Below are 52,760 nucleotides of genomic sequence, written 5' to 3'. Positions count from 1 at the left end.
GGGGTTTCATAAGTTTCCCCGGGGCCGGCACCTTTTTTTTAAAACCACCGCGGCCCCCCCCCCCCGGGGCCCCGGCTGCAATCGCAGCCGGGCCTCTTTGCTTGTGCCGCACCAACCTGATGCTACTCAGGGACTGTTGGGCACTTTGTAGTCGTCGCGCTTAAAATACTGCATCGCGATAAAGGAGATCATAAACCCGGAAATAACCCCCTCCAGCATCAGCACCGAAAAAATGACGATACCCGGGGTCGCGGTCACCATCTCTCCCAGATATTGGTTTGACGACAGCATTTGGATGAGCGCTTCGCCAGAGATTTTAGCATACGCCACCATAAAGACCGCAAACAGCACAGTGGCCGTAACAGAGGTAATCATACCGGTTCCAATCCCTTTGAAATAGCCGATCTGGCCTCCAGAAGCCCGCTTGTAGCCTTTTATGGCCAGCACAATCCCAACTGCGAGGATAATGCCGTTCAAAAAGCGTAGCTCAACGATATGCACCAACCCCAGCATATTCATCAGCAGAAAATACGCGACCAGGCCGGCAGCCGTAAGGAGTCCGTATTTAAAGCCGATTTTTTCCATGGTTTGGTTTCGTGGTATTTTTCAAAAAAGTTCAGGTAAACCTTGCTGCTAGCTACATTTGGCCGGGCATGGAATGGTCGCGCCGCTTAAACCACTGCATGGCGATAAACGCGATCAGCAGGCCGGGCACGGCTCCATACAATATTGTCAGTACAAAAAGCGAGAGCTTTGTGAGGCTGTCAGGGAATAAAGCGCTTGCCTGCAGGTTTTCAATATAGCCTGTCCGGAAGGCGGTCAGGAATACCATCAGGAAAAGCGCCAGGATAACGGAAGAGACCACCCCCACCGTGGCCCCGATGCCCAGCCCCTCGAAATAAGGGACAATGCCGTTGCGCATACGCTTGAAACGGGAGATAGCGACACTGATGCCGATAACCAAGAAAAGGCCGCTGATAAAAGACAACTCAATATTTTCGATTAAGCCCAACACCCACATCAGGATAAAATAAACGATGTGAGCCAGACCCACCAGAATACCATACTTGATAGCCACACTTTGGTAAGTAACGGTAGATGATGCCATATTTGATGTTTTTAGTTTAGTTCAATAGTTTTTTTAGGAACAGATTAGGAGTACAATTGGTTAAATAGTGGCGGCTTACACTGGTAAGCTGCCGCTAGTAGCAGGCCAATCGTATATTATCAAAATTATATACTAAAGAATCAGGCATGGCGTTGTGCTTTACAACATGTTTTTTGGCGCAAGCGACCCAAGTTACTGAATCTGAAACATATGCAGGGCCTATTTCGCAAAGCAAACTATACCCCTGGATGTGCCCGATAAGCGCTAAACCACGATTTATTTTGTAACTTTGCACCCGTATCAGTTTTCATACCCACAAAAAAGCTTCTATGATCAGTACGAACAATGTCAGCTTGGCTTACGGCAAGCGCACATTATTTGAAGATGTTACCATAAAATTCGTTCCCGGCAACTGCTATGGCCTTATTGGGGCCAACGGGGCCGGAAAATCCACGTTCCTCAAAATCCTCTCCGGTGAGATAGACCCCAACACGGGCACTGTCGATATTCCGGCTAATGCGCGCCTGGCTATCCTGAAGCAGAACCACTTCGAGTACGACGAGTATCAGGCGCTGCAGACGGTGATCATGGGCCACAAGCGCCTGCATGCCATCATGCAGGAAAAAGACGCCGTGTATGCCAAGCCGGATTTCTCGGAGGCCGACGGACTGCGTGCCGCCGAGCTGGAGGGCGAGTTTGCCGACCTGGAGGGATGGAACGCCGAATATGAGGCAGCCGAGCTTCTCAGTGGCCTCGGCATCAGCGAGGAGCTGCATTATGCCCAGATGAAAGACTTGAGCGGTAGCGAGAAAGTACGCGTGCTGCTGGCCCAGGCCTTGTTCGGCAACCCGGATATCCTGCTGCTTGATGAGCCAACCAACCACCTGGACGCAGAGTCGATCATGTGGCTCGAAAACTTCCTCGACAACTTCAAGAACACAGTGATCGTGGTGTCACACGACCGCCACTTTCTGGATGCCGTGTGTACGCACGTGGCAGACATCGACTTCGGTAAGATTCAGATGTTTGCCGGTAACTACAGCTTCTGGTATGAGTCGAGCCAGCTCGCGCTGAAGCAACGCTCAGACGCCAATAAAAAGACCGATGAAAAGCGCAAGGAACTGGAGGAGTTCATCCGCCGTTTCAGTGCCAACGCGTCCAAATCGAAGCAGGCAACCTCCCGTTCCAAACTGCTCGAGAAACTTACCTTCGAAGACATCAAGCCTTCCTCCCGCAAGTACCCATACATCGCGTTCAAGCCGGAGCGCGAAGCGGGCAACCAGCTGCTGAATGTGGAGGGCCTGAGCAAGTCGATCGACGGCACCACTATTTTTCAGGGCGTGAACCTGATGGTGAACAAAGGGGACAAAATTGCCGTGCTCGGTCGAAACGACCTGGCCGCCTCTACTTTTTTCCAGGTGATCATGGATGAGGTGAAGCAGGACGCGGGCGAGTATCAGTGGGGCACTACTATCACAGCCTCTTTCTTCCCGAAAGACAACGCTGAGTTTTTTGAGACGAAGCTGAACCTGGTAGACTGGCTGCGTCAGTTCTCGGTTGAAAAGGACGAGAGCTTCATCCGTGGCTTTCTGGGACGCATGCTCTTTTCAGGCGAAGAGTCGCTGAAGCAGGCCAATGTGCTGTCGGGTGGTGAGAAAGTGCGTTGCATGTTCTCGCGCATGATGCTACAGTCTGGCAACGTGTTGGTTTTTGACGAGCCTACCAATCACCTCGACCTGGAATCGATCACGGCGCTTAACAACGCCCTGCGCGACTTCGACGGCACGATCCTGTTCTCTTCCCATGACTTGCAGTTTGTGGATACGATTGCCAACCGTATTCTGGAGCTCACACCGAGCGGCATCATCGACAAGCGCATGTCTTACGAAGAGTACCTGTCTGACGACACCATCCGGGAGCTGCGCAAGAAGATGTATGCCACCGAAATGGTCTGACCCTAACCCAATACCTAAACGATGCACTTGAACTGGCGATTTTCATCCGTATTCTCTGTGGCGCTTCTGCTATTTTTGGCCGGAAACTTTACGGCGCAGGCGCAGGTGGTGCCTGACTCTACGCAGCAACAGAAACAGGAACTGCCCACGGGCCCTCCCATGCCTGTAGAGCAGCCAAGGCCACCGCAACGTCAGCCTGAACCGCGCCCGGTGCCACAACCTGAAACCCCTGAAACCTCTGGCCGCTTAGAAGAACAGGAAAAAGTCGATATGCCGTTGCGGCATATCGACCGCATGTATGTTGGCGGAAGTTTTGGCCTGCAGTTTGGCACGTATACCAACATCTCGTTGCTCCCGATTATAGGGTATAAGGTCACGGACAAATTCAGCATCGGCACGGGCTTCGTGTACCACTATATAAAATACCTCGGTAGCGCCTACAGCAGTTACGGGGGACGTGTCTTCACACAGCTGGAGCTTTTCTCTATAGGTGATGGCGCCGTGCTCGGCCATGCGGAAGTGGAGTTCCTGAATACAAAATTCGAGAATCAGAGAGGCACTATTGGCAATGACCGCACCACCCTCACGCTCCCGTTGGTGGGCCTTGGCTACCGGCAGTTCATCAGCGACAAGGCCTCAGTGGATATGCTGTTGTTGTATAATGCAAACAGCGAGGTTATCGGAAACCCCTACAGTAATCCTGTGATTCGGGTGGGCTTCAATATACCGTTGACCAGCAGATAGTTTAAAATAGCACAATAAAAAAGCGGCTGTCAGATAACTGACAGCCGCTTTTTTATTGTGCTATTTTTTTGGGCTCTAGCCCCGTATGAGTCGTAGCAATACTACAATGATGGCAATCACCAGTAGAATATGAATCAGGCCTCCAACGGCATCAGGAAATCCTAAGAAACCGATCAGCCAGATGATTACAAGCACTACAGCGATGATATACAATAAATTTCCCATAGTTTTATTTGTTTAGTGTGTTCTAGTTTTATTTGAAATGTATTACGCAGGTTAGCGGTTTAAGTTAAGCACTTCGTATAAGGCGAAGCAACACTGCAATTACCGCAATCACGAGCAGCACGTGAATGATTCCACCAACGGCATCGGGGAAACCCAAAAATCCGATCAGCCAAAATATCACAAGTACTACTGCGATGATGTAAAGTAAATTTCCCATAGTTTTAGCGTTTAGCCTTTTAAAGCGAGACAACTCCGTGTAAGGGTGAAATTGCCTCTGTTGTTGTATTTTTCATTAATTACTGCTTTTTACGGCACGTCTTTATAAAAGATTTATATTAATCTATTAGTTTATATAACAAAGTGAATGATTAACGAAAAATCAGGTTAATAAACCTCATTTGTCGCTCATACTTAACATGTTAGAGCCCTTAAAAAAAGCCTTTATTTGCTTTTACCCTACCGCAATTATCTAACACACAGGCCTTATCACCCGATTTGCATGCGTTAATGAGCCGGCCGTAGATTTAAGAATTCTAAGATACCAGGGTGTCCACCGGATAAAACTTCCGAAATTGTTAGCTTTGTGCTCTAAACAATACCCAAAAGCAGACCTATGAAAAAAATCGCAGTTATTGGATCCGGCACCATGGGCAACGGCATTGCGCATGTGTTCGCCCAGAACGGCTTTTCCGTTTCGTTGATTGATATTTCTGAGGAGGCGTTGCAGAAAGCTGTCGGCACCATAACCAAAAACCTGGACAGAATTGTTGCCAAGGGAAACCTGACGGATGAGCAGAAAGCCCAGACCCTACAGCACATCACAACTTATACCAGTATGCAGGATGGTGTGCAGGACGTGGATCTGGTAGTGGAGGCCGCCACCGAGAACGAGGAACTCAAACTGAAGATATTCCGCAATCTGAGCGAATTTGCAAAGCCCGAGGCCATACTTGCCTCCAACACCTCCTCTATCTCCATCACCAAGATCGCCGCGGTTACTGACCGCCCCGACAAAGTGATTGGCATGCACTTCATGAACCCGGTACCCGTGATGAAACTCGTGGAAGTCATCCGCGGCTACGCGACCTCGGATGAGGTGACGGAGAAGATCGTGGCACTCTCCAGAGAGTTGGGCAAGGTGCCCGCCGAGGCAAATGACTACCCGGGCTTTGTGGCCAACCGCATCCTGATGCCAATGATCAACGAGGCCATCTATACTCTGTTTGAAGGTGTGGCCGGGGTTGAGGAAATAGACACGATCATGAAGCTGGGTATGGCGCATCCGATGGGCCCTTTGCAGCTTGCCGATTTCATCGGGCTGGACGTGTGCCTTTCTATCCTGCATGTGCTCCACGACGGTTTTGGCAACCCCAAGTATGCGCCGTGCCCCCTGCTGGTGAACATGGTACAGGCAGGCCACAAAGGAGCCAAGTCTGGCCAGGGCTTTTACAACTGGGCAAAAGGCTCTAAAGAGCTCGTGGTGGCCGACAGATTCAGGAAGCACTGATCAGGGTATAAACTTTACCGACACCTATATATAAAGAGGCCTCTGCCGGAAATCCGGCAGAGGCCTCTTTATGATGCTAAAGAATGAGTTTACACGGCCATGGCGTGGTCGCGCAGCACATCGTTCAGCGATGTCTTCAGGTCCGTGCTTTCTTTGCGCTGCCCGATAATGAGGGCACAAGGCACCTGGAACTCGCCAGCCGGAAATTTCTTGGTGTATGACCCCGGGATCACCACGGAGCGCGGCGGCACATACCCTTTGTAAATCTTCTCTTCCGTGCCCGTCACGTCAAAGATTTTAGAGCTGCCCGTAATGGTCACCCCTGCCCCGATCACAGCCTCTTTGCCAATGCGGCAACCCTCTACCAGGATACTGCGCGAACCTATAAAGGCGCCGTCCTCGATAATAACCGGAGCCGCCTGCACAGGCTCCAGCACGCCGCCGAGCCCTACACCGCCGCTCAGGTGCACATTTTTACCGACCTGTGCACAGCTGCCCACGGTGGCCCAGGTATCCACCATCGTACCCGAGTCTACGTATGCGCCAATGTTCACGTAGGAAGGCATCATCACAACACCTCTGTTCAGGAACGACCCGTAGCGCGCCACTGCGTGCGGCACCACGCGCACACCGAGTTGCTCATAGTTGCGCTTAAGGGCAATCTTGTCATGAAACTCAAACGGCCCCACTTCTATCGTCTTCATCGCCTGAATCGGGAAGTACAGCAGCACCGCCTTCTTCACCCATTCGTTCACCACCCAATCATCTCCCTTGGGCTCTGCCACACGCAGAAGGCCCTTGTCCAGGTCCTCAATCACGGCGCGGATGGCCTCTACGGTTGTGCTCTCCTTTAGCAACTCTCGGTTGTCCCAGGCTTGCTCAATTATGTTTCTAAGCTCCATGTCTGTCTGTTAAGTTGATTTACTAATAATACCCAAAAGTATTAAATTTATGCGATGTCTGAAAAGAGAATCCTGATTGCTTCGTTGCTCAAGCCCATTAACGATACCCGCATGTATGAAAAGCTGGGCGTATCGCTGAGCCTGCTGCCGCAGGTGCAGGTGCACCTCGTCGGGTTTCAGGCCCCCTCCCCTCCCGGCGCTCCGGCAAACATGCGCTTCCACCCCCTTTTCAGGTTCAGGCGACTGAGCCTCGGGCGGGTTGCCGCCCAGTTCGCCTACTACCGGCTGCTGCGCCAGCTAAAGCCCGACCTCATCATTGTCTGCACACACGAGCTGCTGCTGGCCAACCACCTGTATTGCCAACGGCATTCGTGCCAGTTAGTGTATGATGTGCAGGAAAACTACGCGCTAAACCTCGCCTCGCAGGACAACTATGCGCCGCTGCTCAAAAAAGCACTTGGCTGGGGAGTGGGTATGCTGGAGCGGCGCCTTGCCCGGCATGTGGCGCACTTTCTGGTGGCCGAGCAGAGTTACGTGCAGGAGCTACCCTTTTTGGGCCGTCGCCATACCCTCCTTGAAAATAAGTACAAGCCAGCGCCAACCTACCGTATACCTCCCACTCCGACCCAGGTTGGGCCAGATCCGCTGCGCCTGCTGTACACGGGCACAATGGCCCGGCTGTATGGCGTGTTCGAGGCAATTGCGCTGGCCGATGCGCTATACCAGCTGGAGCCCGGAACCAGCCTGACGCTGATCGGCTACTGCGCTGATAGCGACACGTTGCGGCAAATTGAACAATTGGCAGAGGACAGGCCATACCTAACCCTCATTGGCGGGGGCACACTCGTGCCGCATCAGCAAATCGTGGAGGCTTTTAAAACTCATGATGTAGCGCTGATGCCGTATCAGCCGCACGAGAGCACGTTCCGCTGTATGCCCACCAAGCTGTATGAGTATGCTGCCCACGCCCTCCCTATGGTCGTGCAGCAGAACCCACTCTGGGACGCCTTTCTCAAGGCACATCAGGCAGGTATAGCTATTGATTATACCGCGCCGGACTCCTCCGCGCTTCTCCGTGAACTCAGGAAGCAACAGTTTTATGAACCCGGCGTGCCGTCCGGCGTATTCTGGGATAGTGAAGAAAAAAAACTGCTTACGGTGATGCGGCAGTTGCTTCATCAATAACCATACATCTTAAATTTTATTTTTAGATGTATCTAAATTTCGATTTAAAACTCTTACATTTATAAAATTAACTAGAAAACATATGCGTAACGCTAAAATTGCAGGCGTCGGACATTATGTGCCTGACCAGGTAGTGACAAACAAGGATCTGGAGAAGATAATGGACACCTCGGATGAATGGATTCGGGAAAGAACCGGTATCGTGGAGCGCCGCTACTTTCAGGAGGGTATAGACACGACCGCCAACATGGGGGCTGAGGCCTCCCGCAGGGCTCTGAAAAAAGCTGGGCTGGAGCCGAAGGACGTGGACATGATCATCTTCGCCACCCTGAGCCCGGACTATACATTCCCTGGGTCGGGCGTGCTGATGCAGCGTGAACTCGGCCTGAAGGACATCCCTGCCCTGGACGTGCGCAACCAGTGCTCCGGCTTTATATATGCCTTGTCTGTTGGCGATCAATTCATCAAGACCGGTATGTATGACACCGTGCTGGTGGTGGGTGCCGAGATCCATTCCAGCGGACTGGACTTCTCTACCCGGGGCCGTGGCGTTTCGGTTATCTTCGGCGACGGAGCTGGTGCCGTTGTGCTCAGGCCGTCCGACAGCAAGGACCACGGTATCCTCTCCACACACTTGCACGCAGACGGTGAGTTTGCCGAGGAATTGGCCGTGCTGGCCCCGGACACGAACAAGAAAGAGCGCCTGACCCATGAGATGATCGACAATGGCTCGATTTACCCCTACATGAACGGAAACACGGTGTTCAAGCATGCCGTCACCCGCTTCCCGGAGGTGATACAGGAGGCCTTGCAGAAAAACGGGTATAAACCAGAGGACATCGACATGCTGATTCCGCACCAGGCGAATCTGCGCATCACCTCATACATCCAGCAGAAAATGGGCTTGCCCGCCGAGCGCGTGTTCAGCAACATCCACAAGTACGGCAATACCACGGCTGCCTCGGTGCCCATCGCCCTGAGCGAGGCCCTGGAGGAAGGCCGCATCAAGGAAGGCGACCTGGTATGCCTGGCTGCCTTCGGAAGCGGCTTTACCTGGGCCTCGGCCCTGATCCGCTGGTAGGCATCAATTTTTAAATGACTGGATTTTGAACACGGTTATAGCTACAACATCGGGTACACCATTTCAAAATTCAGTCATTCATTTATTCAACCATTCAGAATCAAGCGTGTGCATAGCTTCACAGAGGAGAATTACATCAAGAACATTTTCAAACTTTCTGAGAACGGGACGCAGGAAGTGAACACCAATGCCATAGCGGAGGCGCTGGACACCAAGGCAGCTTCTGTTACCGACATGCTGCGGAAGTTGAGCGCCAAAGAGCTGGTAAATTATGTAAAGTACCGGGGCGTATCGCTCACCGACGAGGGCAAGCGCGTGGCGCTGCAGGTTATCCGGAAGCACCGGCTTTGGGAGGTTTTCCTGGTAGAGAAACTGAAGTTTAGCTGGGACGAGGTGCATGACGTGGCAGAGGAGTTGGAGCATGTCGGCTCGTCGCTGCTGACCAAGCGGCTGGATGAATTCCTGGGCCATCCGCAGTTCGACCCACACGGAGACCCGATCCCGACGGAGAACGGCGAACTGCACCTGAAAAAGCAGCGCCTGCTTGCCGAGCTGGAGGTAAACGACGGTGGCGTGGTGGTGGGCGTGAACGACTCGCAGCCGCTTTTCCTGCAGTACCTCGACAAAATGGGGATTTCCCTGGGCTCCAGAATCATGGTGCTCGACCGGTTTGGGTATGACAATTCCCTGGAGATCAGTTTGGAGGACGATAAAAGGCTGGTAGTGTCCAGCGAGGTTTCCAAGAACATTTTCCTGTCTGCTTAACAGTACTTTTCAACTAACCATGAGATTCACCCAACTTCTATTTTCATTTTTTGCCTTACTAGCGCTGTTTACTTCGGCCTGCACCCAAACCGAAGACAAAGGCGCGGTACAAACAGGTGAACGAATGAAAATTGTAACCACTACCAGTATTCTGAAAGATGCCGTTGTTAATATTATTGGAGATGCAGCTGATGTAGAAGCCATTATGGGCAGCGGTGTAGATCCGCACTTATACAAAGCCACACAAGGTGATCTTCAAAAGCTCACCAATGCGGATGTTGTGGTATATAATGGCCTACATCTGGAGGGTAAAATGGGAGAAGTTCTGGAGAAGCTTAGCAGACAGAAAACAGTGTTGGCCGGAGCAGAAAGTATAGCGGAAGATAAATTAAGACGTTCGCCACAGTTTCAGGATAGCCATGACCCGCACATCTGGTTTGATGTTATGCTTTGGAAAGAAGTTGTACAGCACTTAAGCGAAGAATTTCAAAAAAAGGACCCTGCTAACGCAGCTGTTTACAAACAAAACTCAGCCGCCTACCTGAAACAGTTAGACGAATTAAACCAGTGGGTAAGCCAGGAAATTGCCTCTATCCCTGAAAACCAACGCATACTAATTACAGCACACGATGCTTTTGGGTATTTCGGAGATGCTTATAAAATAGATGTGCGGGGCCTGCAAGGCATTTCAACTGTGTCTGAATTTGGTTTGCAGGATGTGGCCTCTTTGGTAAACTATATTGCACAGAATAAGATTAAGGCTGTGTTTGTAGAGTCATCGGTTTCGCCGAAGGCTATTGAGGCTGTAGTTATAGGTAGTGAGCAAAAAGGCCACAACGTTAAAATTGGCGGCACTTTATATTCCGATGCCTTAGGCGAAGACGGCACTCCAGAGGGCACCTATATCGGAATGGTTCGCCACAACGTGAACACCATTGTATCTTCTTTAAAATAAGCCATGATACTCCAAGTAGATAATCCTGTTGTAGAAGTACACGACCTGACAGTAAGTTATGATCGCAAGCCCGTTTTATGGGGAATAGACCTGACGATACCTGCCGGCTCGTTGGTAGGCGTCATTGGCCCTAACGGTGCTGGTAAATCCACACTCATCAAAGCGATGATGGACCTGCTGCCTACGGGTAGCGGTTATGTGCGCATTTTCGATAAGCCCATTAATGAAGTCCGAAAAAGAATAAGCTATGTGCCGCAACGTGAATCTGTAGACTGGGATTTTCCGGCCTCGGTTTTTGATGTGGTACTTATGGGCCGCTACGGAAACCTTGGGCTTTTTAGCAGGCCGCGAAAGGCTGATAAAGATGCGGCCATGGAAGCACTGGAGAAAGTGGGGATGCAATCTTACGCGCAACGCCAGATATCCCAATTATCAGGCGGACAGCAACAGCGTGTTTTCCTGGCAAGGGCTTTAGCACAAAATGCTGATCTATACTTTATGGATGAGCCCTTTGCCGGTGTAGATATCGCTACCGAAACAGCTATTATAGAATTGCTTCGCACTATGCGAGACCAGGGCAAAACGGTTATTGTGGTTCACCATGACCTGCAATCCGCAGCCGATTACTTCGACTGGGTAGTATTACTGAACATGCGACTGGTAGGCTCCGGACCAACAGAGAAAGTGCTTACGCAAGAATTACTGGAACAAACGTATGGCGGTAAATTAACTGTTTTAAGCAAAGTAGGCGACCTACTTCAGAAACAGGAATTTCCGTCGAGAGAGAAACAGAGGTAATAATGCATATAGTATCACCTGCATCTTAAAGCTTCACTTTTAAATAACCCCATGAAGGAATTTTTTGAATTCTTCTCCTTTGCCGATGCTAATGTTCGTTTCGTAACACTAGGCTCAGTGCTGCTGGCTGGAAGCTCTGCTGTGGTAGGTTGTTTTACGTTACTCCGCAAACGGGCATTGGTCGGCGATGCCGTGGCCCATGCCGTATTACCCGGTGTATGCCTTGCGTTTATACTTTCGGGCACTAAAAACCCACTTATACTTTTAATTGGCGCGTTTATAACGGGATGGTTATCCCTTATCATCATTGATTTTATCACAGCAAAGTCGCGCATTAAAGAAGACACAGCTATCGGTTTGGTCTTATCTGTTTTCTTCGGGATAGGTATACTTTTGCTTACCTCCATTCAGCACTCGGGTAATGCAGCGCAAAGTGGTTTAGATAAGTTCTTGTTTGGTAATGCCGCATCGCTTGTTGGCGAAGACCTGATCATCTTCAGTATAGTTGCTGTATTGCTGCTAACTGCCACTGTGGTTTTTTACAAAGAGCTAAAGCTGCTATGCTTTGATGAGGTATATGCCAAAACTATTGGCTTTCCGGTAAGAGGGTTAGAGCTACTGTTAACGACACTTACTGTTCTGGCTGTGGTAGTTGGCATTCAGGCTGTGGGGGTTGTGCTTATGGCGGCGATGCTTATTACACCTGCGGCGGCAGCCCGTTTCTGGACAGACAAACTTGGGGTGATGTTGGTGTTGGCAGCGGTTATAGGTGCCATCTCAGGTGTTTCAGGCGCTTTTGTATCATACACTGCCCCTGCTATGCCTACCGGGCCATGGATTGTTTTAATTGTGTCTCTTATCGCGACCTTCTCCTTTGCCTTTGCTCCTAACAAAGGTTGGATAGCCCGCATCGTGCGCCAACGCCTGAACAAGAAACGGATACTAGAGGAAAACCTCTTAAAACTACTATACCAGCTTAGCGAAAACAAGCAGGATTTTCATACACCGCGCCCCATGCACGAGTTGCTGGATAAACGCTCTTTTCCGGTAAAAGAAGCTGCTTCAGGATTGGCGAAATTAAAGTCGCAGGGATATCTGGAAAAAATAAAGGACGGTTGGGTTTTAACTGCTGAGGGTATAACCCGAGGTAGAAGAGTCGTTAGACTTCACAGGTTATGGGAATTATACCTTACGCAATATTTACACTTGGCCTCTGACCACGTGCATGAAGACGCAGAAACCATCGAACATATTATTACACCCGAACTGGAGAAGCGGCTATTGGTAGAACTAAACTTCCCGATACTGGACCCACACAGCTCTAAAATACCTTGATAGTTCTAAGTTAGTAAAGCATCTCCGGTAGGTTAAAATTGATGTGCAGCTTAAAATCAACAAGGCAAAATTAAAGTAACATGAACGCATTCTGGATTATATTAACTGGTTCGTTGGTAGCTACGTGCTGTAGTTTGCTTGGCTGCTACCTGATTTTGCGCCGGATGGCAATGATTGGTGACGCCATCTCGCATGCCGTGCTGCCAGGCATTGTGATTGCCTTTTTACTTACAGGCTCCCGCGATTCAGTGCCAATGATTATCGGTGCAGGTCTATTAGGAGTGCTAACCACTTTCCTGATCGAGTTCTTCCACAAATATGCCCGGGTGCAATCTGACGCAGCCATTGGTGTAACATTTACCTGGTTATTTGCCATTGGCATTATACTAATCTCGGTATTTGCCGGGCAGGTTGATCTGGACCAGGACTGCGTTTTATACGGTGAGATAGCATACGTACCGCTGGATTTATGGATAACGGAAGGTGGCCTCAGCCTTGGCCCACGCACAGTCTGGACCATAGGATTTGTTACGATTCTCATCATTGCCTTTATCCTATTTGGCTACAAAGAGCTTTTCCTGACAGCATTCGACTCTGGTTATGCAGCCGCTATTGGCGTATCCACATCGCTTTGGTACTACCTGCTCATGACGGCGGTTTCGTTAACCACGGTCGCCTCATTCGAATCGGTTGGCGCTATACTTGTGGTAGCGTTACTGGTTGCCCCTCCAGCTACGGCATATCTCTTAACTGATAACTTCAAAACCATGCTGGTTCTGTCTGTTGCTCTAGGTATAATAGCCTCCTTTGCAGGATACTATCTGGCTGTTTGGATGGATGGTTCTATAGCTGGTGCAATTGCTACCATAACAGGTGTTGAATTTTTACTAGCTTTCCTTTTCTCTCCATCACGGGGAATCCTGATCAACAGAAAGCTTGTGCAACCTGTACAACATTAAGACACAAGAAACTTAAATTGGCTATTGGTGTTGCAAATAATGTATTCAAATTTCAGAAAAGACATGTTTCCTAAACTATCCATACTTCCTTTTCTAGCACTGCTCTCGCTTGGTTCTTGTAATAAGTACACATCAGCCACAACGTCAAATGCAGCTGCTCATGAGATGCAGCAGTCTAGCAGTGTTACAGTTGTGAACGCAAGAGCTGATTCACCAAATCCATCAGAGAAAATCAAATGGCTCACGATAGAGCAGGCGGAAGCCCGCATGAAACGCGAGCCCCGCAAAGTGCTGGTGGATGTATACACCGACTGGTGCGGCTGGTGCAAAAAGATGGACAAGGAGACCTTTACCGACCCGGGGGTGGCCGCGCTCATCAACCAGCATTTCTATGCTGTGAAACTGGATGCGGAGGGAACAGAGCCCATTTCCATCAAAGGCCAGACGTTCAACTACAAACCCGAGTACAAATCGCATGAACTGGCAGTGGCCCTGCTAAACGGCCAGCTGAGTTTCCCGACCACCGTTTTCCTGGACGAAGAACTGGGCATGCTCTCCCCTGTTCCTGGCTATCTCGATGCGAAAAACATGACCCAGATCCTGAAATATTTCGGCGAGAATTACCACCAGAACATGTCGTGGAAAGAGTTTGAGAAGCAGGCGAAGTAGGCTTTACATTTCCCTAATCCAACCACCCCTGCCCCTCAGAGCTACGCTCGCAAGCTTCGAACTCGCGTTCTCGCTTGTCTAAGGAGGGGCGTTTGCTTAAACTATGGCAAGCTTCACGCTTTATAGTGTACCTAGTAACAAGACAGACTTTTCATTTTGCTGATCTAGGTATAAACTCAAGTTAAGTGCTACTACGGTTTAAGAAGTAATAAAACGCCCCTCCTTAGCCAAGGAGGGGCCGGGGGTGGTTGGACTCGGGAAAGCTGCTTCAAACATCAACCGGAAACTCCCCTATTATATCCCCTATTAAAATTGTAAATTTGCGCATTGCATACAGCAAAAATTTACTGTTTTGATAAACCACCATTTCTCCAACGATACCATTGTCGCGGTTGCTACAGCCCCCGGTGTGGGAGCCATTGCCGTCATCCGATTGTCAGGCCCGGAGGCCATCACCATCACCAATACCGTTTTTAAGGGAAAGGACCTTACGACTCAGGCAAGCCATACCATCCACTTCGGCACCATCCGCGACGCGGACAAGGTTTTGGACGAAGTGCTGGTGTCGCTTTTTATGGGGCCTCACTCCTATACCAAAGAGCATGTGGTGGAGATTTCCTGCCATGGCTCCGACTTTATCGTGCAGCAAATCATGCAGCTCCTGCTGAAGCACGGTGCCCGTCTGGCCAACGCCGGAGAATTTACAAAACGCGCCTTCCTGAACGGTCAGTTTGACCTGGCACAAGCCGAGGCCGTGGCTGACCTCATTGCCTCCGACTCAGCCCTCTCGCACGAAGTGGCGATGAAGCAGATGCGCGGCGGGTTTTCGCAGGAAATAAAACGGCTGCGCGGAGAACTGGTGCATTTTGCCTCGATGATAGAATTGGAGCTGGACTTTGGCGAGGAGGATGTCGAATTCGCTGACCGTGAGCAGCTGCGCACCCTCATCCTGCACATACAGGGAATTATCCGGGAGTTGCTGAAGTCGTTTGAGCTGGGCAACGTGATCAAGAACGGCGTCCCGACCGTGATTGTGGGCAAGCCTAACGCCGGCAAATCCACGCTGCTAAACAAGCTGCTGAACGAAGAGAAAGCCATCGTGTCCGATGTGCCGGGCACCACCCGCGACTTCATCGAAGATGAGATCAACATTTCGGGCATCACCTTCCGCTTCATCGACACGGCTGGCCTGCGCGAGACAACGGATAAAGTGGAGGCATTAGGCGTGGAGCGCACCATGCAGAAACTCAGCCAGTCGTCGCTCATCATTTACCTTTTCGACATAACCGAAGTAACGGCCGAAGAAGTGCAGGCTGAGTTGGACAGGCTGAACCCAAAGAAAATGCCTATTGTAGCCGTAGCCAACAAAATAGACCAGGCCACGCCGGGAAAACTGAAAGCGTTTGACAGTATAGAAGGTTTGCTCACAATTTCTGCCGCCAAAGGGGCTCACCTGGAGGAACTGAAGCAGGGATTAGTGGAGAAGGTGAACCTGGGTAAGCTGAACGTGCAGCAACACACCATCGTCACCAACCTCCGCCACGTAGACAGCCTCAACAAAACATACGCTGCACTGGATGATGTGCTGAACGGCCTTGCCCTGGGTATGAGCGGCGATCTGGTAGCCGCCGATATACGCCGGGCACTGTATAGCTTAGGGGAAATTACCGGGGAGATTACCACAGATGATTTGCTCGATAATATTTTTACGAAGTTTTGCATCGGCAAATAAATTGTCAGAATCAGGGTTTTCAGGATGTAAGGACCAACAGGATATCATGCCCCCGCAGCATTCGCACTTGCCCTAAAGAACCTCATGGCGAATGCGAACGCCATGGCTACCAGATTCCAAAAATTCACACCACAAATACGTTCCTTCGTAGGGACAGGTCGCGACCTGTCCGCGCAACAAACCTGAGCCTAAAACAAAATGGTTACCGCACCAATACGCATGGCCTGCAATAAAACGGATGCTATGATTTCAAGTCTCCCCATAACCTGACCCCAGGACTGCCTGCCAATGCAATCAGAAGTATAAATTCAGGCAAGCTTGGCTATAGAACACTCTGCTCCTCCATACATCCCGAAAACCCAGATTCAGATAATGTACCTTGTGCACGATTCGGACAGGTCGCGACCTGTCCCTACGAAGGGATAAATAATTTGCATTATATATATATTTCTCTTCCATTTTCTATACCTTGTACTTCTGTTTTAACATGGATTACAAGCTTACATGGCCACTAACAACACCCCCACCGCCAAAGCAAAGGCGGATATAGATTTTGAAAACGAACTCTGGAATGCTGCCAACGAGCTGCGTGGCGCTGTAGCCGAGAACCAGTACAAAGACTACGTGCTCTCGCTGCTGTTTGTAAAGCACCTGAGTGAGCGCTACGAACTGCGCAAGCAGGAACTGCAGCAATCCCTTTTCACTGACCCCGTAGAGACGCACTATTTTGCGTCTCTAACACCCGAAGAACAACAGCAGCAACTGGCATTGGTACTCGAAGACGAGCTGGAGTACCAGGTAAAGAACGTGTACCGTTTGCCCCACCAAGCCACCTGGGAGTACCTGCGCGAGAATGCCGAGCAGGACGACATAAAAGTGAAGGTAGACCAGGCCTTTGTGCTGCTCGATGAGCTGCTGGCCAAGCGCAACCCCGACTACAAAGGTGTGCTGGAGCCGATCTTCGTGAAAAGCCAGCTCTCCCCTACGCAGGTGGCCGGGCTCATCAACCTGTTCTCCAAAGAGAAGTTCTCCGAGATCAACAACCCCGAGTCTGATAATTACGGCCGCGTGTATGAGTACTACATTGGTAAGTTTGCCATGGCCGAAGGCTCCGGTGCGGGGCAGTTCTTTACGCCGGGCTCGGTGGTGCGGCTGCTCGTGGAAATGCTGGAGCCGCTCAAGGGCCGCATCATGGACCTGGCCTGCGGCTCGGGTAGTATGTTTGTGCAGAGCCTGAAGTTTTTGCAGGCGCACGGCGGAGACAAAAACGACATCTCCATTTACGGGCAGGAGCGCTACGAAGGCACGCTGCGCCTCTGCAAAATGAACCTGCTGCTGCGCAACCTCTCCTTCGACGTGAAGCTGGGTGACTCGCTGCTGCAGGACCGCTTCCCCGACCTGAAGGCCGACTACGCCCTCATGAACCCGCCGTTCAACATCAGTAAAGTCACCACAGCTCTACCCGATAACAACCCGCGCCTCTTCGGGGCCAAAGATATCTTTACCACCCCCGGCAACGCCAATTACATGTGGTTCCAGACGCTGTGGCAGCACCTGAGCGAGCGCGGCACGGCGGGCGTGGTGATGGCCAACGGCGCCATGACCACTGGAAGCGCCGGCGAAAAGAACGTGCGCGAGCACATGATTAAAGACGGAATGCTAGACTGCATCGTGCAGATGCCCGACAAGCTGTTCCTGACCACCGGTATACCAGCCTGTATATTTATATTGAGCAAGAACCGCGACGGACGCGACGGCGAGCACCGCGAGCGCAAAAACGAGATCCTCTTCATTGATGCCCGCAAAATGGGCACCATGGCCAGCCGCCTGCGTGTGTTCGAAGATGCCGACGTGGCCCGCATTGCCGACACCTATCATACCTGGCGCAACTTGGGCGGCAGCTATACCGATGTTGAAGGCTTCTGCAAGGCCGCTACCTTAGCCGAGGTGGCTGCCAACAACTACGTGCTCTCGCCGGGCCGCTACGTAGGCTCCGAAGCCGAGGAAGACGACGGTGTTCCGTTTGAAGAGAAGATGAAGTTGCTGACCTCCGAACTGGCCGCTCAGTTTGAAGAAAGCGCCCTGCTGGAGAAGCGGATTCGCGAGAATCTGGAGGGGATTGGGTTTGTAGTATAAAGCTATAGGTGTATAAAAAATTACTAACTCATCTTTGATATTAATATTAAGTGGAAGAAAAAATTAAAGACCAAAGCAATGCAACGGCAATTATTACATTAACAATTGGCTGTTTTTTAGCTTTCGCAATGCCTTTCATATTAACAAGAGAAACATTATGTAATGCTTTCGATTTTTCTGCTACTGGCCAAATTGGGGATACTATTGGAGGTATTGTTGGACCAATACTTAATTTCACCGGCTTAATACTAGTCTATCTATCCTTTAAACAACAGTACGTCGCAAACGAAATACAACGAAATGGAATGAATGAACAGGCTAATACAGCAAATAATATAAAAGTATTCAACATAATTATTGACCTTATCAATGAGTTAAAGGAAGAAATTAAGTTACTGACAATTTCATTAGAAGAGAGAAAAACAGGCCATATTATTATGGGCCTAGAATACGAAAACAAGAAATTTGAGGGCCTTTTTTCACTCATTGAAATTATTTCACTTTTAAAAGATGATAGCGGTAACCACAGATATGTTATAACAAATACAGCAAAGAATTACGGGCATCAAGTTATATACATTGTAAACCTTGTTCTGCTGATAGTAAATAAAATTTCAGAATTTGATTTCTCAGATTCTGACAAATCTATTCTTAAGGATAAGCTTAGAATACTTTATACATCTAAGTTAGAATACTATCTAACAGAGCTACTTACTGCATTAAAAGAAGCAGAAGATCAGAATCCTGAAAATATTGGAATACTCGGTGAGGGATTTACTGATAATCTAACAATTAAGCTGGAAGAAATAAATACAAATCTATTGAAGTAACAAGTTTTAATATATCTGACATATTTTATAAGAAAAACATGCCAACAAGAGAAGAGCTCAATTTAAATGGTATTTATGAATGGGAGACAGTAAAAGATAAATATAAAAACCCATCATTATTATTAGGTAATGGTTTTAGTATGATGTTCTCACAAAACTTCTCATACAATTCATTATTTGATATTTTTCTACAAAACACTAATGATCAATTTAGAGAGTTATTCTCTCATTTCGATACAACTAATTTCGAATTGATTCAAAAGTATCTCACATATTCATTGAAAGTTAACTCCATTTTAGGACTACCAACTGAAGTGATTGTGCAGGCAATAGATGAGTTGAAAAATGGATTAATTCGAACAATAGAACAAGTTCATCCAAGATGCTCTGAGATCAATTTTACACAGCTTCATTACATTGCGCAGCAACTTAAAGATTTCGGTGATATATACACTACTAACTATGATATGTACTTATATCATATCATAATGCTATCTAACGATATTGCAAGAGTAAAAAAAGATTATATCGCTTACCAAGATTGGTTTTGGGGAAGGAACAATGCACCTCAAGGCTTTCTTGAGTTTATGACTACTCAAGATTACGAATACAAGCACATTTTTTACTTACACGGTTCCCTATTTATATTTAACAGGGGAGTGTTGAATATAATGTTAAAGAGAGAAAGTGCCAACGCAGAATTAATAAATCTTATAGCTAATCAGATTCGAAATGATAGCTTCCCTGTCTTCATTACTGAAGGAAGTGGAGCACAAAAATTAGAAGGAATAAATAATAACAACTATCTATATTTCTGTTTAAAAAAGTTGAAATCTTCATCCTCTCCAATTATGATTTTTGGTAATGCAATGGGCGAGTTTGACAATCACATACTTGATGCCATTAAAGAGAGGCCTAGAGATATTATTTATTGAATTTATCCTGGTGAAAGGACTATGGAAAGCATAAATGCCGAGAAGTATAATTTCACTTCTAAGTTTAATGATTACAATAAGCAAATTTCAATTGTTGATTCTACTACAGTTTTTGACTTAAACTACTTTTAGAATATCACCTTCCTAATTGCTTTAAAGTCAACAAAATTTTTCGCCGTTGTTGGTGTTGTCACCAACAACTAAATCACGATAGTCTTGAATGTTTGAGCAGCAGCATATAGCCTTCTTCACCGCCACTATTCTGGAGTGGAAGCACCTGCTGAGGCCGGACAAGTACAAAGATATCATACTCAGCAGCCTCAGGTTTATGGTGGAGAACAAGCGAGTTAAAGTATATGGTTTTGTGATCATGCCAAACCACCTTCACCTGCTGTGGAAAATGGAGGAGCCACACAAGCGAGAAGACGTGCAGCGGGATTTCCTGAAGTACACGGCGCAGCAGATTAAGTTCGATCTAAAGCAGCATCACCCTGCTGTGCTGGAGAAGTTTAGAGTAGGGGCAAAAGACAGGCAGTACCAGCTATGGGAGCGAAATCCGCTTTCGGTGTACTGCTACTCTACAGCGGTTACGGAACAGAAACTAGATTACATTCACAACAACCCAATTCCGGAGAAGTGGCAGTTGGCTGCGCTGCCGGAGGATTACTACTACTCATCTGCCCGATTTTACTTTGAGAATATAGATGAATTTGGATTCCTGACGCATTATAGGGATTGAAGTGCTGGCTTACAGATTAAGTTGTTGGTGATAACACCAACAACGGCGGGAATAGCAGTAATTTAGACCAGCGCAACCACGCCTTCCACCTCAAGCTCAGCAAAGGCATCAGCAAAACCTGGAAAGACGACAGCGACAAGCAGCACTTCGGCCACTTCTACCCCATTGCCTACGACGCAGTTTCTGAGAACGACTTCCGGGCAGTCAACCAGTTTACCATCGTCGGTAAAAACAAGCGCATCCCCGATCTCATCATCTTCGTGAACGGCCTGCCGCTGGTGCTCTTCGAGTTCAAAAATCTTTTCAGCCAGGACGCCACCGTAGAGGCCGCCTACAACCAGGTACAGCACTATACCCTGGACATTCCGCAGGTGTTCGAATACAACGCCCTGACGGTGGTAAGCGATGGCCAGACCACCCTGCACGGCATGCACAGCAGCGGCCTGAAGTGGTTTGCCGCCTGGAAAAGCACAGACGTTCGCGAGGTGGTAAACAACGGCTTCGCGCTGGAAACCCTAATCAAAGGCCTGCTAGTGCCAGAGCGCCTCTTGCAATACGTGCGCTACTTCATCTTCCATGAACCGGACAAAGGCCAGCTGATAAAGAAAGGCGCCAAGTACCACCAGTTCTTCGGGATACAATACGCCCTGCAGCAAACCCTGAAGAGCGTACGCCCTTACGGCGATGGGCGCATTGGCGTGGTATGGCACACCACCCGCTCGGGCAAAAGCATAACCATGGCCATTTACACCGGTATTTTGCGCCAGCTTCCCGAGCTCAAAAATCCAACCATAGTGGTGCAGGTAGACCGCTTCGACCTCAACCGCCAGCTCTTCTACGATTTCGTGGCTGCCAAAGACCTGGTAGGCGACGTGAGCATTGCCAACACCACCGACGAACTGCGCAGCCTGCTGAGCGGAGAAGGCGGAGGTGTGGTGTTTAGCACCGTGCAGAAGTTTAACATGAAAGACAACGCCAATGGCCGCGAGCTGGAGCACCCCGTCCTGAGTACCCGCGACAACATTATTGTAATTGCCGACGAGTGCCACCGTACCCAGTACGGCCTGATACAGGGCTTTGCCAACAACCTGCGCCGTGCCCTGCCGCAGGCCAGCTTCATTGGCTTTACCGGTACCCCCGTCGACAGCAAAGACGCGGACACCGAGGCCGTGTTCGGGGAGATCATCCATACCTACGACATCAGGCAGGCCACCGAAGACAAAGCGGTAGTGCCGATCTACTACGAACCACGTTTGGCCAAACTGCACTTGGGCAACGAGCAGTTAGAAGAAGAAGCCGAGGAAATAACCGGCGGTCTGGAAGACAGCGACAAGAACAAGATACTCTGGGCAGCCATGGAAGACGCTGCCGGTTCTGCCGCGCGTGTGGAAGCCATCGCCAAAGACATGCTGCTGCACTATACCAACCGCAACGCGAGCCTGAGCGGCAAGGCCATGATCGTGTGCATGAGCCGTCGTAACTGCGTAAAGCTCTACGATGCCCTAATCGCGCTGGAAGGTTGCCCCGAGGTAGCTGTGATCATGACAACAAACATCGCCAAAGACCCCATCGCCTGGAACCCGCACGTGCGCACCAAAGAGCAGATGGAGGCCATCAAAAGCCGCTTCAAAGACCCCGACGACCCGCTAAAACTCGTGATCGTGCGCGACATGTGGCTGACAGGGTTCGATAACCCCGCCATGCACACGCTGTATGTAGACAAAGTGATGAGCGGCCATAACCTGATACAAGCCGTAAACCGCGTAGCCACCGTTTTCCGCGACAAGCCCAGCGGCCTGATAGTGGACTACATCGGCATAGGCGACAGGCTCCGCGACGCCACCAACAAATACACCACCTCTGGAGGCCAGGGCAAAGTTGCCTTTGATATTGAGGAGGCGTTTGAGTTGGCGAAGGAAACGATTGGAGTATTGCGGGAGATGCTGCCTTTTACACCCCTGTGGTCCCCTCAAGGGGACAATTCCGGTGTTCAAGAAAATTCCCCCTTCGAAGGGGGCAGGGGGATGTCAAATGCGGCAGAAGATGCAGGAACTTTTGCCACGAAGTATAAAGCCGAAGAGCCAAATAGAAATAATCAGTCCAGCACGAGTAATCCTCCCCCTACCCCCTCCTTAGTCGAGGGCCCCTACCCCCAAGGGGGACTTTTGGCTTTCGCTTCGTTGCATGCGGCTGTTCCTTACTTTGGAACTATACCTAAGACTGAAAAATACAAGCTTGTATCTTTTGCCGTTAACCATCTGGTTGCAGACGATGAACTGTGCAAGTCTTTTATGCTGAACGAGAAGATTCTCAGCAGCCTCGCCCCGATCATCAAAAGCCACGAAAATATAAACGAATTGGCAGCAGATATTATCTACCTGCAGCACGTTGGTGCGGCCTTGCGCAAACTGAAAAACCCAAACAGGAGCGTAAAGGAATCAGCACAAAAAGTAAAAGACCTCATCCACCGCAGCATCGAGAGCGAAGATGTGGTGGACGTATTCCAGATGGCCGGTATCGAGCGCTTCGACATCTCCATCATCAACGACGATTTCCTGGCCACCGCTAAAGCCCAGAAAACCGGTAACGAACTGAAACTGGAGCTCATCCGCCAGATCCTGAACGATGAGATAAAAGTGCGCTCCGCTAAAAACCTGGCAAAGTCACGCAAGCTGAAAGAGGCGGTAGAGAAGATTCTGGCCGATTACCACAACCACTTTTTCGATAGCCTGGTGGCTATGGAGAAGCTGCGCGAGGTAGCCAAAGATATGCAGGAAGAAGACCAGCGCCGTAACCAGCTCGGCCTCACCGAAGAAGAAGAAGCCTTTTACGAGATTCTGGCCAACCACCCCAATGCCGTGCAGGATTTTGACTTGATAAAGGAACTGGTGCAAAAGATTTTGGCTGAGGTTAAGAAAAGCGCCTCGCAACCCGACTGGTATAAAAAAGACGACACCAAAGCCCAGTTGCAACTAGCCGTAAAGAAAGTGCTACGGTTTAAAGTAAAAGCCGAGCTGCAAGAGATACTGGATGAAATTATGGAACAGGCAGAAGCGCGGTACAAAGAGTATAAAATGGGTGTGGCTTAAGTAAATGCGAGCAACCAATTTCTAAAATAAAGGATTCCTTAAGATGTATGTAAAATAGGGATAGCTAAAAAGATCCTTATTTGTACCTCAAATACCACACGTATATCATAATTACCTCACAAACAACTACATAAACTCACCAACGACTTTCTGCATCCGGGGGGAAGTAGATTCCCTTTTTCCATGCCACTTAGTCTTACTTCCAAACTCCCCATACGTCTTCGACTTCCCTATCAGCAGTAAAAAAAATGAATAACCATCAATAATTAAAATATACTATATTGCAGCGTAAACCATACCCAATCTCCTATGAAACACGCTTACTTATGCGCTTCCCTATTTTTGGGTTTATCGTATGGAGCAGCTGCTCAATCAACTCCAGGTCCAGTGGAGATGAAAATGACCGAAAACATTTGTTCGTGCATCTCTGAGCTCGACTTTGACCAAATTACAACAAAGCAACTCGCTGAGAAAGCCTTTATGGACTGTTTCTCAGAGCAGGGGGCCATGTTGCTGCAACTTGCAGAGGAACGGCATATTGACATAACTGATCATCCGGCCATGCGGACCCTTGGCACAGAACTCGGGAAAAACCTGCTTGCACAGAATTGCCCCGGATTTATGAAACTGTCGATGGCGATGGTGAAGGATGTTCAAAATGGTGTATCCACCGGAACCACGGAAGGCAAGCTAAAGCGCATGGACACGAAGGACTTCAATTACTTTGTGCTGACCGATAATGAGAATATGGAGAAATCCTTTATCTGGTTGCGGCAGTTTCCCGGCTCAGAGAATTACATGAGCAACCCGCAGAAGTTTATCGGCAAAAAATTTAGGATAAAGTGGCAGGATGTGGAAGTATATGTTCCGAATGCCAAAAGCTATTATACCATCAAGGAAGTCGTTGGCCTGGAGGTGCTCTAAGAATAAGTTTATTCCTGGGGCAGACCCCACTAGCCTGCACAAACGTGTTTATACCCAAGCTTTTACATAAGAGAAGCATACCTGATTCTGCCTCTTGAAAACACTGAAGTTTACGCCAACCTTCCCTAATGCCATACCGTAAAACAAGTAGGCTACAATAGAATTAACCCGCCTTTTATTTTGATTTTATACAGGTAAGTTACCCCTAGCTTTATCTGTTTACTCTCCCTTCGGCACCCCCTGCTACTGATCGTTTCCTGCTTTTAAGATAAAGCAGGCCTCAACTGATTTTGTGTAAGCTAAGGCTTCGCTTCTGTTCTCTCCTTCTTTAAGTTTATACCCATGGAGAATCCTGAAAACCACATTGAGCTCTGGTTTAGCAACTTTTGCCACGATCTCGCAGCGCTGACAGACGTGATCTGTGCGCTGGAAGAAGCCGGGATAAACATGCAGGCACTTCACGCAGACGAGCAACCCAAAGGTCCCGGCATCGTCTTTTTTGACCCCTCCACTGATCTAAACACTGTTGCAGCGGAAATTACCGCGCTGGCCCCAGCCTGCGAGCAGCAGATTATCGCGGTGGCGCTTAGCGCATTGCCGCAGGGGGCATCGTGGCGTTTGCTGAAAGCGGGAGCGACGGATGTGATGGTATGGCAGGCACCAGAAAACGCCGTAGCCCCTATTACGGCCCGACTGAAGTACTGGGAATCGGCCCGGCAACAGCTAGGTTTCCTGGAAAAGCAACTGATCGGCAAAAGCAAAGTATGGCGCAGCACCCTCCGGCAGATCGTAGAGATGGCCGCAACAGACTGTCCCATTCTACTGCTGGGAGAAAGCGGTACCGGCAAAGAGTTGGTCACGAAGGGGATTCATGCGCTGGACAGCCGCACAGAAAAGCACGAACTCGTGGTGGTAGACTGCACCACGATTGTGCCAGGGCTGTCTGGCAGCGAGCTTTTCGGGCACGAGAAGGGCGCTTTCACCAATGCCATCAGTACCCGCGACGGTGCGTTTGCCCTGGCCAACGGGGGCTCTCTGTTTCTGGACGAGTTGGGCGAGCTGCCCCCGACCTTGCAGGCCGAATTGCTGCGGGTACTGCAGGAAGGCACTTATAAGCGTGTCGGCAGCAACGTCTGGCGCAAAACAAAATTTCGGCTGATTAGCGCCACCAACCGCGACCTTGCCAAAGACGTGCAAAGCGGGCATTTCCGGCAAGACCTGTTCTACAGGGTGTCTGGGTATACCTGCCAGTTGCCTTCGCTGCGCGAAAGAAGAGAGGACATTCCGCTGCTGATCGATCATTTCCTGCGACAGCACCACCAAAAATCGCAGCCGGTAGACCCGGAGGTATACCAATATTTGTCTGTTCGGGATTACCCGGGCAATGTGCGGGAACTACAGCAGTTGGTGAGCAGAATCGCGCATAAGCACGTGGGCGACGGGCCATTCACGCTGGGCGATATACCGGAGGCGGACCGTCCCAGCTTCGAGGAAGCCGCCACGCTGCCCGGCAAAACCGAACTGGAGCAAGCTATCCGGCGGATGCTGTATACCGGTATCGGCCTGAAAGACTTAAAGGACCTGGTCACCAACATCGCCAAAGAGATTGCCATGGACGATAAACACGGAAACGTGAAAATGGCGGCCCAAAAGCTAGGCTGCAGCGAAAGAACCCTGCAAATGCACAAAAAGGCAGATGGCACAAACCCATACCACAAGCCCGTCTGATGATTGTGGTTGCATACCATACATGAAAATCATACTCCTCAAAAAAATCCAACACCCTACCCCAACATACCCTTTCAAACTCCCCTCCTTTTTTCAAGGAGGGGTGCCGCAGGCGGGGTGGTTTTTTCCAGCACAGGCCATATACCAATCCAATGAGCATCCTTAGTCAATGAGGGCTTGCGGTTTGTGCTTTTAAAATAATACTATTATCGAATGGATTCTGCGTACTGGAGCTTTATTCATTTGGTGAATTAGGAAACGGTAAACACTGGCGCAAGCGTCCGCTTGTGCTTCCATATGATGTGCGGCAGATGGAATGCTTATGAGTCACAAGCGGACGCTTGCGCCATAGAGCAGATCTATGTGTACCAATCAATTAATAATGGTATAATTGTGGATATTGGTAAAAAGAGGCACGCGCTACAAGCGCGCGCCAGCGGGGCAACGAAACCAATATACAGGTATACCTTCTCCCCAAAACCCTGGAATTGAAAGTTGATAGCATGCTATTTTACTACCCACGGATCACGGTAAAGTTCCTTTGAAACTTCAGCGGAGCGGGCGCGCGGCTGCCGCGTTACAGCTGGCTCTTTCTGCACCCTGGCGATTAACCGGAGAAAGTTACCGGCGAGCACCTGCGCCTCATCCTTTTTGGGCAAGTGCAGCGCCCTGATTTTGGCGAGTTCTACACCCGGGTGCAGCCAGGGGCCGTCGGACCCGAAAAGGACTTTATGCGCACCGACCCGCTGGAAGGTATTTTTGAGAATATCAAAGCGGCGCACCCCCGAGGTGTCGGTATAAATATTCGGGTGCCGCGCGAGGTGGTCGATCATGGCCGTCTGCGCTTTCCAGTCATCGGCAAAACTCCCTAAATGCGGGATGATGAACCGTACATCAGGGTATTGCGTGGCCAGCAACTCCACCACAGCCACCTCTCCCATCACATCATACAGCACAGGCAACTGAAAACGGCGGGCGGTTTCACATATCTCGCGCGTGATACGGGCATCGTAGCGATGCACTTTAATGCCACAGAAGTTATACTGCTGCACAGCGGTTTTCACCATGTCATACACCCGCCCGCGGTCCCGCTCAGGGTGCAGGAAGGCAAACCCGTAGAAGCGCTCGGGGTGGCGGTTCACGATTTGGGCGACCGCGCGGTTGGCGATCCGGTAATCGGAGTGAAAGGCTGCGAACAAAACCGTTTTCTGGATCTCTGCCTCCCGCGCCCACTCCAGGTAATCGCCAAGGGGCGCATCCGTGTCCCAGGGCCCCGTGAGGCCGTCTCCTTTTCCGGCGTGGCAATGGCAGTCAATAATCATGGGATGCGCGTAAGTTGAGTTCTGATTGACGTAAGTGCGGCACTTCGGCTATGGCACCGGGTAATAATGCCAGCTTCCTTTCTCGTCGATGATGGCTTTGAGGCGATGCACGCGTTTGCCATACGACCACCCGGTGGTATGCTTAAACGGAAGCACCACCTCATACCCCCCTCCTTTCCTCTTCTGGAAATTCCCCTGCCCGATTGCCCTCTCAAAAAGCCGCTTGACCCGCATCCGGTTGTGCGGACTTGCAAAAACCCGGGAGAGCAAGCTGGCGAGTTTGCTTTCGGAGCCCGTGAGCAGCCGTTCAATTCTTCTGTTTGTCGCCTGCGGCTTGCCCGTGTGCACTCGTTTATCCAGCACGTAGGTATGGGCCTGCTGCTTTTCCACTTTCAGGTTCCGGAGCTGCGGCACTACCTCATAGCTAATTTCCGGTTGGCTGTTTCCGATCACCCGGATGCCGCATTGTTGCAGCTTTGCGCTGTTTGCGGCACTGTCCGTACCCTTGGTATAGGCCCGGGTCCAGGTGATGCTTACCTTGTTTTTCAACCCAAACGTGCTCACAAAACGGCATAGGTCGTAGGTACACCAGCCACAGGGACTGTTGTTCAGGAAAAGCCTGATTTGTTTAACCCGGCGGGCAAACTGCGGATACTGGCGCACATGGCCCTCAAACCAGTTCAGAAACTGCCGCTCTGCATGGCTCTGGTTCGAGGAGCTTCTGCTCAGGGTCAGGGGTTCCACGTTCCAGGTATAAAGCTGGATGGTGCTGGAGCCAGCGCGGGGCAGAAAAAGCACGCCGCCGTTACCCCGCACGCCCCTGCTGGGCAGCGAAACATACCTGCGCCCGTTCCGAGACTGTATGGGCACAAGTCCTCCGCCCAGCCCCCCGATGCCGCTCTTGAGGTGCGGTGTTTTAACAGGCACCGTCGTTTGCAGGGTGAAGGCGGGCAGACGGTCGCGCAGGGTGATGATGGCCCGAAGCCGTGTAACCGGTATACCCCCTTTGTTGGAGGCCACAAAAGGAACGACGTCTTTTCTGCTGAGGACTTCCCTTTCAGGCCATACCTGCCTGAACAGGCTTTCGGACGGCGTTTGTGTATGTATAAAATCCATAGGTCGATTCCTTTTGATGGCTTGGATGCAAAATCTGCGACAGACAGGCCGCTACCCGTTTCAGTTGGCTCAGGGTATGGGCGGCCGACAGGCAAAAGGCCAGGACAGGTGTGCCGGTTGCCGCGTGCGGCTCGAGCAGCAAGGCGCGGATGCCCCGCTCGCGTAGTTTCTGATGCAGCAACTGCGGTGCCATACCCCCGGTACTAGCCAGGGTTTGCACCGGGAAAAAGCCTCCCAAAGTTTGCAGCCCCTGGGCCGCCAGCAATTGTTTGAATAGCTGCACCCGTTGCAGCAACTTCCGCCGCAGCTTGTCTCCCTTGTTCCGATTCACCGACAGGGCATGCAGCGCCGCCTGCACGTGCGCCGCAGACGCGGGACTGCAATGTACACGCGTGTCGCTTCGCTTCAGAAAGTCGTTTACACGGTTAGTGCTTCCGGCCAGCACCGCGATCGGTACGCCAAACCCTTTGGCCAACGAACAAACGGTGATGATATCCTGCCCCCGCAAGCCATACCATTTCAGAAGACCCCCTCCACCTGCCCCGTATGGGCATTGCCGGGTGGGCCTGTCGCCCAAAACTCCGAGTGCCTGCGTGTCATCCAGCAGCAGCAACCCGTGGTGCTTCCGCGCAAGGGCCAGGTAGGCTGGCAGCGGCGCGGCGCGGCCGCAGTGCGGGCACCAGCCATCAGTTATCACCACCAGATGCCGGAAAGGCCCATGCTGCTGCAACTGCTGCACTAAACCGGCGGGGCTGTGGTGAGCAAAATACGCAACCGTGACTCCACGGCAGGCAGCGCGCTCCAGTCCCCAGCGGGTTATCTGGTATACTTTCTCATCGGCCAACACCAGCGTGTTTTTCGTCAGCTTGCCCAAAACGTCCCAGAACAGGTGCAGGGAAGATGGGGCCAACACCCCTTTCTCCAGGCCCTGCATCCGGGCCAGCTCACTGGCGAGGTGCCGGTGGCTGGCGGGTTCGTACAAGGCTGCCGGAACGCCTGTCGTCAGGTGCTGCCAGGGCTGTATCGCTGTGGTGGCATGCCGCAGTCCCAGGTATAGCGCGGAGGTGAAATCATCCATTTAACTTTTTCTGAGTACCCGAAGGGGTTGCTGGGAGTGCGGGCATCGCCCCCGCCGGGCTGTTCTGCAGGATACCGGGCCGGCCCATCGACGCCTGCAGGGCGTACTGCTGCCTGCTTTTCTGAATGCCGGCCTGTTTCTGAATCAGGATGGCAGGGGGCAGATAGCGGTCTTCCATGGTTGGGGTTTGTCCCCTGGCTTCGCTGGGTTCTGCCGCCAGGTCCACCCCGGTCACGGCGCTGTAGGCGTGCACATACCGCTGCACCTCGTTGCGCCAGTAATGCGCCCAGTTGGCAGCGTTCGTCGCGCCCACCCCCGCCGAGGCGTTCCAGTTGCCGAAGCGGACGGACAGCAGCAGTTGCTCGCCGAACACGCCCAGGTCGTGGAAATGGGTGATGTTGGTACTGCTCCAGCCCTGCAGCGTCTTCATGGTGTCTACCTTGTCCATCCAAGGCTCCGCGTAGGGCACCATGATCCGGCCACCGATAAACTCCCGCATTTCGGGCCGCGACAGGAGCCACTGCTGGATCAGCATCTCGATACGGGAGGTCCAGGGAAGGTCGCCATACTGGTTGTGGGCGCCCTCTGCTAACAGCAGGTGCACTTCCCGGAGATGGTTGAGCAGCGGGAAGCCGTCCGGTATAACCGTGGTGAAGTTGGCCTGGTTGTAAAACTCAATGCAGGATTTCAGCAGGTTATGGAAGGCCCGGATAAAATCGGTGCGGTGCTCTGCCACGCTCACCTGCGGCACGGCTTTCCCGATCAGCGAGATGCCATACTCATACTGGTACTCCAGGTTGCGGCGCGAGATGCTCAGGCGGTTTCGCTCATCCTCGATGTAGCCCCAGAGCAGGTTGTTCATCGGGCGCAGCGGGTCGAGGTTGAAATTCGCCAGGGGGTCGCGTGCAGCGCCGTTCCGGACATTCTGAAAGCGCCTGCTGATGGCGTTCATGGTCTGCACCAGCCCCCCTTCTTCGTGCCAGTACGACCAGATCAGCTCCAGCAGGCAAGGGCCCAGGAGCTTCGACTTCAGGATGCCGTAGCAGGCATTGTTCACCGTGATCGGCCCATACCCGTCCAGCGAGATCTCATGCACCTTTTTCAAGGGCACCTCCTTCAGCTTTTGCCGGATGATATCCAGGTATGGCAGGCTATACCCGGCCTCGCCCGAACCTGTCAGCTGTTTCAGGTAGTCGTCGCGCAGCTCCGCGATGTTGATTTCGGTGCGGGAGGTCCTCCCCAGATCATCAGCGTTGTTGAAAATATGCTTGTATTTCTCCCAGTTCCCATGGTTCAATAAACCGGCAGGCACCAGCCCGCATTCCTGCATCAGATAATACTCTGTGGCATACTTCAGCAAGCTGTAGGAGGCGACATTATGGAAAGGCAGGCGGTTTGCCTGGCTATACACGGCATTCTTTATGCGCCCAGGCACATCGCGGTCATTGCACAGCACGCTGTCGATAAACGTTTCGTAGTCGTCGAACTTAACGGTGCGGTTCCGGATCAGGATCCAGAGAAGCTGATCCGCGGAGTCGATCCTGTTGGTTTCCTTCAGCACCACATTGACGGGCTTTTTGAACAGCGGGTCCCGGATGCCTATCTCGGTGTCTTTGGCCAGCTTCACGCGTTCGCGCGGTGGCAGCACGTCGAACTGGAAGGCAGACACGCGGGCCGTCAGGTCCTCGTGGGTATGGCCGTCTTTTGTCTTGATGATGGCCCTGGCCTCGTAGAAACCTTCCTTAAGATGTCTGTTTATCCGCCAGGTATACCGGATCTCCTGCTCGTTGTGCAGCTCCGGGTTTACCTTGTTGCGGGTGATCCTGAAATGGCTGTTCTCCTTCATGCTCCGCAGCTCGAAGTTGATACGCCCGATGTTCTCAAAGGCAGGGTCATTGTCTTTTTCTATATGCAGCGAAAAGCGCTTATCGTCGTCCACATGGATATGTCCATCTTCCGGGTAGATAAGCTTCACGTCTAAACCGTTCATGTTAACCTCCTGTTTTAAATTAGTTGAGTTGCTGTGTTGTCAAGTTGATCTGGCGGAAAAGCGCCGTCCTGTGGCAGCGGCGGGTGTCTTTGCCACTGGCCTGCTGCGCGCGCCGCATCGCCCATCTCGTGAGCATGCTTTGGAGCAAGTGCGTCTCTTCCACCGTCGATAAGTTGCCGTCGGACTTGGCCTGCCCCAGCACTGCGAAAACCAGTGTGGGCGAGGCCGCCGCCATCAGCCTGGGCACGTATTTCCACTGGCGGTATAGCTTCTGCAGTCGGGCGGGTTGCCGCTCTTCTACCGGAAAGACGTCTTTCAGAGCCTTGCCCCGAAGGCTTTTCGGGCGATGGTTGATCACCAGTTTCGCGAAGTGCGGCAGGATGCGCTCCAGGGCCTGGATTGTCAGGCGGGTAGCCGGCCGTTGCTTTCCGGCAGGGTAAAAGGACTCCCAACGCGCTTCCAGAAACCGCCATTGCAGGTGCGGGTACAGCGCTTTTCCGAGCGCGATGCTGATCTTCACCCGAATCCACGGGAAAGGGTGCGGTGCGTCTGTGCCGATGCGGAACACGAAGTAGCTGGGCAGGCTCACGACATTGATCAGCCCGAGCGTAGCCCCTATCCCCAGCTGCGCCATCGCCCAGAAATCAGAGAGAATCTCCGAGATCCACCGGTCCAGCAACTCCCAGGCGGCTACGTCCTCGCCCTGCGCTACCCTCTGGCTGATGGCCCCCCTCACGGAATCAACCAGGTTGAGTAACGCGGCCCCCTGATGGCCCACTTCATGTATGATGGACGAGGCGATGCCACTCCCGATCAGCCTTTCGCGCGGCACCTGGATCACCCCCACCGGGTTGTCGTCGCCGCCGGGCAGCCGGGTGCGCGCCCGCCGGATGGCCGCTCCGTGGCCCCGCTCGATAAAGCAGACCAGTGGCGGGGCACTGTAAAAGCTCCCTTTCAACGAGAGGGCATCCAGTGCCAGCACATCCAGTCCGGCCAGCCAGACGCCGGTGTTGTGCTCTCCCCTTTGAGACAACACGTCGGCAAAAATATCCAGCTGATCGAGCAGGTTGTTGAACCGCAGCTTGAGGAAGGCGAACCGGGCCTGCGCCTCGGAGGCGGGAGCATCTGCGTTCTTCGGGTTTTTCAACCACGCGATGTAGCGCTCAATTTTCTGCCGCACTTCCCGGCTCACGGTATTCAGCAGTTGGGTAATCCCGTTCTGGGCCTCGACGGAGATGGCGGCGGCCCGCACCATGGGCGTGTTCAGCTCAAAGGGCTTCACCATCTCCAGCCTGCCCAGCAACGATAGCGCCTCGTTTTCCAGAAACTGGGTGTCGGCAACAGCGCGCGCCATTAGATGTCATACAAAATAATGGCCTTCCCCTTCCGGATCCAGGTGCCTTTTCTGGACCTGAATGACGAACCGCGCTGGCCGCCGGATTTGCCGGCCAGCAGTCCGGGTGCATACTGGCTCGCGGCCTGCTTCAGGGCGCTTTTGGCTATCTGCTGCGGGCTGGCCTGCGGGTTGTTTCGGGCAGCCATGGCCCCTTTGCGCAGGGCGTTGTTGGCGAAGCGCACATAGGCTTTGGATACCTCAAACTCCTGGTCTTCGGGGCTCATCCCCTCCAGCTCCAGCTCAAACAGCCGCGAGGCCATGGTGCCCAGCTTCCCGCCGAACGCCCCGCCTTTCGAGCCGCCGAAATAACTGCCAATGGCTTTGCCCGCGATGGGCAGCGCTTTCTTGGCTATTTTTTTCAGCGCCCCTTTGAGCATGCTGCCTGCCTTGGAGCGGGCAAAACCGGAAACGGCCCGGCCTGCCCTTCTGGCAAGGCTCCCCAGAAACTGATCCAGCTCCTGCTCGTTGGTCACCGTCAGGAGCTCGCCGGCCACCTCCATTTCCATGCTATACTCCATATCCCCCTCGTTGTCGGCCACAAACTCCAGCTCAAACTCATCGTTGAACTCCCCGTCAGCGCCGCCGCCTTCCTGATCGTACTCGAACTCGAAATCATTTTCGAATTCCATTTCATCCTCGAAATCCTGTTCGTTGTTATACATAGCCTTTTCCGTTAGTACGTTATCGTTAACACTGCTTCAGTCACTCAAAAACCATATAGCACGATGGTTTTGCCTCTTCGCATCCAGGTACCCTTGCGGGCCAGGCTTACCGATTGGCCACTTGCGCCTCCTCTGGAAATCAGACCCGGGGCATACCGGCTGGCTGATTTTCGGATTGCCGCACGCGCAATCTGGCTGGCCGCTGCTCCCGGGTTTTTCCGGGCGACGGCTGCACCCTGACGCAGGGCGTTGTTAGCGAAGCGCACGTAGGCTTTGGATACCTCAAGCTCCTGGTCTTCGGGGCTCATACCCTCCAGCTCCAGCTCAAATAAGTTCGAGGCCATACTGCCCAGCTTTCCGCCGAGGGCCCCGCCCAACGGGCCTCCCACAAACGTGCCCAGAGCTTTGCCCGCGATAGGCAGCGCCCCCTTGGCCACCTTCTTCAGGATACCCCCAATGGCACGGCCAGCCGAGGAGCGGGCAAACTTGCCCACGGCGCGCCCCGCCCTGCGAACCAGCTTGCCCAGAAACTGATCCAGCTCCTGCTCGTTGCTGACACTGAGCAGCTCATAGGCCAGCTCCATCTCCAGGCTGTCGGGCAGCTCGTCCTCGTTCTGGTATAAAAACTCCAAATCAAATTCCTGGCTGAAGCTTTGGTCCGTTTCGTTTCCGAAGCCGTCGCCCCCCAGTTCGTCCATCTCATAGCCATACCCTTGGTTGGCCTCGTCGTTGAGCTCCTGATCAAATTCCATTTCATCAGCATACTCTTGTTCCCTTAAAGTGCGATCGATGTCGTGCATAGTGGTATGATTAAAGTTATGATTGTACTTAACCTGTTTAGCCAAGGACTATACCAGCTTTTTAAAGGCCGAATGCGGCGAAATTTGAGGGGGTATGCCGAAATCTGTTTCGGAACGACAGAAATTGTTGCCCCTGCCACGAAATGCGTTTCGCTTAAAAGAAGGATGAATGAGGTATGGCTGCCAGGACGCGGCACGTAAGGGAAGGTGTTAGCTGCCGCCTATGGAGAGAAGTTTTGCAGATTTGGAGGGGATATATAACACTAGCTGTAAAAGTGTTATAACATGCTGGTAGCATTACTTTTAATACTGTCAGGATTGTTGCGGAGAACCCTTTAATTCCGGTTTTTTGTTACATTTGCGCGACGAATACTAACATCACCGCACTTGACCCTTACCTTGCCTATACCTGAAAATGAGTTTGATCGGGTACTCGGCCTTTCGGAGCTTGACCTCGATTACTCGAACCTGAACGACAAGTTCAAGGATCTGACTAAGCTTGCCGCACGGGTTGCCGGAACCGATATTTCGTTTCTGAACCTGATCGACTCCTTCACCCAGTGGACGGTTTCCAACCACGGGTTCCCGCTGGAGCAAATGCCCCGCGAAGAGTCGGTGTGCCAGTATACCATCATGGGGCCGGGGCAGTTTGAGGTGAAAGATTTGCACGCGGACGTGCGTTTTAAAGACAAGTTCTACGTGAAGCAGGACCCTAACTTCCGCTATTACTTTGGCTTGCCGCTTATTACCCCGCAGGGGCTCAGCATCGGGGCCCTGTGCGTGCTCGACAAAGAAGTTAAATCGCTTAACCCCGAGAAGATCGAGCTGCTGAAAATCATTGCCGATGAGATCGTGAACCGGATTGCCATGCTGCACACTATCCAGTCGCTGCGGCACAACCTGAACGAGGCCACGGAGGTGAAGAAGCGCGTGGCGCATGATATACGCGGGCCTATCGGGGGCATTATCGGCCTAGCGCAACTCATCAGCAAGCGGGGCGACAGCAACAAACTGGAAGATGTGTTGCAGTTCATCAACCTGATCCAGAAAAGCGGCAACACGCTGCTCGAACTGGCCGACGAAATCCTGAGCTCCGATGTGAAGTCTCCTGAAAAAAGCCCTGAACTCGAAGAGCACGAGTTTAACCTGTTGGTGCTTAAAGATAAGCTCGAGAAACTTTACGTGCCGCAGGCCAGAACCAAAGAAGTTGCCTTCGAGGTGCTGGTAAACCCTGTGAACGATATCGTTCCGTTCCCCAAAAACAAGCTGCTCCAGATCACGGGCAACCTGATTTCAAATGCTATCAAATTTACGCCTGCCGAAGGACGCGTGACGGTAGCCCTGGACCTGTTTTTTGGCGAAGGCACCAAGACGCTGCACATCCAGGTGAGCGACACCGGCGTGGGGCTCGACCAAAAGCTTATCGAAGACTTCCTCAAAGGCACCTCCTCCTCCACCGAAGGCACAAAGGGTGAGCAGGGGTATGGCTTTGGACTTCCTCTTGTCAAATACCTCATCGAGACACTCAAAGGCACCATCGCCATTCAATCTGTCCCTGGCCAGGGCTCTACGATCGATGTGAGGCTGCCGATTGATTGATTGTTAAAACAAGCGATAGGTCATACCTATGAGCCATTGCAGTGTATGAATTTAATGGGATTGGCCGCGCCCTGTTCACGCTTCGGCTTGAGCAAAGGCCGGATGCATAGTCTGTATTTTATACCGTTATCAAACAGAATTTACGCCTTACAATTTATTCTTCTTCCGGATGAGCAATACTCATGCGTAAAAACTATTTGCTAGGGATATGAAGTACCTGTGTAAGAATTAGTTGATGTAAGACCACCCCCTGCCCCTCCTTGAAAATAAGGAGGGGAGTTTTGTTTTAGGGGATCAGAGGATTTTTACCATGGCGCGGATTTATAATCCGTGTCTCTCAATAAAGTCGGGTATGTTACCCGACTGGGCCAGAGGCCCAGCATTTGCGCATGATGCGGGGAATACCTTGCTGACGCTGTTTAGCGTGAGTTGCGGTAGGTCCGGACGGGGAAGAGGCGCTCGTCTTCGAGGTTAATGGCGTAGGGGCAGCCGTTCCAATGAATGACGGGCACCATCTCGATGGGCTGGTCTGTGTGTTGGGTCGGTAATTCTGCTATCGCGTTGCCTACATAAGTGATGTGCTCCAGGCCCAGCCGCTCCGAAATGTAGGCGATAAACTCGGTTTTCTCTTCAGTGGTAGACGTAAAGCCAATCTCATGGGTCGTCAACGTGCCGGACGGCCCCTCCTGCAGGTAGGCAACCTTCGCGAACGTGTTGATAGAGATATGTGGCAAAGTCAGCTGCGGCACCTTGGCGTTGGCCTCGGTAAGGTCGCGGAGGGCGCGCTGGCTGGTTTCCCGATTGGTTTGCTGCACGGCCTTCACTTCCTTGCGGTCGCTGCGGAACAGCCCTGACGCGGCTCTCCGGACGGCCGCGCTGGCGCGGGCGGTGGCACTCCGGTGGGCAGCCTTGCGGTGCTGCTGATGCGCGTCCATAATCACGGTATACGTGCTCAGGAAATGGTCTGTGTGCTGCAGGTGAAACACCTCCAGCTCATACCATTTCTGCTTGTCTGCGAGGTAGGTATGGATGCGCTTGGTTTTCTCATACACCGCCTGTAGCTGTGCGGAATGCTGGGTGCCTTTATACCTGTCGACGAGGTGATGCAGCTCGTTCAGTCGCCGCTTCGACTCGCGCAGATAGGCAGTATCCTTCGCGTCAGGGTTCCCCGGTGACCCGGCCACCGTCCGGGTACCGGCTGTTTCCTCCATCCCAAAAATAGAACGCAGAAACCCGATCATATATCCAAAATCCTTTTCAGGTGCTGCGTCTCTATTTCCACCTGCAGCTTTTCGGCCGCCTGCAGGCCTTCGTAATAATTGTCGAGGGTAAGGAGGTAGTGCTCCAGAATATATTCCTGCTCCTGGGTCAGGAGGGTGTCGGGCGTATGGTCTTTGGTGGTGTCAGGCATTATTCCGTTTCAATTTTCTTTGATTTACCGAAGGTTCCGATGATCTTGTTGTTGAGCTCCTCCTGCACCTCGGCCAGTTCTTTCACCGCTTCGGCCCGCTTGCGGCTTCCTTCTTCCGAGGCCTTCAGCACGGCGTCAAGCGTTTCCACCATGTCGCGGTTCACCTTCTTGAGCGTGTCCACGTCCACGATGCCGCGCTCGTTTTCCTTGGCGGCGTTCACCACGTTGGTCTTCAGGAGCTGCGAGTTCTTGAGCAGCATCTCGTTGGTGGTGTCGGTCACCTTTTTCTGGATCTCCAAGGCCTTGCGCTGCTTCTCCAGCCCCAGCGCGATGGCCACCTGCTGGCGCCATACCGGGATCACGGTCACGATGGAGTTCTGGATCTTCTGGGCGAGCACCTCGTTGGTGGTCTGGATCATCCGAATTTGCGGCATCGACTGCGTGGCGATGGTATGGGAGAGCGTCAGGTCATACACTTTCTTCTCGAGGCGGTCTTTGAAGGCCACTAGGTCGCTGAGGCGCTGCACCACCAGCTCGTCCTGGTTGCTGGCCTCTACCTCTGTCTGCAGGGCCGGGATGGCTTCGGTTTCCAGCTCCTCTATCTTCAGCTTTCCGGCAGCAATCACGGCGCGCACCTCGTGTATGTACTCTACTGCCTGCTGAAACATCACCTCCAGCGTGGTGCCGTCTTTCAGTATTGTCTGGCGGGTTTTCTCCAGCTTCACCACCACATCGTCCACGTTCTCCGAAATGGAGTTATACTGGGTGGCGATGCGCTGCGAGCGGTCTTTTATCTTCTTGACGAAAGGAAGCCGCGACAGCAGGCCGCGCTTCTCCTCCTCGTCTATCCGGATCATGTTGATCTGGGTGAGCAGCTCGTTAATGGCCGCCCCAGCGTCGCCGGAGTCCTTGGCTTTCACCTTAGTCAGGAGCTCGTTGGAGTAGTAGCCCAGCTTGCGCTGCGTCTCAACCCCGAAGTTGGTCAGGGTTTCGGGCTTGGAGGGGTCAATAGTGGCGGCGATGTCTTTGGCGCGCTGCTGTAGCTGCTCTTTGTTCTCGGCGGCAGATAGGTTGGTGTTTTCCATAGTGCTTATTCTCCCAGTTGTTGTTGGTGTAGGTTGTCTAACGAGTTTAGGCGCTGCCTGATGCTGGCCTGGCGCGCCGAGTTCTCATACCATTCAATATCGCTTATAGGCAGGTAATCTCCTAATAAATCGCGCACTTCCCGCAGCAGGGCCTCTCCTTTTCTGGTTCTGAACACGGGGTTTTTATAAAAGGCGCTTAGATACGTCACTTTCACTTTGCCAGCCTCCGTCACTGCCAGTTCCTGCACCTCCACCACCAACTCCGACGACTGGTTTTGCTCTGTCACGGTGGTGCTATACACGCCTTTGTGGCCTTCCTCCAGCAAAGCGGCACCAGTTGCCTGGGCAGCCTGTATCGCTTTCCGCAACTGCCGGTTCGGTTTCAGGTAGTAGCCATACAAATACCCGACTATTGCCCCTATCACGAGCATCCAAAAAATCAACATAGATGTGTTTGCGTTAGATCCCTATACATATTATATACGCGCTATACGGGTATCAAGGCGAATGCGTCGGGCAACATGACGACTACTTGCCCAAGGCGGAAAAGAGCTGCCCTGCTGTGGGCACGCATAGCGGAAGCGAGCTGTGCTTACCTGGGGTTATAGGGGATGTAATTTTCCCAATACCAGGGGGTATAGGTGTCGCCGATGGCTGTTTCGAGCAGCTCTTTGAAAACGCTTTCCGCGTTGTCGCTGTTACTGAGTATCAGGATGCCGGTGCCCTGCTCCGGGAAGATAATGGAATAGTGCTGAAAGCCATCGCCGTGGCCTTCTTTGAATGCCCCCGTGCCGTAAGGCGACGTTAGGAGGCCCCAGCCCAGCCCGTAGCTTAGGGCAATGGCGTCGTTGGCTGTGGTATCGCGCTGGCTCAAAGGCCCGAACTGCTGCGAAGACCGAATCCGGATCTGCGGGGAGAACATGGCCGCTGTGGTAGCCGGCTTCAGTATCTTGTGCCGCAGCACCGCCTCCATGAACAAGGTATAATCGTCAAGAGTAGTTTCGAGGGTGCTGGCCGATCTGGCTTCGTTGTCCTTGTCTTTCTGGTAAAGTTCGCCGCTTGTTTTATGCCCGAGCGCGTACTCCTTTTCAAAGCGTGGCTGCCAGGTATAAGCCGACTGCTTCATGCCCGCAGGCCCAAACACCTTCTCCTGCACCAACTCCTCCAACGGCTTGCCCGTGATCTTTTCAAGCACTACTTGCAGGTATACCATCCCCTCCCCTGAGTAACTATACCTGGTGCCTGGCTCAAACTTCACACGCAACTTCTGATCTGGCTCAAACCATCGCCAGTTAGGGAAGCCTGTGGTATGGGCCAGCGCCATACGGGCCGTTATTTTCTGATAGCGCGTGTCTTCTTTCAGGTCACTGAAGTCATCGTGCCATTTGGTAGCGGGCGTGTAGGTATAAATGGGCTTAGGCAAGTAGTCCTGCAAGGGTTTGTCCAGGTCCAGCACCCCTTCTTCCACCATCTTCATGACGAGCACCGCAAACACCGCCTTGCTCAGCGAGGCCCCATAAAAGTTTGTGCCGGTTCTGATCGGCTCTTTCGTATCGAGGCGCCTGTAGCCAAAGGCTTTCTTATACACCGGGCTATTTTTGTTGAATACCGTAACCGCCATACCCTGCACCTCGGCAGCTTCCATTAGTTGCTGGATCTTTTGGTCAAGGGCTGTAGATGTGATTTTGGAGCCGTCGAGTCTGGTTATGGTTTGGGCGTGGATTGAGAGAGGGAGGATGGTGAGGAGGAAGAGGATGGAAAAACACAGTTTTATCATGAGCCTTTTTGTGTTTATAATAGAATTTTTAGAATACGAAGTGTAATCTGTTGCAGTTTTATCTATAAAAAAGGTGTTAAAACTTAAATTATTTAAGATTGATTTTTATATCTATTAAAAATATATTAACTAATCTCAAAATGAAAATCAAGAAAAAAAGGGCTTTGTTAGTCTCCTGAAATAGTAGAACGATTGGCTAAAGGTATGCGTGCAAAAAACTTTCTTGGGAAATATCCTATACTTAAAAATCTATGAAACAAGGGCGCAATCTATGGACAAGAGATGAATTAATTTTAGCTATAAATCTTTATTGCAAAATACCTTTTGGGAAGCTTCATAAGGGTAATCCCGAAGTAATTCGTTTAGCCCAATTTATTAGTAGAACACCAAGCTCTGTTGCTTACAAACTTGTAAATTTTGCTAGTCTTGATCCAAGCCTACAAGCGAGAGGTATCAAAGGAGCTCAGAATACGAGTAAACTTGATAGAGAAATATGGCGTGAGTTTTATCAAAATTGGGATGAACTTCCATATGAAAGTGAAAAGCTCCGTGCAAATCTTGAGCAATCTACTGTTGAAGCCATAAATAATATTGAGGAAGCAGAATTACCTACAGAAGGTAAAGTAAGAGAACAAATTGTAAAAGTTAGAGTCAATCAAAACTTTTTCCGACGGACTGTTCTTTCTGCCTATAATTTTACTTGCTGCATAACCGGACTGAAATGTTCTTCTTTATTAATTGCTGGTCATATTGTTTCTTGGGGAGTAGATGAGAACAATCGTTTGAATCCGAGAAATGGAATAGCGATTAATGCTTTACACGATAAGGCATTTGAAACGGGCTTACTCACAATTACTCCTGATTATAAGATCAGAATTTCATCTTCATTAAAAGATCAGAAGAATGACAAAGACATTGTCCAAGATTACTTTCTCAAATATGATGACAGAGATATAATTTTACCATCGAAATTTTTACCAGCCAAAGAGTTTCTTGAGTACCATAATAATGAAAGGTTTATATCTTGATAACAAACACAGATCTCCTCTCCCACTTTCAGAACATCAACACCTGGAAAAGTAGAGGCACTCGGGCACCGCACAAGCCGTTGCTTATGCTGCTGGCTTTGGGAGAGATTCAGAGAGGGAATAAGGGGTTTATACCTTATTCCACCATTGAACCGAAGCTTAAGGACTTATTACTTGACTTCGGACCGCAACGTAAAACACAGTATCCAAACCTTCCCTTCACCAAGCTGGCCAATGATAAGCTTTGGCAGTTTGATAAACCCCAGTTGCTGGATACAAAGCAGGATTATAGTTCTAGGTTTCTGCGCGACCATGACTTGCAGGGCAAATTTCCTGATGAGGTGATACAACAGCTAAGCAACAGCCCTGATCTGATAAAGCAAATTGCTGAAGCTATACTTGAACAAAATTTCCCAGAGACACTGCACCATGATATTTTAGATTCTGTCGGTTTGGATATAACGACTGCTCAGTCAGGGAGCGATGTGAAAAGGGCGCGCAGGAGAGACCCGCTTTTCCGGGAAAGTATTCTGAAAGCGTATGAGTACCAGTGCGCAGTATGTGGCTTTAGTGTCAGGCTTCGACACCAGCTGCTTGCGCTAGAAGCCGCGCATATCATGTGGCATCAGGCTGGCGGCCCGGATGTGGAGGTAAACGGGCTGGCGCTTTGCGCCACGCACCACAAGCTTTTTGACATGGGTGCGTTTACCGTTACCGCCGAGCTTAAATTGCTGGTGTCGGATGAAGTGAATGGCGTAGGTGCACAGGAATGGTTGCTCCGGCATGAGGGCAAAACCATCAAACCGCCTCAGAAAAAAGCCTTTTACCCAAACCCCGACTTCACCATCTGGCACGTGAACGAGGTTTTTAAAGGCGGTTACAGAGAAGTTTAGCTAACTCCTCTCAGCAGCCGCGCCACCTCAAAGTGCATCCCGTCCTGGCGCGAGAAATGGCCGCCCCAGTAAAAGCTGTTGCGATAAGCAATCTTTTAGTGTTTATCTAGAAACCCCAGGCTTGTGCTCTCAATCATCTACTGACTGTCCGACCAGGAGGCGGAACTTCCAACCGGTGTCATCGGATGTGGTGCCCTGCGTCTGTTTCATCAGGATGCCGATGATATTCTCCTTTGGGTCTGCGAAATACTGTGTGTTGAAGTAGCCTCCCCAATCGAAGGTGCCCAGGCTGCCATTCCCTCCCATGTCCTGCCCCTTCTGGTTCTGCACACCGAAGGCCAGTCCGTAGTGCCTTCCGGTTCCTTCCCAGAGGTCGCCAATCTGGTTGCCCATCATGGCCTGTATGGTGGTCCGGCTGAGAAAGCGTTTCCCGTTCAACTCTCCCCCGTTCAGATACATTTGCAGAAAGGTGGCATAGTCTGTGGCTGTGCTGGAGAGCCCTGCGCCTCCCGAGAAGAACTGCCGCGCACCTTTCACCGGGTAATCCGGGTCATAAAACGTAACCGGGAAGCGGCGCCACTCTCCTTCCTCCCGCCGTTGCACCGACACCAGGCGCTTGGCTTTGTCCTGCGGCAGATAAAACCAGGTGTCGTGCATACCGAGCGGCTCGAACAGGCGTTTCCGCAGAAAAACATCAAAGGGCATCCCCGACATTACCTCAACAAAATAACCCAGCACATCCAATCCCTCGCTGTAGGTATACTTTTCGCCGGGGGTATGGTGCAAGGGCAATGCCGCGAGCCTTTTGACGCTTTCCCCGATACTGATATTTTCTGTGGTGAACAGGTCGGTCACGCCTGCCTTGCGGTAGAGCATCCGGAAGCGCTCGTCTCCGTCGATGGCTCCATACCCGAGGCCGGAGGTATGCGTCAGCAAATGCCGGATCGTGATTTCTTTGGTGGCCGGAACGCTCGTGTAGCTGGTGTCGCTATACTGAAAAGTCCTGAGGACCTGTGGGTTTTTAAACTCAGGGATATACTTTGAGATAGGGTCGTCCAGCTGGAACCGCCCTTCTTCCCAGAGCATCATCACGGCGGTGGACGTAATAGCCTTGGTTTGCGAGGCAATCCGGAAAATGGCATCCCGTTTCAGCTCCTGCCCCGACGCGTTGTCGGCCAGGCCAAAGGCTTTATGGTATACGATCTTCCCGTTGCGCGCCACCAATGCCACTGCCCCCGGTATGTCTCCGTCTGCAACGGCCTCCTGCAGCATGGCGTCAATCCGTTGCAGGCGCTCCGGCGACAGGCCAACCTTTTCCGGCGACCCCTCCGTTAAGGGTTTTGATTTGTGGATGGAATTGGTCTGCGCATTCGCTGAAAATGCAAGGGAGAGCAGCAGGATGATTAGGTTTTTCATGGACAAGCGTTTCAAGGTGTGGTAAAAATGTATCTTCTTCCCGAATGCCTATCCCTCCAACAACAATATATATAATTTTTCCGGTTATTCTGCGCTATACGCTGCCACTATTTCATTTTTTGTCACCAACGGTATAGTTATACCGTTTTTATCAAATGGCTTCTGTGCATGTGGAAGTGCAAAATAACCCACCCCTACCCCTCCCAAGAGGGCCCCTACCCCCACGAGGGGAATTGCACTACTTGAAAGACAAAGCTGTATGCGCTTATCAATTGATATTAGGTTCTCTTGTGTCTTCACCGCGAGTCTATAAAACAAATCTCGCTACCTACCAATATCAAGTGGTAGGAAGGTATAGTTCCACATATTTCCGCTCTTTCAGACTTCCTAGTCTGAAAGCCACCTGCCGGGGATTTCCTAATCCCCGTATAGTATTCTTCCCAAATGCATATGTATAGGATGCCAGGAGTAGCGGTACTAAATACTGGCTGACAATATAAAAAGCGAAGAGGAATTACAATGCTAAAAGGTAAACGGCATGTGTGCTATCCAATTTATAGTGAGGCAGAAATCGATGAGACGGTGAGGGCTATGCCTGTGCCGGATATACTTGTTTGTGTGTTTGGGTATATAGAAACGGGGACTAGGAAGTCCCCGGCAGGTGGCATTCGGACTGGGAAGTCCGAATGAGCTTTAGCTTAATTGTCCGATTGAGCGTTAGAGAGATAGAGAAGCACATTTTTGCATGCTAGAGCTTACGCAAAACTAGCAACGTTGCGCGCCTCTGAAGCACGCTGGCTTTACTTCACCTCAAAAGTACTCTCGTTTATACCCAACTTGTTTTTGGAATGCAACTCTACCGGGAAGCCCCACAGGTAGCGGATATGGGTGAGCGTTTCCTGAGCACTTTCGGCATCGAGGCGGCGGTCTTTCTGGACGTAATGGGTCAGGTGCAGTTTACTGGTTTTGTGCAGGTCAACTTTGGTTACCTGTATGTTGGGCACGTGGTAGGAGCGGTCGTACTGTGTGCTCAGTTGCTCCCGCACTTTCCGGTACCCCCGCTCGTTATGGATGGCACCGATCTCGTAAGCGTCCTCCTGCTCATCATCCACGATGGTAAAGAGCTTCATGTCCCGGATTACCTTGGGTGAGAGGTACTGGAGGATAAAGCTGTCGTCGCGGAAGTTCTCCATCACATAATGCACCTGCTCCAGCCAGTCCTTCCCGACCAGGTTTGGGAACCACAGCTTGTCCTCTGCGGTAGGCTCCTGGCAAATGCGCTTGATGTCTGTGAAGATGTTGTAGCCGAGGGTATAGGGGTTGAGTCCTGAATAATATTTGCTGTTGTACTCCGGTTGGTAGAGCACGCCACTGTGGTTTTTAAGGAACTCCAGCATGAATCCGTCGTTCACGTAGCCCTCGTCGAAAAGCTTGTTTATGATATGGTAGTGCGTGAACGTAGCGAAGCCCTCGTTCATTACTTTGGTGGCGCCCTGCGGGAAAAAGTACTGCGACACCTTCCGCACGATCCGGATAATCTCGCGTTTCCAGGAGGGCAGCGAAGGGGCGTATTTCTCAATGAAGTAGAGGATGTTCTCTTCCGGCTCTTTCGGAAACTTCTTCTCCTCGCCATTTCCGGGAGTTTCAGGCAGATTGGGGGCGGTAGGCAGTGTGCGCCATATCTCGTCGTAGTTCTCCCTTCGCACGTGCGTGAGCTGCTTCAGCCGTTCGTTCTCTTCCTTCGCCGACAACTTCGAAGGCTTTTTATACTTGTCTACCCCATGGTGCATCAGGGCGTGGGCCGCATCCAGCACGTGCTCCACCTCTTCCTCGCCATACTCCTCCTCGCACTTCATGATAAAGTCCCTGGCAAAAACCATGTAATCCACAATCGAGTCGGCCGAGGTCCAGTCGAGGAACATGTAGTTGTTGGCGAAAAAGGCATTGTGGCCCTGGCAGGCGTGGGCAATCACGAGCAGCATCATGCAGGTGGAGTTGTTCTCCATGTTATAGCTGATGCAGGGGTTGGAGTTGATCACCATTTCATACGAAAGGCCCATGCGCCCTTTGGTATAGTTGTTCTGGTTGAGCACGAAATCCTTGCCGAACTTCCAGTGGGGGTATGAAGTGGGCAACCCGGTCAGGGCATATGCATCCAGCATCTGCTCTGAGGTCACGATCTCGATCTGGTTCGGGTAGGTCTTCAGCTTCAGGTACTCGCTCCCGATCCTGCCGATCACCTCGTCGGCAGCCTCCAGCGTTTTGTAGTCCCAGTTCGGGTTACAAAACATCGCTCTGTATGTGTCTTTATCCATCATTTGCATATAGATTTAGAAGTCAAGTACCCAGCCGTAATTCTAGATAATTCCCCTATTTTAGATAAGGAAGGGCCGGGGTGGTTGGATTGGGTAGCGCTACGATTAGCTCGGTTATCCTTTTCAACACACTCTAGTCTCGTAAAACTTAGATCACTGTGGTTCCGCCATGTCCTCATTTGTCCCCCTTTGAAGGGGGTTAGGGGGATGACACTCCCTGCGGACAATCACCTGTGAGATACTTTAGAAGCTGTTTCTCATCAGGCAAGAAGAGGAAAGGTTCATTTTCCTACTTCTTCAAGCCGGGCCTTTTAAGAACTGCGCTGCTCCTTTGCGTAACGTCAGTTAAATCACTTTGAGGGGTTACTCTGCATTTCCGGGTCAAACCACCCCTAACCCCTCCTTATCCAAGGTGGGGAGTTTCCTGTACTGATTGAAAAATGCCTAAAGGCAACAACTTTGACAGTTTTAACTTCCACAGTAAACTATACCTCCAAAAAAGTCTTGTGTCTTGTGTCTAAAATCATGCGTCTTCAAACTAACTCACGGTTTCTTTCCGTTTGCCGAAGAGCCCCTGAAACACGGGCCATATTTCAAACACCTCGTAGATGTGCCGGATGGCGAATGTCTCGTCGTTGCTGACTCTGCGGTAGGCCTGCCAGAGGTCGCTTTCCCGCTCTTTGTTGCTGATCTCGATGTAGGCCATGTACTGTATCTCGGGCAAAAGCACCTCCTGCACCAGCCGCTTGCACTCCAGCGCATCCTGCTTCGACCATACGTCGCCGTCGGAGGCCTGGCAGCAGTATACGTTCCAGTTGTCGTCGTACCGCTCCCGGATAATCCGGTCCATCAGCTCCAAGGACGGGGCCACCACGGTGCCGCCGCTTTCCCGTGAGTTAAAGAACTCCTCTTCGCTCACCTCCTTGGCTTCGGTGTGGTGCCGGATGAAGACCAGCTCCACGTTTTTATACTGCCGGGTAAGGAAGATGTATAAAAGGGTGAAAAACCGCTTGGCGATGTCTTTCTCATGATAGCCCATCGAGGCCGACACGTCCATCACACAGAACATCACTGCCGAGGTGATGGGTATGGGCACACGCTCAAAGTTGTTGTAGCGCAGGTCGATGTCCTCGAAGAAAGGGATGGTGCTGGCTTGCCGCCTCACTTTCGCGATCTCCTCCTCCAGGTTGGCGCGTTCCTCGGGGTCTGTAGTGGTGGCAAGCAACTCCTCCAACTTCAGCAGCTTCTGATCGAAAACGCCTTTCAGGGCCAGCTGCCGCCCCAGCGACTGTTGGTAGCTGCTCTTGATGTTCAGCCGGGAGGGCACGCTGTCGCGGGTATAGCCGGCGCGGCGCATCGAAAAGTTCTCGGTGCTCTCCATCAGCTTTTTCACCATGTTGGGCAGCGCCAGCTCATCAAAGAAATACTTCAGAAACTCCTCGCGCGACAAAATCACGGTAAATTCATCTTCGGTCACCTCCGGGCTGTTTGACCCTTTGCCCTTGCCGCTGCCCCCGCTTCCCTCTTTGGGTTTCGGAATCCGGTCGCCCTCGTTGTAGCGGTCGTTTCCAGGCTTCACCAGGTGCTTCTTGCCTGTTTTGGGGTCGTGCCGGAAACTGGGCTCCTCCAGCCCGCGCACGGGCACTTTCACGCTTCCTCCGTCTTTGGCGTCTTTTATACTCTCCTGGCTGATGATGTCGGGTATAGCCCTCTTGATCTGGTTTTCCACGCGCTTCAGAAACTTCTGCCGGTTGCCGGTAGATTTCCCTTTGTCGTTCTTCCTTCTGTCGATGATATGGCTCATGGCTAGTTGCGTTATGAGTTCCGAATTCCGGGTTCCGGGTTAGTGTTAAGGGTAGATAAAAACAAATTTTGCTCGTGCAAAATGGCTTCAGTACGAAGTATAAGATCCAGGTTTCCAAACCATCACGGAACAGGCATGAGCCATAAGGGCCAATATGCTTCATTCGGAATTCGGAACCCGGAACTCATAACTCTTTTAAGCCATTGTCTTTCTTACCCGCATAAACCAGTCTACCAGAATACGTATCTGCTTTTCGGTATACCCCCTGTCCTTCATCCGCTTGGTAAAGTTGCGGTGCTTCTTCTCGTCTTCTTCGTTTGATTTTGCATTGAAGGACACCACAGGCAGCAAATCTTCGGTGTTGGTGAAGATTTTCTTCTCGATCACGTTTTTGATCTTCTCATAAGAGTCCCAGCGCGGGGTATCGCCTGCGTGGTTGGCTTTATACCGGAGCGTGAAGTTGGTTACCTCGGCCCGGAAGTCTTTGGGGTTGGCAATGCCCGCAGGTTTCTCTATTTTCTCCAGCTCGGCGTTCAGGATGGCCCTGTCGAATATCTCGCCGGAGTCTGGGTCGCGGTAGTCGTTGTTCTGCATCCAGTGGTCGGCAAAGATCACATACTTCTCAAAGATGTTCTGGCCGTAGGAGCTATAGGATTCGATATAGGCTTTCTGGATCTCGTCGGCAATGAACTCAGCATACTTGCTGGCCAGCACAGATTTTACCAGGTGCAGGTACTTTGTCTCAGTTTCAGGTGGCAGCATCATCTTGATCACCTCCTGCTCGAGCACATAAAGCAAGTGAACCGGGTTGGCGGCTATCTCTTCGCTGTCGAAATTAAACACCTTCGACAGGATTTTAAAGGCAAAGCGGGTCGAGATGCCCTGCATGCCCTCGTTTATACCCGCATCGTCGCGGTACTCCTGCAGCGATTTGGCATTCGGGTCTGTCTCGCGGAGCGTTTCTCCGTTGTATACCCGCATCTTGGAGTAGATGGTAGAATTCTCAGGCTCCTTTAACCGCGACATAACGGAGAATTCCGCCAGCAGCTCTATGGTCTTGGGTGCACAGGGGGTGTCTTTCAGGGAGCTTTCTTTGATGAGCTTCTCGTAGATCTTGATCTCTTCGCTCACGCGCAGGCAGTAAGGCACCTGCACTTTATAGATACGGTCGAGGAAGGCCTCGTTTTTCTTGTCGTTCAGAAACTTCGCCCATTCCGACTCGTTGGAGTGCGCCAGGATAACCCCGTCGAAGGGTATGGCGCCAATCGGCTCAGTGCCTTTGTAGTTCTTCTCCTGGGTGGCGGTCAGCAATGGGTTCAATACCTTAATCGGAGCCTTGAACATCTCCACGAACTCCAGCAACCCCTGGTTGGCCAGGCATAGCCCGCCGGTATAGGAATAGGCGTCCGGGTCGCTCTGCTGGTATTCGGCCAGCTTCCGGATGTCCACCTTACCTACCAGTGTTGAGATGTCCTGGTTGTTCTCATCGCCCGGCTCCGTCTTGGAGATCGCGATCTGCTCCTGTATGGATGGGTATAGCTTGATTACCTTAAAGCGGTTGATGTCGCCGTCGAACTCGCGTAGCCTTTTGGAGGCCCAGGGGCTCATGCAGCCCGGCACATAGCGTACCGGAATGTTGTACTCTTCCTCCAGCTCGTCGGCATAATCGGCAAACAGTCCCAGCGGGCTTTCAAACACCGGGCTCAGCTCATCGCCTGCTTTCAGCACATAGATAGGGTGCTGCTGCATCAGGTGCTTCAGCTTCTCGGCCAGCGAGCTTTTACCGCCGCCAACTGGTCCCATCAGGTATAGGATCTGCTTTTTCTCCTCCAGGCCCTGCGCCGAGTGCCTGAAATAGGACACGATCTGCTCGATGGTGCTCTCCATCCCGTAAAAGTCTTTGAAGGCGGGATAGATTTTAATCTTCTTGTTGGAGAAGATCCTGCTTAGCACCGGGTCCTGGCGGGTGTCCAGGGTTTCCGGCTCTCCGATGGCATCCAGAATCCGCTCTGCGGGTTTCGCAAACACCTTCGGATCTTTCTTACACTCCTCGAGATAGGCAGCTACTGTCATCTCGTTCATGGAAGCACTGTAATTGGTCTTAATCTTTTCTAAAATGTTCATAAGGATTGTGCTTTTAAAACATAGTCAGAATCATTTTAAATTAGGAAGCCATTAGCAGTACCTCAACACACGTTTACCTGGAGTGGGCCACCGCTAAGCAACCAGCTGAATCATATGGCACTATGGTATATATATCATGTAAAACATACTTTTTTTTATAACAACAAAAAGCTTGCGGAATCGCGTCCGTTCAGAAAATATTTTTTCAGCCTCTGTCAATCCTGTTATGTCTGTTGTAAATATACTGTTGGTGAAGGCACGCAACAGCAAAGAGAGAGACTAGCTAAAAAGCGGCTGTAGCCTGCTGCAACAGCTTTTTTTTTCGTAGCCTGTAAATAGCGCGCGGAAGCGGGGGAAAGTGATCTTTGATAACGCCGCTTTTACACCCTATGTTATTGTGAGATCGTATCGTCATGCGCCGCCGTCTGTTACGCCGGGGGGCCATCTGTGGCCTATCCCTGAGTGAAGAGCGGGGCTATTCCTGAAACAGTGATTTGATTTTTAAAATTCAAAATATATTATATTTTATCAATGTTTCCGCAGGAAATTTAGTTTTTTTTGTGTCTGCGGGTAACTCCGCTTTAGGCTGCAACCGAAATGAAATGGTTGCTAAATGTTTAACTATCAACACTTCCGGATATGCTAGAAAACCCCGCTGACGTAGCCCCAGTTGTTGATGTGGTCTTTAAGATAAGCAGCGGCTTGTTCTGGACGGCCACGTACTTGCTCATTTTGCGGCGCGGCTATATCGACAAAACCTACGGCATGCCGATGGTGGCGCTGTGTGCCAATCTCTCCTGGGAGTTTATCTTCTCGTTTGTTTTTCCTCACAGCAAGCCGCAGCTCTACATCGATTATGTATGGCTCCTGTTCGACGTAGGCCTCTTGGTACAGTACCTGCGGTATGGGAAACAGGAAATTACGGCGCAGCTCTCCGGAAAACTCTTTTACCCGACCTTTCTGCTGACCCTGGCGCTTGCCGCGCTATTTATCGTGCAATTGTCGCGCGAGTTCGACGAGTACAACGGTGTGTATGCGGCCTTCGGCCAGAACCTGCTGATGTCGGTGCTGTTTGTGCGCCTGTTGCTGAAGCGGAACAGTGCCGCAGGGCAATCGCTGTACATCGCGCTCTGCAAAATGGTCGGCACGCTGTTTCCGTCTGTGCTCCTCTACCTCTACTTCCCTGATTCGCACCTGCTCGTTTCGCTGTATGTCAGCATTTTCATTTTTGATATGATCTACCTGCTTGTGCTGTATTTCCGCCTGAAGGAAACAGGTATAAGTCCCTGGTCGAGGGTATAAAGCTGGGTATGCGGCCAACTTGCTCAGGCCCTTCGCTTCCGTAGCTCCAGCACCGTAACCTCGGGCCATATACCCACCCGCCCCGTAAAACCGATAAAGCCGAAGCCGCGGTTTACATAGAGCTGCCGGTTGTTTTCCTGAGCCAGGCCTGCCCAGTTGGCATAGCGGTATTGCGCAGGGCTCCATTTAAACAGGGGTGTCTCCACGCCAAACTGCATGCCGTGCGTATGGCCTGATAGCGTGAGGTGTACCTGCCTGGGGTGGTGCTTCACGATCTCCTCGAAGTGAGACGGGTCGTGCGAGAGCAGTATTTTAAATGCGCCAGGCGCTACTCCCTCCAGGGCTTTGTCCAGATCGCCCTGCTGTATAAAGCCTTTGCCCCAGTTCTCTACCCCAATCAACGCCAGTTGCTCGCCTGCCTTTTCAATGGTCACGTGCTCGTTCAGCAGCAGGCGGTAGTCCATTTGGCGGTGGTGTTGCTTTAGCCGCTCCAGGTTCGCCTCCCGCACCGCATCGCTGTCCCAGTCGTGGTATAAGCCGTAATCGTGGTTGCCCAGAATCGAAAACTGTCCGTACGGTGCCTTGAGCTGGGCGAAGCGCGGGATCCAAGGCTCTATTTCGGTGGCCAGGTCATTCACCAGATCACCCGTAAACACATATAAATCCGACTGTTGCGCTTTCGCCAGGTCAATGCCGCGCTGCACAGCCTCCGCATCATCGAAGCTGCCGGAGTGTATGTCAGAAAGCTGCGTGATGGTAAACCCCTCAAAGGCTTCCGGCAAATCGTCGAAATACAGGGTATGGCGGTGCAGGGTAAAGGCATACTTGCCCTTGGTGACGCCATAGAGAAAAGCCCCGAAGGGAATGCTGGCGAACAAGAGCCCCAGCTGGCTCATGAATTTCCGGCGTGGCGGCAACAGTTTTACTGGCTGGTCCTCGGCTGTTTGACTGAAGGAGCGTGCAAAAAACCGAAACACCGTTACCCCCACCCGATACAGGTCTTCGGCAAGCAGCACCAGCAAAAAAACCAGCTTGGTCACCAGCAAGGTCAGAAACGCGTTCAAGAACCATTGCCCCAATAGGGTGGAACGGTCCTGGGAAAAGCGAAAGTATATTGCGATGCAAAAGCCAACAAGCACCGAAAGGAAGAAAAACCAAAAGGCCCCACGCACCACCGTGCGCAGTTGCTTAGAGCGAAAGTTGTGGGTGAGTCGTTTTATACCCTGGTACACGTACAGGTTTGTGAGCAGGGAGACAAGCGCTAAGAAGCTGTTTTAAAAGGTAATTAGGGATAAAAAAAGTGCCCACTTTGGTTAAGATAGTTATTCGACCAACTAATCA

The 52,760-nt window shown here is 51.4% G+C and carries 46 protein-coding genes and 1 pseudogene; 24 read left to right on the top strand and 23 right to left on the bottom strand.

Annotation, left to right across the window (positions count from 1 at the left end; translation table 11 throughout):
• Positions 1-126 precede the first annotated feature (126 nt).
• The gene (locus tag MKJ04_RS15315; protein ID WP_241642525.1) at positions 127-585 is read right to left on the bottom strand and encodes a DUF4199 domain-containing protein; all 459 of its coding nucleotides are present in this window, start codon (positions 583-585) and stop codon (positions 127-129) included.
• A 52-nt stretch (positions 586-637) separates the two neighbouring features.
• Positions 638-1,108 (bottom strand): DUF4199 domain-containing protein, encoded by a 471-nt coding sequence (locus MKJ04_RS15310; RefSeq protein ID WP_241642524.1) that lies wholly within the window; start codon positions 1,106-1,108, stop codon positions 638-640.
• 329 nt (positions 1,109-1,437) lie between these two features.
• On the opposite strand from MKJ04_RS15310, the gene MKJ04_RS15305 reads away from it, so the two are divergent.
• Positions 1,438-3,063, top strand: coding sequence for an ABC-F family ATP-binding cassette domain-containing protein (locus MKJ04_RS15305; RefSeq protein ID WP_241642523.1), 1,626 nt, complete (start codon positions 1,438-1,440; stop codon positions 3,061-3,063).
• Between the two features lie 21 nt (positions 3,064-3,084).
• Complete coding sequence (locus MKJ04_RS15300) at positions 3,085-3,807, top strand: hypothetical protein (RefSeq protein WP_241642522.1); 723 nt, start codon at positions 3,085-3,087, stop codon at positions 3,805-3,807.
• A gap of 75 nt (positions 3,808-3,882) precedes the next feature.
• Here MKJ04_RS15300 and MKJ04_RS15295 read toward each other — a convergent pair whose 3' ends face one another.
• Both MKJ04_RS15295 and MKJ04_RS15290 read right to left on the bottom strand, forming a co-directional pair.
• Entirely contained in the window at positions 3,883-4,032 is a 150-nt protein-coding gene (locus MKJ04_RS15295) for a lmo0937 family membrane protein (RefSeq protein WP_115566706.1), read from the bottom strand.
• A gap of 64 nt (positions 4,033-4,096) precedes the next feature.
• Entirely contained in the window at positions 4,097-4,249 is a 153-nt protein-coding gene (locus MKJ04_RS15290) for a lmo0937 family membrane protein (RefSeq protein ID WP_139237079.1), read from the bottom strand.
• Positions 4,250-4,645: 396 nt separating this feature from the next.
• On the opposite strand from MKJ04_RS15290, the gene MKJ04_RS15285 reads away from it, so the two are divergent.
• Positions 4,646-5,539, top strand: coding sequence for a 3-hydroxybutyryl-CoA dehydrogenase (locus MKJ04_RS15285; protein ID WP_241642521.1), 894 nt, complete (start codon positions 4,646-4,648; stop codon positions 5,537-5,539).
• Positions 5,540-5,628: 89 nt separating this feature from the next.
• Here the strand turns inward: MKJ04_RS15285 and MKJ04_RS15280 are convergent, their stop codons facing one another.
• Entirely contained in the window at positions 5,629-6,441 is an 813-nt protein-coding gene (locus tag MKJ04_RS15280; RefSeq protein ID WP_241642520.1) for a 2,3,4,5-tetrahydropyridine-2,6-dicarboxylate N-succinyltransferase, read from the bottom strand.
• A gap of 54 nt (positions 6,442-6,495) precedes the next feature.
• Here MKJ04_RS15280 and MKJ04_RS15275 point away from each other — a divergent pair, with 54 nt between their 5' ends.
• The 17 genes and pseudogenes from MKJ04_RS15275 (at position 6,496) to MKJ04_RS15200 (ending at position 26,301) form a co-directional block, all read left to right on the top strand.
• Complete coding sequence (locus MKJ04_RS15275) at positions 6,496-7,626, top strand: glycosyltransferase (RefSeq protein WP_241642519.1); 1,131 nt, start codon at positions 6,496-6,498, stop codon at positions 7,624-7,626.
• Positions 7,627-7,708: 82 nt separating this feature from the next.
• Entirely contained in the window at positions 7,709-8,707 is a 999-nt protein-coding gene (locus tag MKJ04_RS15270; RefSeq protein WP_241642518.1) for a 3-oxoacyl-ACP synthase III family protein, read from the top strand.
• Between the two features lie 108 nt (positions 8,708-8,815).
• A complete protein-coding gene (locus MKJ04_RS15265; RefSeq protein ID WP_241642517.1) occupies positions 8,816-9,472 on the top strand; it encodes a metal-dependent transcriptional regulator in 657 nt (218 codons plus the stop codon).
• A gap of 19 nt (positions 9,473-9,491) precedes the next feature.
• On the top strand, positions 9,492-10,427 hold the full coding sequence (locus MKJ04_RS15260) for a metal ABC transporter solute-binding protein, Zn/Mn family (RefSeq protein ID WP_241642516.1): 936 nt from the start codon (positions 9,492-9,494) through the stop codon (positions 10,425-10,427).
• Positions 10,428-10,430: 3 nt separating this feature from the next.
• Positions 10,431-11,225, top strand: coding sequence for a metal ABC transporter ATP-binding protein (locus MKJ04_RS15255; RefSeq protein WP_241642515.1), 795 nt, complete (start codon positions 10,431-10,433; stop codon positions 11,223-11,225).
• Positions 11,226-11,276: 51 nt separating this feature from the next.
• Positions 11,277-12,560 (top strand): iron chelate uptake ABC transporter family permease subunit, encoded by a 1,284-nt coding sequence (locus MKJ04_RS15250; protein ID WP_241642514.1) that lies wholly within the window; start codon positions 11,277-11,279, stop codon positions 12,558-12,560.
• 80 nt (positions 12,561-12,640) lie between these two features.
• Positions 12,641-13,519, top strand: coding sequence for a metal ABC transporter permease (locus MKJ04_RS15245; RefSeq protein ID WP_241642513.1), 879 nt, complete (start codon positions 12,641-12,643; stop codon positions 13,517-13,519).
• Positions 13,520-13,711: 192 nt separating this feature from the next.
• Positions 13,712-14,188 carry a thioredoxin family protein gene (locus MKJ04_RS15240; protein WP_241642512.1) on the top strand — a complete coding sequence of 159 codons (477 nt, stop codon included), beginning with the start codon at positions 13,712-13,714 and terminating at the stop codon, positions 14,186-14,188.
• Between the two features lie 352 nt (positions 14,189-14,540).
• Positions 14,541-15,920: a tRNA uridine-5-carboxymethylaminomethyl(34) synthesis GTPase MnmE gene (gene mnmE / locus MKJ04_RS15235; protein ID WP_241642511.1), complete on the top strand. Its 1,380-nt coding sequence runs from the start codon at positions 14,541-14,543 to the stop codon at positions 15,918-15,920.
• A 504-nt stretch (positions 15,921-16,424) separates the two neighbouring features.
• Entirely contained in the window at positions 16,425-18,056 is a 1,632-nt protein-coding gene (locus MKJ04_RS15230; RefSeq protein ID WP_241642510.1) for a type I restriction-modification system subunit M, read from the top strand.
• 50 nt (positions 18,057-18,106) lie between these two features.
• Entirely contained in the window at positions 18,107-18,886 is a 780-nt protein-coding gene (locus MKJ04_RS15225) for a hypothetical protein (protein ID WP_241642509.1), read from the top strand.
• 38 nt (positions 18,887-18,924) lie between these two features.
• Entirely contained in the window at positions 18,925-19,821 is an 897-nt protein-coding gene (locus MKJ04_RS15220; protein ID WP_241642508.1) for a DUF4917 family protein, read from the top strand.
• Between the two features lie 220 nt (positions 19,822-20,041).
• A complete protein-coding gene (locus MKJ04_RS15215) occupies positions 20,042-20,560 on the top strand; it encodes a transposase (RefSeq protein WP_241642507.1) in 519 nt (172 codons plus the stop codon).
• 62 nt (positions 20,561-20,622) lie between these two features.
• Positions 20,623-22,410: pseudogene (locus tag MKJ04_RS22980) on the top strand (type I restriction endonuclease subunit R); the annotation flags it as partial.
• Between the two features lie 90 nt (positions 22,411-22,500).
• The gene (locus tag MKJ04_RS22975; protein ID WP_410896831.1) at positions 22,501-23,649 is read left to right on the top strand and encodes a DUF3387 domain-containing protein; all 1,149 of its coding nucleotides are present in this window, start codon (positions 22,501-22,503) and stop codon (positions 23,647-23,649) included.
• A gap of 309 nt (positions 23,650-23,958) precedes the next feature.
• Positions 23,959-24,573, top strand: a complete 615-nt coding sequence (locus MKJ04_RS15205; protein WP_241642506.1) for a hypothetical protein — start codon at positions 23,959-23,961, stop codon at positions 24,571-24,573.
• A 342-nt stretch (positions 24,574-24,915) separates the two neighbouring features.
• Positions 24,916-26,301: a sigma 54-interacting transcriptional regulator gene (locus tag MKJ04_RS15200; protein WP_241642505.1), complete on the top strand. Its 1,386-nt coding sequence runs from the start codon at positions 24,916-24,918 to the stop codon at positions 26,299-26,301.
• 506 nt (positions 26,302-26,807) lie between these two features.
• On the opposite strand, the gene MKJ04_RS15195 is transcribed toward MKJ04_RS15200, so the two are convergent.
• Genes MKJ04_RS15195 through MKJ04_RS15165 form a run of 7 tightly spaced genes read right to left on the bottom strand, consistent with a single transcriptional unit; the run spans position 26,808 to position 34,665 of the window.
• On the bottom strand, positions 26,808-27,623 hold the full coding sequence (locus tag MKJ04_RS15195) for an amidohydrolase family protein (protein ID WP_241642504.1): 816 nt from the start codon (positions 27,621-27,623) through the stop codon (positions 26,808-26,810).
• Positions 27,624-27,671: 48 nt separating this feature from the next.
• Entirely contained in the window at positions 27,672-28,739 is a 1,068-nt protein-coding gene (locus MKJ04_RS15190; RefSeq protein ID WP_241642503.1) for a hypothetical protein, read from the bottom strand.
• Positions 28,681-29,817: an aminotransferase class I/II-fold pyridoxal phosphate-dependent enzyme gene (locus MKJ04_RS15185; RefSeq protein ID WP_241642502.1), complete on the bottom strand. Its 1,137-nt coding sequence runs from the start codon at positions 29,815-29,817 to the stop codon at positions 28,681-28,683. The genes MKJ04_RS15190 and MKJ04_RS15185 overlap by 59 nt, the downstream gene beginning before the upstream one ends.
• Entirely contained in the window at positions 29,810-31,807 is a 1,998-nt protein-coding gene (locus MKJ04_RS15180) for a hypothetical protein (RefSeq protein WP_241642501.1), read from the bottom strand. The genes MKJ04_RS15185 and MKJ04_RS15180 overlap by 8 nt, the downstream gene beginning before the upstream one ends.
• Before the next feature lie 19 nt (positions 31,808-31,826).
• The gene (locus tag MKJ04_RS15175) at positions 31,827-33,161 is read right to left on the bottom strand and encodes a hypothetical protein (protein WP_241642500.1); all 1,335 of its coding nucleotides are present in this window, start codon (positions 33,159-33,161) and stop codon (positions 31,827-31,829) included.
• Entirely contained in the window at positions 33,161-33,865 is a 705-nt protein-coding gene (locus MKJ04_RS15170; protein WP_241642499.1) for a hypothetical protein, read from the bottom strand. The genes MKJ04_RS15175 and MKJ04_RS15170 overlap by 1 nt, the downstream gene beginning before the upstream one ends.
• 44 nt (positions 33,866-33,909) lie before the next feature.
• The gene (locus tag MKJ04_RS15165; protein ID WP_241642498.1) at positions 33,910-34,665 is read right to left on the bottom strand and encodes a hypothetical protein; all 756 of its coding nucleotides are present in this window, start codon (positions 34,663-34,665) and stop codon (positions 33,910-33,912) included.
• Between the two features lie 387 nt (positions 34,666-35,052).
• On the opposite strand from MKJ04_RS15165, the gene MKJ04_RS15160 reads away from it, so the two are divergent.
• Positions 35,053-36,264 carry a GAF domain-containing sensor histidine kinase gene (locus MKJ04_RS15160; protein ID WP_241642497.1) on the top strand — a complete coding sequence of 404 codons (1,212 nt, stop codon included), beginning with the start codon at positions 35,053-35,055 and terminating at the stop codon, positions 36,262-36,264.
• Positions 36,265-36,683: 419 nt separating this feature from the next.
• Here the strand turns inward: MKJ04_RS15160 and MKJ04_RS15155 are convergent, their stop codons facing one another.
• The 5 genes from MKJ04_RS15155 to MKJ04_RS15135 all read right to left on the bottom strand — a co-directional run bounded on the left by MKJ04_RS15155 (position 36,684) and on the right by MKJ04_RS15135 (position 40,537).
• Positions 36,684-37,505 (bottom strand): hypothetical protein, encoded by an 822-nt coding sequence (locus tag MKJ04_RS15155; RefSeq protein ID WP_241642496.1) that lies wholly within the window; start codon positions 37,503-37,505, stop codon positions 36,684-36,686.
• The gene (locus tag MKJ04_RS15150; RefSeq protein ID WP_241642495.1) at positions 37,502-37,675 is read right to left on the bottom strand and encodes a hypothetical protein; all 174 of its coding nucleotides are present in this window, start codon (positions 37,673-37,675) and stop codon (positions 37,502-37,504) included. The genes MKJ04_RS15155 and MKJ04_RS15150 overlap by 4 nt, the downstream gene beginning before the upstream one ends.
• Positions 37,675-38,760: a toxic anion resistance protein gene (locus tag MKJ04_RS15145; protein WP_241642494.1), complete on the bottom strand. Its 1,086-nt coding sequence runs from the start codon at positions 38,758-38,760 to the stop codon at positions 37,675-37,677. The genes MKJ04_RS15150 and MKJ04_RS15145 overlap by 1 nt, the downstream gene beginning before the upstream one ends.
• Before the next feature lie 5 nt (positions 38,761-38,765).
• The gene (locus MKJ04_RS15140) at positions 38,766-39,206 is read right to left on the bottom strand and encodes a hypothetical protein (RefSeq protein ID WP_241642493.1); all 441 of its coding nucleotides are present in this window, start codon (positions 39,204-39,206) and stop codon (positions 38,766-38,768) included.
• A gap of 146 nt (positions 39,207-39,352) precedes the next feature.
• Positions 39,353-40,537 carry a serine hydrolase domain-containing protein gene (locus MKJ04_RS15135; RefSeq protein WP_241642492.1) on the bottom strand — a complete coding sequence of 395 codons (1,185 nt, stop codon included), beginning with the start codon at positions 40,535-40,537 and terminating at the stop codon, positions 39,353-39,355.
• Between the two features lie 251 nt (positions 40,538-40,788).
• Here MKJ04_RS15135 and MKJ04_RS15130 point away from each other — a divergent pair, with 251 nt between their 5' ends.
• Complete coding sequence (locus MKJ04_RS15130) at positions 40,789-41,565, top strand: HNH endonuclease (RefSeq protein ID WP_241642491.1); 777 nt, start codon at positions 40,789-40,791, stop codon at positions 41,563-41,565.
• Positions 41,565-42,458, top strand: a complete 894-nt coding sequence (locus tag MKJ04_RS15125; protein ID WP_410896830.1) for a phosphorothioated DNA-binding restriction endonuclease — start codon at positions 41,565-41,567, stop codon at positions 42,456-42,458. The genes MKJ04_RS15130 and MKJ04_RS15125 overlap by 1 nt, the downstream gene beginning before the upstream one ends.
• Here the strand turns inward: MKJ04_RS15125 and MKJ04_RS22970 are convergent.
• From MKJ04_RS22970 to MKJ04_RS15105, 5 genes are all read right to left on the bottom strand, one after another.
• The gene (locus MKJ04_RS22970) at positions 42,455-42,550 is read right to left on the bottom strand and encodes a hypothetical protein (protein WP_410896829.1); all 96 of its coding nucleotides are present in this window, start codon (positions 42,548-42,550) and stop codon (positions 42,455-42,457) included. The genes MKJ04_RS15125 and MKJ04_RS22970 overlap by 4 nt on opposite strands.
• 37 nt (positions 42,551-42,587) lie before the next feature.
• The gene (locus MKJ04_RS15120) at positions 42,588-43,874 is read right to left on the bottom strand and encodes a serine hydrolase domain-containing protein (RefSeq protein WP_241642489.1); all 1,287 of its coding nucleotides are present in this window, start codon (positions 43,872-43,874) and stop codon (positions 42,588-42,590) included.
• Between the two features lie 800 nt (positions 43,875-44,674).
• Positions 44,675-46,192 (bottom strand): SpoVR family protein, encoded by a 1,518-nt coding sequence (locus MKJ04_RS15115; protein ID WP_241642488.1) that lies wholly within the window; start codon positions 46,190-46,192, stop codon positions 44,675-44,677.
• Between the two features lie 535 nt (positions 46,193-46,727).
• Positions 46,728-47,993 carry a YeaH/YhbH family protein gene (locus MKJ04_RS15110; RefSeq protein WP_241642487.1) on the bottom strand — a complete coding sequence of 422 codons (1,266 nt, stop codon included), beginning with the start codon at positions 47,991-47,993 and terminating at the stop codon, positions 46,728-46,730.
• A gap of 195 nt (positions 47,994-48,188) precedes the next feature.
• Positions 48,189-50,117: a PrkA family serine protein kinase gene (locus MKJ04_RS15105; protein ID WP_241642486.1), complete on the bottom strand. Its 1,929-nt coding sequence runs from the start codon at positions 50,115-50,117 to the stop codon at positions 48,189-48,191.
• Between the two features lie 639 nt (positions 50,118-50,756).
• Between MKJ04_RS15105 and MKJ04_RS15100 the strand changes: the two genes are divergently transcribed.
• Complete coding sequence (locus tag MKJ04_RS15100; RefSeq protein ID WP_241642485.1) at positions 50,757-51,419, top strand: hypothetical protein; 663 nt, start codon at positions 50,757-50,759, stop codon at positions 51,417-51,419.
• 23 nt (positions 51,420-51,442) lie between these two features.
• Here the strand turns inward: MKJ04_RS15100 and MKJ04_RS15095 are convergent, their stop codons facing one another.
• Positions 51,443-52,498, bottom strand: coding sequence for a metallophosphoesterase (locus MKJ04_RS15095; RefSeq protein WP_241642484.1), 1,056 nt, complete (start codon positions 52,496-52,498; stop codon positions 51,443-51,445).
• Positions 52,499-52,760: the final 262 nt, after the last annotated feature.

The organism is Pontibacter sp. E15-1, from assembly GCF_022601975.1.
Classification (GTDB): Bacteria; Bacteroidota; Bacteroidia; order Cytophagales; family Hymenobacteraceae; genus Pontibacter.
The sequence above is the reverse complement of the archived record's forward strand: the minus strand, read 5'-3'. Positions and strand labels throughout refer to the sequence as shown.

What these genes read in the sequence shown, in the direction of transcription:
- MKJ04_RS15140 (WP_241642493.1), bottom strand. Translation starts at nt 39,206, where the DNA reads ATGTTGATTTTTTGGATGCTCGTGATAGGGGCAATAGTCGGGTATTTG.
- MKJ04_RS15220 (WP_241642508.1), top strand. Translation starts at nt 18,925, where the DNA reads ATGCCAACAAGAGAAGAGCTCAATTTAAATGGTATTTATGAATGGGAG.
- MKJ04_RS15290 (WP_139237079.1), bottom strand. Translation starts at nt 4,249, where the DNA reads ATGGGAAATTTACTTTACATCATCGCAGTAGTACTTGTGATATTTTGG.
- MKJ04_RS15300 (WP_241642522.1), top strand. Translation starts at nt 3,085, where the DNA reads ATGCACTTGAACTGGCGATTTTCATCCGTATTCTCTGTGGCGCTTCTG.
- MKJ04_RS15130 (WP_241642491.1), top strand. Translation starts at nt 40,789, where the DNA reads ATGAAACAAGGGCGCAATCTATGGACAAGAGATGAATTAATTTTAGCT.
- MKJ04_RS15190 (WP_241642503.1), bottom strand. Translation starts at nt 28,739, where the DNA reads ATGGATTTTATACATACACAAACGCCGTCCGAAAGCCTGTTCAGGCAG.
- MKJ04_RS15205 (WP_241642506.1), top strand. Translation starts at nt 23,959, where the DNA reads ATGAAACACGCTTACTTATGCGCTTCCCTATTTTTGGGTTTATCGTAT.
- MKJ04_RS15115 (WP_241642488.1), bottom strand. Translation starts at nt 46,192, where the DNA reads ATGATGGATAAAGACACATACAGAGCGATGTTTTGTAACCCGAACTGG.
- MKJ04_RS15295 (WP_115566706.1), bottom strand. Translation starts at nt 4,032, where the DNA reads ATGGGAAATTTATTGTATATCATCGCTGTAGTGCTTGTAATCATCTGG.
- MKJ04_RS15120 (WP_241642489.1), bottom strand. Translation starts at nt 43,874, where the DNA reads ATGAAAAACCTAATCATCCTGCTGCTCTCCCTTGCATTTTCAGCGAAT.
- MKJ04_RS15245 (WP_241642513.1), top strand. Translation starts at nt 12,641, where the DNA reads ATGAACGCATTCTGGATTATATTAACTGGTTCGTTGGTAGCTACGTGC.
- MKJ04_RS15260 (WP_241642516.1), top strand. Translation starts at nt 9,492, where the DNA reads ATGAGATTCACCCAACTTCTATTTTCATTTTTTGCCTTACTAGCGCTG.
- MKJ04_RS15280 (WP_241642520.1), bottom strand. Translation starts at nt 6,441, where the DNA reads ATGGAGCTTAGAAACATAATTGAGCAAGCCTGGGACAACCGAGAGTTG.
- MKJ04_RS15270 (WP_241642518.1), top strand. Translation starts at nt 7,709, where the DNA reads ATGCGTAACGCTAAAATTGCAGGCGTCGGACATTATGTGCCTGACCAG.
- MKJ04_RS15155 (WP_241642496.1), bottom strand. Translation starts at nt 37,505, where the DNA reads ATGATCGGGTTTCTGCGTTCTATTTTTGGGATGGAGGAAACAGCCGGT.
- MKJ04_RS15170 (WP_241642499.1), bottom strand. Translation starts at nt 33,865, where the DNA reads ATGTATAACAACGAACAGGATTTCGAGGATGAAATGGAATTCGAAAAT.
- MKJ04_RS15145 (WP_241642494.1), bottom strand. Translation starts at nt 38,760, where the DNA reads ATGGAAAACACCAACCTATCTGCCGCCGAGAACAAAGAGCAGCTACAG.
- MKJ04_RS15230 (WP_241642510.1), top strand. Translation starts at nt 16,425, where the DNA reads ATGGCCACTAACAACACCCCCACCGCCAAAGCAAAGGCGGATATAGAT.
- MKJ04_RS15180 (WP_241642501.1), bottom strand. Translation starts at nt 31,807, where the DNA reads ATGAACGGTTTAGACGTGAAGCTTATCTACCCGGAAGATGGACATATC.
- MKJ04_RS15310 (WP_241642524.1), bottom strand. Translation starts at nt 1,108, where the DNA reads ATGGCATCATCTACCGTTACTTACCAAAGTGTGGCTATCAAGTATGGT.
- MKJ04_RS15315 (WP_241642525.1), bottom strand. Translation starts at nt 585, where the DNA reads ATGGAAAAAATCGGCTTTAAATACGGACTCCTTACGGCTGCCGGCCTG.
- MKJ04_RS15175 (WP_241642500.1), bottom strand. Translation starts at nt 33,161, where the DNA reads ATGGCGCGCGCTGTTGCCGACACCCAGTTTCTGGAAAACGAGGCGCTA.
- MKJ04_RS15100 (WP_241642485.1), top strand. Translation starts at nt 50,757, where the DNA reads ATGCTAGAAAACCCCGCTGACGTAGCCCCAGTTGTTGATGTGGTCTTT.
- MKJ04_RS15255 (WP_241642515.1), top strand. Translation starts at nt 10,431, where the DNA reads ATGATACTCCAAGTAGATAATCCTGTTGTAGAAGTACACGACCTGACA.
- MKJ04_RS15185 (WP_241642502.1), bottom strand. Translation starts at nt 29,817, where the DNA reads ATGGATGATTTCACCTCCGCGCTATACCTGGGACTGCGGCATGCCACC.
- MKJ04_RS22975 (WP_410896831.1), top strand. Translation starts at nt 22,501, where the DNA reads ATGCTGCCTTTTACACCCCTGTGGTCCCCTCAAGGGGACAATTCCGGT.
- MKJ04_RS15150 (WP_241642495.1), bottom strand. Translation starts at nt 37,675, where the DNA reads ATGCCTGACACCACCAAAGACCATACGCCCGACACCCTCCTGACCCAG.
- MKJ04_RS15215 (WP_241642507.1), top strand. Translation starts at nt 20,042, where the DNA reads ATGTTTGAGCAGCAGCATATAGCCTTCTTCACCGCCACTATTCTGGAG.
- MKJ04_RS15200 (WP_241642505.1), top strand. Translation starts at nt 24,916, where the DNA reads ATGGAGAATCCTGAAAACCACATTGAGCTCTGGTTTAGCAACTTTTGC.
- MKJ04_RS15105 (WP_241642486.1), bottom strand. Translation starts at nt 50,117, where the DNA reads ATGAACATTTTAGAAAAGATTAAGACCAATTACAGTGCTTCCATGAAC.
- MKJ04_RS15165 (WP_241642498.1), bottom strand. Translation starts at nt 34,665, where the DNA reads ATGCACGACATCGATCGCACTTTAAGGGAACAAGAGTATGCTGATGAA.
- MKJ04_RS15110 (WP_241642487.1), bottom strand. Translation starts at nt 47,993, where the DNA reads ATGAGCCATATCATCGACAGAAGGAAGAACGACAAAGGGAAATCTACC.
- MKJ04_RS15285 (WP_241642521.1), top strand. Translation starts at nt 4,646, where the DNA reads ATGAAAAAAATCGCAGTTATTGGATCCGGCACCATGGGCAACGGCATT.
- MKJ04_RS15135 (WP_241642492.1), bottom strand. Translation starts at nt 40,537, where the DNA reads ATGATAAAACTGTGTTTTTCCATCCTCTTCCTCCTCACCATCCTCCCT.
- MKJ04_RS15195 (WP_241642504.1), bottom strand. Translation starts at nt 27,623, where the DNA reads ATGATTATTGACTGCCATTGCCACGCCGGAAAAGGAGACGGCCTCACG.
- MKJ04_RS15275 (WP_241642519.1), top strand. Translation starts at nt 6,496, where the DNA reads ATGTCTGAAAAGAGAATCCTGATTGCTTCGTTGCTCAAGCCCATTAAC.
- MKJ04_RS15305 (WP_241642523.1), top strand. Translation starts at nt 1,438, where the DNA reads ATGATCAGTACGAACAATGTCAGCTTGGCTTACGGCAAGCGCACATTA.
- MKJ04_RS15250 (WP_241642514.1), top strand. Translation starts at nt 11,277, where the DNA reads ATGAAGGAATTTTTTGAATTCTTCTCCTTTGCCGATGCTAATGTTCGT.